Origin of the sequence: Polaribacter septentrionalilitoris, from assembly GCF_009832745.1 — a bacterium.
Classification (GTDB): domain Bacteria; phylum Bacteroidota; class Bacteroidia; order Flavobacteriales; family Flavobacteriaceae; genus Polaribacter; species Polaribacter septentrionalilitoris.
In genome coordinates this window covers 230687-288357 of sequence record NZ_VRMJ01000025.1, presented here as the reverse complement: position 1 = coordinate 288357, position 57671 = coordinate 230687, and the positions used below count along the sequence as shown (strand labels likewise).

The 57671-nt window shown below is 29.3% G+C and carries 59 protein-coding genes (1 of these 59 cut by a window edge); 29 read left to right on the top strand and 30 right to left on the bottom strand.

Features of this window, described 5'->3' with window-relative positions; translation table 11 throughout:
• Positions 1 to 1190, top strand: the 3' portion of a protein-coding gene (locus FP421_RS05860; protein ID WP_159948510.1) for an Nramp family divalent metal transporter. The gene continues 31 nt to the left of window position 1, outside the view; the window shows 1190 of its 1221 coding nt (coding positions 32–1221); its start codon lies beyond the left edge, outside the window; it ends in the stop codon at positions 1188 to 1190.
• 39 nt (positions 1191 to 1229) lie between these two features.
• Positions 1230 to 2105: a lipoyl synthase gene (gene lipA, locus FP421_RS05855; protein WP_159948509.1), complete on the top strand. Its 876-nt coding sequence runs from the start codon at positions 1230 to 1232 to the stop codon at positions 2103 to 2105.
• A gap of 159 nt (positions 2106 to 2264) precedes the next feature.
• On the opposite strand, the gene pheT is transcribed toward lipA, so the two are convergent.
• Positions 2265 to 4691: a phenylalanine--tRNA ligase subunit beta gene (gene pheT, locus FP421_RS05850; RefSeq protein ID WP_159948508.1), complete on the bottom strand. Its 2427-nt coding sequence runs from the start codon at positions 4689 to 4691 to the stop codon at positions 2265 to 2267.
• Between the two features lie 241 nt (positions 4692 to 4932).
• Here pheT and FP421_RS05845 point away from each other — a divergent pair, with 241 nt between their 5' ends.
• On the top strand, positions 4933 to 6927 hold the full coding sequence (locus FP421_RS05845; RefSeq protein WP_159948507.1) for an LTA synthase family protein: 1995 nt from the start codon (positions 4933 to 4935) through the stop codon (positions 6925 to 6927).
• Here FP421_RS05845 and FP421_RS05840 read toward each other — a convergent pair.
• The 5 genes from FP421_RS05840 to FP421_RS05820 are packed head-to-tail and all read right to left on the bottom strand — an operon-like array spanning position 6924 to position 10929.
• Entirely contained in the window at positions 6924 to 7484 is a 561-nt protein-coding gene (locus FP421_RS05840) for a phosphatase PAP2 family protein (protein ID WP_236548050.1), read from the bottom strand. The two genes, FP421_RS05845 and FP421_RS05840, sit on opposite strands and share 4 nt — an antisense overlap.
• On the bottom strand, positions 7485 to 8645 hold the full coding sequence (locus FP421_RS05835; RefSeq protein ID WP_159948506.1) for a peptidylprolyl isomerase: 1161 nt from the start codon (positions 8643 to 8645) through the stop codon (positions 7485 to 7487).
• A gap of 5 nt (positions 8646 to 8650) precedes the next feature.
• Positions 8651 to 9370, bottom strand: a complete 720-nt coding sequence (locus tag FP421_RS05830) for an FKBP-type peptidyl-prolyl cis-trans isomerase (protein ID WP_159948505.1) — start codon at positions 9368 to 9370, stop codon at positions 8651 to 8653.
• Between the two features lie 10 nt (positions 9371 to 9380).
• Positions 9381 to 9911, bottom strand: coding sequence for a gliding motility-associated peptidyl-prolyl isomerase GldI (gene gldI / locus FP421_RS05825; protein ID WP_159948503.1), 531 nt, complete (start codon positions 9909 to 9911; stop codon positions 9381 to 9383).
• The gene (locus FP421_RS05820) at positions 9901 to 10929 is read right to left on the bottom strand and encodes a DHH family phosphoesterase (RefSeq protein ID WP_159948501.1); all 1029 of its coding nucleotides are present in this window, start codon (positions 10927 to 10929) and stop codon (positions 9901 to 9903) included. Before FP421_RS05820 ends, gldI begins: the two co-directional genes overlap by 11 nt.
• A 101-nt stretch (positions 10930 to 11030) precedes the next feature.
• Between FP421_RS05820 and FP421_RS05815 the strand changes: the two genes are divergently transcribed.
• Entirely contained in the window at positions 11031 to 11450 is a 420-nt protein-coding gene (locus FP421_RS05815; protein WP_159948499.1) for a nucleoside-diphosphate kinase, read from the top strand.
• Positions 11451 to 11617: 167 nt separating this feature from the next.
• A complete protein-coding gene (locus tag FP421_RS05810; RefSeq protein ID WP_159948497.1) occupies positions 11618 to 12268 on the top strand; it encodes an HAD family hydrolase in 651 nt (216 codons plus the stop codon).
• 32 nt (positions 12269 to 12300) lie between these two features.
• Here the strand turns inward: FP421_RS05810 and FP421_RS05805 are convergent, their stop codons facing one another.
• Both FP421_RS05805 and recF read right to left on the bottom strand, forming a co-directional pair.
• On the bottom strand, positions 12301 to 12597 hold the full coding sequence (locus tag FP421_RS05805; protein ID WP_159948495.1) for a DUF721 domain-containing protein: 297 nt from the start codon (positions 12595 to 12597) through the stop codon (positions 12301 to 12303).
• An 88-nt stretch (positions 12598 to 12685) separates the two neighbouring features.
• The gene (gene recF / locus FP421_RS05800; protein ID WP_159948493.1) at positions 12686 to 13765 is read right to left on the bottom strand and encodes a DNA replication/repair protein RecF; all 1080 of its coding nucleotides are present in this window, start codon (positions 13763 to 13765) and stop codon (positions 12686 to 12688) included.
• Between the two features lie 114 nt (positions 13766 to 13879).
• Between recF and FP421_RS05795 the strand changes: the two genes are divergently transcribed.
• From FP421_RS05795 to FP421_RS05760, 8 genes are all read left to right on the top strand, one after another.
• The gene (locus FP421_RS05795; RefSeq protein WP_159948491.1) at positions 13880 to 14647 is read left to right on the top strand and encodes a tetratricopeptide repeat protein; all 768 of its coding nucleotides are present in this window, start codon (positions 13880 to 13882) and stop codon (positions 14645 to 14647) included.
• Positions 14648 to 14717: 70 nt separating this feature from the next.
• The gene (ribH, locus tag FP421_RS05790) at positions 14718 to 15224 is read left to right on the top strand and encodes a 6,7-dimethyl-8-ribityllumazine synthase (RefSeq protein WP_159948489.1); all 507 of its coding nucleotides are present in this window, start codon (positions 14718 to 14720) and stop codon (positions 15222 to 15224) included.
• A gap of 167 nt (positions 15225 to 15391) precedes the next feature.
• Positions 15392 to 15670 carry a riboflavin synthase subunit beta gene (locus FP421_RS05785; protein WP_159948487.1) on the top strand — a complete coding sequence of 93 codons (279 nt, stop codon included), beginning with the start codon at positions 15392 to 15394 and terminating at the stop codon, positions 15668 to 15670.
• Entirely contained in the window at positions 15670 to 17487 is a 1818-nt protein-coding gene (gene mutL / locus FP421_RS05780) for a DNA mismatch repair endonuclease MutL (protein ID WP_159948485.1), read from the top strand. Before FP421_RS05785 ends, mutL begins: the two co-directional genes overlap by 1 nt.
• 2 nt (positions 17488 to 17489) lie before the next feature.
• On the top strand, positions 17490 to 18224 hold the full coding sequence (locus FP421_RS05775) for a rhomboid family intramembrane serine protease (protein WP_159948483.1): 735 nt from the start codon (positions 17490 to 17492) through the stop codon (positions 18222 to 18224).
• On the top strand, positions 18224 to 19078 hold the full coding sequence (locus FP421_RS05770) for a rhomboid family intramembrane serine protease (RefSeq protein WP_159948481.1): 855 nt from the start codon (positions 18224 to 18226) through the stop codon (positions 19076 to 19078). The genes FP421_RS05775 and FP421_RS05770 overlap by 1 nt, the downstream gene beginning before the upstream one ends.
• 1 nt (position 19079) lies before the next feature.
• Entirely contained in the window at positions 19080 to 20093 is a 1014-nt protein-coding gene (locus tag FP421_RS05765; RefSeq protein WP_159948479.1) for an endonuclease/exonuclease/phosphatase family protein, read from the top strand.
• Positions 20094 to 20175: 82 nt separating this feature from the next.
• The gene (locus FP421_RS05760; RefSeq protein ID WP_159948477.1) at positions 20176 to 21336 is read left to right on the top strand and encodes an FAD-dependent monooxygenase; all 1161 of its coding nucleotides are present in this window, start codon (positions 20176 to 20178) and stop codon (positions 21334 to 21336) included.
• Between the two features lie 11 nt (positions 21337 to 21347).
• Here FP421_RS05760 and FP421_RS05755 read toward each other — a convergent pair whose 3' ends face one another.
• Together FP421_RS05755 and FP421_RS05750 are read right to left on the bottom strand one after the other, a co-directional pair.
• Positions 21348 to 21665 carry an antibiotic biosynthesis monooxygenase family protein gene (locus tag FP421_RS05755; RefSeq protein ID WP_159948475.1) on the bottom strand — a complete coding sequence of 106 codons (318 nt, stop codon included), beginning with the start codon at positions 21663 to 21665 and terminating at the stop codon, positions 21348 to 21350.
• Positions 21662 to 22159, bottom strand: a complete 498-nt coding sequence (locus FP421_RS05750; protein ID WP_159948473.1) for a GNAT family N-acetyltransferase — start codon at positions 22157 to 22159, stop codon at positions 21662 to 21664. The genes FP421_RS05755 and FP421_RS05750 overlap by 4 nt, the downstream gene beginning before the upstream one ends.
• Positions 22160 to 22282: 123 nt before the next feature.
• On the opposite strand from FP421_RS05750, the gene mtaB reads away from it, so the two are divergent.
• From mtaB to FP421_RS05735, 3 genes are all read left to right on the top strand, one after another.
• Positions 22283 to 23617, top strand: coding sequence for a tRNA (N(6)-L-threonylcarbamoyladenosine(37)-C(2))-methylthiotransferase MtaB (mtaB, locus tag FP421_RS05745; RefSeq protein WP_159948471.1), 1335 nt, complete (start codon positions 22283 to 22285; stop codon positions 23615 to 23617).
• 68 nt (positions 23618 to 23685) lie between these two features.
• A complete protein-coding gene (locus tag FP421_RS05740) occupies positions 23686 to 24345 on the top strand; it encodes an alpha/beta hydrolase (RefSeq protein ID WP_159948469.1) in 660 nt (219 codons plus the stop codon).
• 43 nt (positions 24346 to 24388) lie between these two features.
• Positions 24389 to 25288, top strand: coding sequence for a lytic transglycosylase domain-containing protein (locus FP421_RS05735; RefSeq protein WP_201288803.1), 900 nt, complete (start codon positions 24389 to 24391; stop codon positions 25286 to 25288).
• A 223-nt stretch (positions 25289 to 25511) separates the two neighbouring features.
• Here FP421_RS05735 and FP421_RS05730 read toward each other — a convergent pair whose 3' ends face one another.
• The 4 genes from FP421_RS05730 to FP421_RS05715 form a co-directional block, all read right to left on the bottom strand.
• Positions 25512 to 26447 (bottom strand): NAD(P)H-dependent flavin oxidoreductase, encoded by a 936-nt coding sequence (locus FP421_RS05730; RefSeq protein ID WP_159948467.1) that lies wholly within the window; start codon positions 26445 to 26447, stop codon positions 25512 to 25514.
• Positions 26447 to 28123: a S8 family serine peptidase gene (locus tag FP421_RS05725; protein ID WP_159948465.1), complete on the bottom strand. Its 1677-nt coding sequence runs from the start codon at positions 28121 to 28123 to the stop codon at positions 26447 to 26449. The genes FP421_RS05730 and FP421_RS05725 overlap by 1 nt, the downstream gene beginning before the upstream one ends.
• Positions 28124 to 28157: 34 nt before the next feature.
• Positions 28158 to 29345, bottom strand: a complete 1188-nt coding sequence (gene mnmA, locus FP421_RS05720; RefSeq protein WP_159948463.1) for a tRNA 2-thiouridine(34) synthase MnmA — start codon at positions 29343 to 29345, stop codon at positions 28158 to 28160.
• A gap of 102 nt (positions 29346 to 29447) precedes the next feature.
• Positions 29448 to 30164 (bottom strand): toxin-antitoxin system YwqK family antitoxin, encoded by a 717-nt coding sequence (locus FP421_RS05715; RefSeq protein ID WP_159948461.1) that lies wholly within the window; start codon positions 30162 to 30164, stop codon positions 29448 to 29450.
• A 42-nt stretch (positions 30165 to 30206) separates the two neighbouring features.
• On the opposite strand from FP421_RS05715, the gene FP421_RS05710 reads away from it, so the two are divergent.
• From FP421_RS05710 to FP421_RS05680, 7 genes are read left to right on the top strand one after another with little or no spacing between them, the layout of a single operon-like run.
• Entirely contained in the window at positions 30207 to 30794 is a 588-nt protein-coding gene (locus tag FP421_RS05710; RefSeq protein ID WP_159948459.1) for an adenylosuccinate lyase, read from the top strand.
• A 44-nt stretch (positions 30795 to 30838) separates the two neighbouring features.
• A complete protein-coding gene (gene purB, locus FP421_RS05705; RefSeq protein ID WP_159948457.1) occupies positions 30839 to 32182 on the top strand; it encodes an adenylosuccinate lyase in 1344 nt (447 codons plus the stop codon).
• Positions 32182 to 32601, top strand: a complete 420-nt coding sequence (locus tag FP421_RS05700; protein ID WP_159948455.1) for a hypothetical protein — start codon at positions 32182 to 32184, stop codon at positions 32599 to 32601. The genes purB and FP421_RS05700 overlap by 1 nt, the downstream gene beginning before the upstream one ends.
• Position 32602: 1 nt before the next feature.
• A complete protein-coding gene (locus tag FP421_RS05695) occupies positions 32603 to 33373 on the top strand; it encodes a TerC family protein (RefSeq protein WP_159948453.1) in 771 nt (256 codons plus the stop codon).
• A gap of 2 nt (positions 33374 to 33375) precedes the next feature.
• Positions 33376 to 33693: a hypothetical protein gene (locus FP421_RS05690; RefSeq protein ID WP_159948451.1), complete on the top strand. Its 318-nt coding sequence runs from the start codon at positions 33376 to 33378 to the stop codon at positions 33691 to 33693.
• Between the two features lie 36 nt (positions 33694 to 33729).
• Positions 33730 to 36132, top strand: coding sequence for a TonB-dependent receptor (locus FP421_RS05685; protein WP_159948449.1), 2403 nt, complete (start codon positions 33730 to 33732; stop codon positions 36130 to 36132).
• Between the two features lie 12 nt (positions 36133 to 36144).
• On the top strand, positions 36145 to 36711 hold the full coding sequence (locus FP421_RS05680; RefSeq protein ID WP_236548048.1) for a type 1 periplasmic binding fold superfamily protein: 567 nt from the start codon (positions 36145 to 36147) through the stop codon (positions 36709 to 36711).
• A 111-nt stretch (positions 36712 to 36822) separates the two neighbouring features.
• Here the strand turns inward: FP421_RS05680 and FP421_RS05675 are convergent, their stop codons facing one another.
• Together FP421_RS05675 and FP421_RS05670 are read right to left on the bottom strand one after the other, a co-directional pair.
• The gene (locus tag FP421_RS05675; RefSeq protein ID WP_159948447.1) at positions 36823 to 38115 is read right to left on the bottom strand and encodes an MFS transporter; all 1293 of its coding nucleotides are present in this window, start codon (positions 38113 to 38115) and stop codon (positions 36823 to 36825) included.
• Between the two features lie 85 nt (positions 38116 to 38200).
• Positions 38201 to 39025, bottom strand: coding sequence for a M48 family metallopeptidase (locus FP421_RS05670; protein WP_159948445.1), 825 nt, complete (start codon positions 39023 to 39025; stop codon positions 38201 to 38203).
• A 286-nt stretch (positions 39026 to 39311) separates the two neighbouring features.
• Between FP421_RS05670 and msrB the strand changes: the two genes are divergently transcribed.
• The 6 genes from msrB to FP421_RS05640 all read left to right on the top strand — a co-directional run bounded on the left by msrB (position 39312) and on the right by FP421_RS05640 (position 45446).
• Positions 39312 to 39803, top strand: coding sequence for a peptide-methionine (R)-S-oxide reductase MsrB (msrB, locus tag FP421_RS05665; RefSeq protein WP_159948443.1), 492 nt, complete (start codon positions 39312 to 39314; stop codon positions 39801 to 39803).
• A gap of 54 nt (positions 39804 to 39857) precedes the next feature.
• Positions 39858 to 40400 (top strand): DinB family protein, encoded by a 543-nt coding sequence (locus FP421_RS05660; RefSeq protein WP_159948441.1) that lies wholly within the window; start codon positions 39858 to 39860, stop codon positions 40398 to 40400.
• Positions 40401 to 40862: 462 nt separating this feature from the next.
• Positions 40863 to 42191 carry a signal recognition particle protein gene (ffh, locus tag FP421_RS05655; protein WP_159948439.1) on the top strand — a complete coding sequence of 443 codons (1329 nt, stop codon included), beginning with the start codon at positions 40863 to 40865 and terminating at the stop codon, positions 42189 to 42191.
• A gap of 42 nt (positions 42192 to 42233) precedes the next feature.
• A complete protein-coding gene (locus FP421_RS05650) occupies positions 42234 to 43664 on the top strand; it encodes a hypothetical protein (RefSeq protein WP_159948437.1) in 1431 nt (476 codons plus the stop codon).
• A complete protein-coding gene (gene folD, locus FP421_RS05645) occupies positions 43661 to 44536 on the top strand; it encodes a bifunctional methylenetetrahydrofolate dehydrogenase/methenyltetrahydrofolate cyclohydrolase FolD (protein ID WP_159948435.1) in 876 nt (291 codons plus the stop codon). The genes FP421_RS05650 and folD overlap by 4 nt, the downstream gene beginning before the upstream one ends.
• A gap of 4 nt (positions 44537 to 44540) precedes the next feature.
• Positions 44541 to 45446: a YitT family protein gene (locus FP421_RS05640; RefSeq protein WP_159948433.1), complete on the top strand. Its 906-nt coding sequence runs from the start codon at positions 44541 to 44543 to the stop codon at positions 45444 to 45446.
• Here FP421_RS05640 and FP421_RS05635 read toward each other — a convergent pair.
• The 14 genes from FP421_RS05635 to FP421_RS05565 form a co-directional block, all read right to left on the bottom strand.
• Positions 45443 to 46474 (bottom strand): AI-2E family transporter, encoded by a 1032-nt coding sequence (locus FP421_RS05635; protein WP_159948431.1) that lies wholly within the window; start codon positions 46472 to 46474, stop codon positions 45443 to 45445. The genes FP421_RS05640 and FP421_RS05635 overlap by 4 nt on opposite strands.
• Before the next feature lie 86 nt (positions 46475 to 46560).
• Positions 46561 to 46929, bottom strand: a complete 369-nt coding sequence (locus tag FP421_RS05630; RefSeq protein WP_159948429.1) for a cupin domain-containing protein — start codon at positions 46927 to 46929, stop codon at positions 46561 to 46563.
• A 110-nt stretch (positions 46930 to 47039) separates the two neighbouring features.
• Positions 47040 to 47606: a hypothetical protein gene (locus FP421_RS05625; RefSeq protein ID WP_159948427.1), complete on the bottom strand. Its 567-nt coding sequence runs from the start codon at positions 47604 to 47606 to the stop codon at positions 47040 to 47042.
• A gap of 46 nt (positions 47607 to 47652) precedes the next feature.
• Positions 47653 to 49209 carry a helicase HerA-like domain-containing protein gene (locus tag FP421_RS05620; RefSeq protein WP_159948425.1) on the bottom strand — a complete coding sequence of 519 codons (1557 nt, stop codon included), beginning with the start codon at positions 49207 to 49209 and terminating at the stop codon, positions 47653 to 47655.
• A gap of 214 nt (positions 49210 to 49423) precedes the next feature.
• The gene (locus tag FP421_RS05615) at positions 49424 to 49894 is read right to left on the bottom strand and encodes a class I SAM-dependent methyltransferase (RefSeq protein WP_159948423.1); all 471 of its coding nucleotides are present in this window, start codon (positions 49892 to 49894) and stop codon (positions 49424 to 49426) included.
• A 38-nt stretch (positions 49895 to 49932) separates the two neighbouring features.
• Positions 49933 to 52152: an ABC transporter permease gene (locus tag FP421_RS05610; RefSeq protein WP_159948421.1), complete on the bottom strand. Its 2220-nt coding sequence runs from the start codon at positions 52150 to 52152 to the stop codon at positions 49933 to 49935.
• A 5-nt stretch (positions 52153 to 52157) separates the two neighbouring features.
• Entirely contained in the window at positions 52158 to 53063 is a 906-nt protein-coding gene (locus tag FP421_RS05605; protein ID WP_159948419.1) for an ABC transporter ATP-binding protein, read from the bottom strand.
• A 230-nt stretch (positions 53064 to 53293) separates the two neighbouring features.
• The gene (locus tag FP421_RS05600) at positions 53294 to 54049 is read right to left on the bottom strand and encodes a LytR/AlgR family response regulator transcription factor (protein WP_159948417.1); all 756 of its coding nucleotides are present in this window, start codon (positions 54047 to 54049) and stop codon (positions 53294 to 53296) included.
• 116 nt (positions 54050 to 54165) lie between these two features.
• A complete protein-coding gene (locus tag FP421_RS05595) occupies positions 54166 to 54501 on the bottom strand; it encodes a 2TM domain-containing protein (RefSeq protein WP_159948415.1) in 336 nt (111 codons plus the stop codon).
• A gap of 1 nt (position 54502) precedes the next feature.
• The gene (locus FP421_RS15200; RefSeq protein WP_236548046.1) at positions 54503 to 55093 is read right to left on the bottom strand and encodes a 2TM domain-containing protein; all 591 of its coding nucleotides are present in this window, start codon (positions 55091 to 55093) and stop codon (positions 54503 to 54505) included.
• Position 55094: 1 nt separating this feature from the next.
• Positions 55095 to 55385: a 2TM domain-containing protein gene (locus FP421_RS05580; RefSeq protein ID WP_159948413.1), complete on the bottom strand. Its 291-nt coding sequence runs from the start codon at positions 55383 to 55385 to the stop codon at positions 55095 to 55097.
• Entirely contained in the window at positions 55385 to 55705 is a 321-nt protein-coding gene (locus FP421_RS05575; protein ID WP_159948411.1) for a 2TM domain-containing protein, read from the bottom strand. Before FP421_RS05575 ends, FP421_RS05580 begins: the two co-directional genes overlap by 1 nt.
• Complete coding sequence (locus tag FP421_RS05570) at positions 55705 to 57066, bottom strand: 2TM domain-containing protein (protein ID WP_159948409.1); 1362 nt, start codon at positions 57064 to 57066, stop codon at positions 55705 to 55707. The genes FP421_RS05575 and FP421_RS05570 overlap by 1 nt, the downstream gene beginning before the upstream one ends.
• A gap of 38 nt (positions 57067 to 57104) precedes the next feature.
• The gene (locus FP421_RS05565; protein ID WP_159948407.1) at positions 57105 to 57518 is read right to left on the bottom strand and encodes a DUF2141 domain-containing protein; all 414 of its coding nucleotides are present in this window, start codon (positions 57516 to 57518) and stop codon (positions 57105 to 57107) included.
• Positions 57519 to 57671: the final 153 nt, after the last annotated feature.

Below are 57671 nucleotides of genomic sequence, written 5' to 3'. Positions count from 1 at the left end.
CCGGTTTACTTTTTGCAGGTGCAGCCATTGGTGTATCTCACTTGGTACAATCTACAAGAGCTGGAGCTGAGTTTGGTTTTGGGTTAATTTGGGCGCTATTGTTAGTGCATTTATTTAAATATCCGTTTTTTCAATTTGGACCACGTTATGCAGCTGCAACAGGCGAAACTCTACTAGATGGTTATAGAAAGTTAGGCAAAGGTGTTTTAATAGCTTATTATGTAATCAATTTTGCTACCATGTTTACCATTCAAGCAGCAGTAACCATTGTTACAGCAGGTTTAGCATCACAACTTTTTGGTTTTACTGATGATTTAGTTGTATGGTCTACTCTACTGATGTTTATTAGCTTGATTATTCTACTGATAGGAAAATACAGTTTATTAGACAATCTGATGAAATACATCATTATGATTCTAACTGTAAGTACCATAATTGCGGTTTCTGTAGCTTTGTTTAGCACCAAAGAAGCATTTGATGTTACACAAATCATTCCTTCTGGTGCAGTAGAGCTAACTTTTTTAATTGCCTTTTTAGGATGGATGCCAGCTCCTTTAGACGTTTCTATTTGGCATTCTATTTGGTCTATAGAAAAAGACAAAACTACAGTGGTAAAAACCAAACCAAAAGACGCTGTTTTCGATTTTAATATAGGTTATATTGGTACACTTTTCTTAGGTTTATGTTTTGTGCTTTTAGGAGCTTTAGTAATGTATAAATCAGGTGAAACATTCTCTAACAAAGGTGGTGTATTCGCTTCACAATTGATAAAACTTTATACTAAAAATCTAGGTGATTTTTCTTATATTTTTATTGCTATTGCAGCATTTACAACAATGTTTAGTACAACAATTACCACTATGGATGCTTCTCCAAGGGCCATGAATAGAACCACAAAACTACTTTGGGGAAAAGAATTTAAATTGGGGTACTGGTTTTGGATTGTTTTTCTATTTATTGGTACTTTTTTAATCTTAAAATATTTTATGGATAATATGGGTTTATTGGTGAAAATTGCGACAATATTATCCTTTTTAACTGCTCCTTTTTACGCCATTTTAAACTATAAACTTATTACAGGAAAACATACACCTCAAGAGCATCAACCCGGTATTTATTTAAGAATTTTAAGTATTATTGGTATTTTGTGTTTAATAGGTTTTAGCTTTTGGTTTTTAACAAGTATTTAAAACTTTCCTTTGTATCTTTGCACCTAAATTTGATAGAAAATGGCAATAGATTCTGTTATAGCTCCTGAAAAACCAAAAAAACCAAAATGGTTACGTGTAAAATTACCAGTTGGTAAAAAATATACTGAATTAAGAGGTTTAGTAGATAAGTATAAATTAAATACAATTTGTACCAGTGGTAGTTGTCCTAATATGGGTGAATGTTGGGGAGAAGGAACTGCAACTTTTATGATTTTAGGAAACATCTGTACACGCTCTTGTGGCTTTTGTGGTGTAAAAACTGGAAGACCAGAAACTGTTGAATGGGATGAACCCGAAAAAGTAGCGCGTTCTATAAAAATAATGGGCATTAAACATGCTGTAATTACTTCTGTAGACAGAGATGATTTAAAAGATGGTGGTTCTATTATTTGGGCAGAAACTGTAGATGCAATTCGTAGAACAAATCCAAATACAACTTTAGAAACTTTAATTCCAGATTTTCAAGGAAATACAAAACAAATTGACAGAATTATAGAAGTACATCCAGAAGTTGTTTCTCATAATATGGAAACGGTTAGAAGATTGACTCGTGAAGTTAGAATTCAGGCTAAATATGATAGAAGTCTAGGTGTTTTAAAGTATCTAAAAGAAAACGGAATGCGAACAAAAACTGGTTTAATGTTAGGTTTGGGTGAAACTGAAGAAGAAGTGATACAAACCATGAAAGATTTACGTGAAGTAAATTGTGATATCATTACCATTGGTCAATATCTGCAGCCTACTAAGAAGCACTTACCAGTTAAAGAATTTATTACTCCAGATCAATTTAAAAAATATGAAACGCTTGGTTTAGAAATGGGCTTTATGTATGTAGAAAGTGGTGCTTTGGTACGTTCTTCTTACAAAGCACACAAACATGCGCAAGATTTATAATTTAAAAAAAAAATATTTTCAAATAGTTTTTGGCACGTAGATTGCGTGATATAAATGAAGAGACGTTGTAACCCTCTTTATTGTGTAAATTATTTGAATTAGTTGATAAAAAAACCATCTCAATTGAGATGGTTTTTTTCATTTCGTAAAACACTAACTTTATCTTAAAACAGCATCTAAACTCTTTTCAAAAGTTTGCTGTAATTTTTGCATTATTTTGTCTATTTGCTTGTCTGCTAATGTTTTGGTTTCATCTTGTAACAAGAAACTTACTGCATAAGATTTTTTACCTTCTGGTAATTTATCACCTTCATAAACATCAAACAAATCAACTTCTTTTAATAGTTTTCTTTCTGATTGAAACGCTAAATTATAAACCTCTTTAAACTCAGTTTTTGAATCTAATAATAAAGCTAAATCACGTTTTACAGCTGGAAATTTAGGTAAATCTGAAACTTTAATCTTTTTATTTCCAACAAATTTTAAAATAGTATCCCAATTAAAATCTGCAAATAAAACTTCTTGTTTAATTCCAAATTCTTTTAAAACTGAACGTTTTACAACTCCAAATTCTACTATTCTATTTTTTCCTAAACCTAGAGAAATTCCTTCAGAAAAAACATCTTGTTTGGTTGGAGATGCTTTTACTTTATCAATTCCTAATCTGCTTAAAACTGAGGTAATAATCCCTTTTAGGTAAAAGAAATCTGAAGTTTTATTACCTACATTCCAATTTTCTTTAGTTCTGTTTCCTGTAACAAAGAGTGTTAGGTGTTTGTCTTCTTGATATTTCCCATTATATTTATGATATGTTTTTCCACACTCATAAAATTGCAATGCATTATTTTTTCTATTGATGTTATAAGCAACTGATTCTAAACCACTAAACAATAAAGATTGACGCATTACCTTTAAGTCATTGCTTAACGGATTTAACATTTCTACATTTGCCTCTTCATTGATGTTTTCTGATAAATTTGCATACTCAGGTTTTGTCAATGAATTTGCCATAGTTTCGTTAAACCCTAAGGCACTCAATTGGTTGGCAACAATGTTTTCAATCTTATTTTCTTTATTAGAATCAAAAGATATAGAAGTATTTAATTTATGAGAAAACTCGATATTATTATACCCATAAACTCTTAAAATTTCTTCAATAATATCTGCCTCTCGCTGAACATCAGTTCTATAAGAAGGAATTGTTAATCCTAAACCTCCAGCAGTTTCACTATTGATTTTAATTTCTAAAGATGCTAAAATATTTTTAATTGATTCTTTTGGAATCTCTTGCCCTATCAAACGATATGCATTTTCATAAGACAAAAAGACTTGAAAATCTTCAATCTTTTCTGGGTAAAAATCAGAAATATCAGAAGCTAATTTTCCTCCTGCATATTCTTCTATCAACAACGCTGCTCTTTTTAAAGCATATTTTGTACAGTTTACATCAATTCCACGTTCAAAACGGAATGATGCATCAGTATTTAAAGCATGTCTTTTTGCTGTTTTACGAATAGAAACTGGATTAAAATAAGCACTTTCTAAAAATATTGAGGTAGTGTGTTCTGTAACTCCAGAATTTAATCCACCAAAAACTCCACCAATACAAAGTGGATTCGAATCTGCATCACAAATCATAATATCTTCTGATGATAATTCTCTTTCTACTTCATCTAAAGTGGTGAATTTTGTCCCTTCTTCTAATGTTTTAACTAGAATTTTATTTCCTTTAACTTTCTGAGCATCAAAAGCATGTAGTGGCTGACCTAACTCATGTAAAACATAATTTGTAATGTCTACAATATTGTTTTTAGGTGTTAAACCAATTGCTTTTAAACGATTCTGAATCCATTCTGGAGAATCTTTTACGGTTACATCGGTTATGGTAATTCCACAATAACGAGGTACTAATTCTTTGTCATCAACTTCTACATCAAAACGAAGCGTTCTTTCATCAACATGAAAATTACTTACAGAAGGTGAAATCAACTCTAATTTTACATCTTGTTGTATTAGTCCTGCTCGTAAATCTCTTGCCACTCCAAAATGACTCATAGCATCAGACCTGTTTGGTGTTAACCCTATTTCAAAAACGTAATCTGTTTCTATATTAAAAACTTCTGCTGCAGGAGTACCTACTTGAAGTTTTTTATCTAAAACCATAATTCCATCATGACTAGAACCTAAACCTAATTCATCTTCAGCACAAATCATTCCATGACTCTCCTCTCCTCTTATCTTTCCTTTTTTAATTTTGAAACCCTCTCCTTTATCATCATAAAGTGTAGTTCCTATAGTAGCTACAGGCACTTTTTGACCAGCTGCTACATTAGGTGCTCCACAAACAATCTGAACTGGAGCTTCTGAACCCAAATCTACTGTAGTAACTTTTAAACGATCTGCATTTGGATGCTGATTACAGGTTAACACTTTACCTATTACAATACCTTTTAGACTTCCTTTAATTGATTCTTTGGTCTCAATTCCCTCTACTTCTAAACCTAAATCAGTTAATAACTCTCCTGCTTTTACAGGTTCTAAATCTACCTGCAAAAATTGTTTTAACCAACTATACGATATTTTCATGTTCTTTTTCGGGTTTGTTAAGCCGCAAATTTACTTAAATTCTACTTTTTATCCTCCTTTTTTCATTTTAAAAAATGGAAGTTTATCCACAATAGTATACATAAACATTATATATTGATGAAAAATTCAGATGAAAAAGGGAGATTAAAAAATTACTATCAATCCATAAAAAGGTTTTAAACGAAAGACACCCCAGCTTTTAACTGAAAAATAAATATATTTGCCGCTTTAAACACCTTTAATGCTGCAAAAGATTCCGAATTATATTAAATATATTTTTACAAATGTTTTTGTATTATTTGTCTTTTGTTTTCTATTTCGGATAATCTTTTATAATTTTTTTGCACAGTTAGATAATGTTTCTTCATCTGAAATTCAAAGAGCATTTTGGTTAGGTTTACGTTTTGATTTAAAGTTAGCCATCATTACCTTTTTTCCTCTAGCAGCATTAATTTTAATTGTAAATTATCGTTTTTTACAAAGAAAAATTTATAAAAAAATAGCCAACATCTATTTAGTTTTAGCCTATTTAACACTAACCTTGTTTTATCTTTTTGATTTTGGTTATTATGATTATTTAAGTATTCGTTTAGATGCTTCATCATTACGTTTTTTAGACGATATCAAAATTTCTGGACAAGTTTTATTAGAAAGTTACCCTATTTACAAAGGTGTTTTTGGGCTTTTAATAATATCATTTTTGATTTATAAACTATCAAAATTTATCTATACTTCTTTTACAAATCAAAAAAAGACTATTTCAAAAAAATTAAAAGCTGTTTATTTTATAAGTACCATTTTATTGCTTTCTTACGGAATTTACAGTAGCATTACTCATTATCCATTGCGTTGGAGTGAAGCTTTTTTCTCGAAAAAAAATGCTGTAAATCAATTTGCCTTAAATCCTGTTTTATACTTTTTTGACAGTTTTGCATACAGAAGCCAAGGAGTTGATATGGATGAATTTAAAAAATATTATCCTGTAATTGCCAATCACTTAAACTTACCAAAAGATAAAGTTCTTTTTGAGAGAAAAATTACTTTTGATTCAACCTTTACAAAAAAACCAAATGTTGTTATTGTAATGATGGAATCTGTTGGAGTAAAGCCTATGAGTTTTTATGGAAACCCAATAGAAACTACTCCAAAAATGGACAGCATTCTTAAAAATAGTTTGCGTTTTTCTAATTTTTATGTGCACAAATCAGGAACTGCAGCTAGTGTTTTTGCTAGTGTTTCTGGTCTACCAGATATTGAGGATGTAAAAACGGCTTCTAGAAATCCTTTAGTGCAAGATCAGCGAATTATTTTTGATCAGTTTGATGGTTATGAAAAATTATATTTTTTAGGAGGAAGTGCAAATTGGGCAAATATTAGAAGTATTTTTCAATCGAACATAAAAGGATTAAAAATCTTTGAAGAAGGGAGTTATGAAACTGAAAAAAGGGCTGATGTTTGGGGAATGGATGATTACGAACTTTTTAAAGAATCTAACAAAGAATTAGAGAAATTAGCTAAAGCAAACAAACCTTTTATTGCCTATATTCAGACAGCTTCTAATCATATGCCGTTTACAGTTCCAGAAAAACAAGAGAGTTTCACTCCACTAAAAGAGAATGAAATTGAGGCTACATTATTAGAAAAATCTGGATTTAAATCTGTTGCGCAATTAAACGCATTGCGTTATTTGGACTTTAATATTGGTCGATTTTTAGAACGCGCAAAAGCTTCTGGTTATTATGATAACACTATTTTTGTATTCTTTGGAGATCATAACACTGCTATGAAAAGAACTGATAATTACACAAAAGAACACGATCTAAACATCGAGTTACAGCACGTTCCTTTCTTTATTCATGCTCCGAAATTTTTAACACCAAAAAATAGTGCTAAGTATGGTAAATTGATTGATTTATTTCCAACTGTTGCTAGTTTAGCAAAAGTGAATCATACAAATTATACACTTGGAACAAATTTGCTGGACTCAATTCCTGATAAATCCTCATCATTTGTATACTTAAAAATTAATGGTGAACCAGCTGTTGGATTGCTTCAGGATAGTTTGTATTATTCTAAAACCATACCTTCAAATACAACTAAATTGTATAAGCTGAATGAAAAAGCATTGACTGAATATCAAGAGGAATATCCAAAAATTAGTAAAGAGATGGATAGTTTGTTAAATGCTTTTTATCACTCTACAAAATACTTGTACTTTAATAACAAAAAGAATTAGTCGAAAATCTTTTGATCTACTTTAATATATAATAAATGGTACAATCGGGCTAAAATTGTTCCTATTAAAAGTCCTACTATAATATCAATAGGAAAATGTACACCTAAGTATAATCTGCTGTAAGCAAAAATTAGAGGAAAGCACAGGATTAAATAAATATATTTGATTTTATCTCTAAGTAAAAGAATAACAAAAACACTAAAAAACGTAGATGTTGTAGCATGTCCAGACATAAAACTGTAACTCTGAGGGTCTTTCAAAGTTCTTAGTAAATGCATAATTTCTGGATCATTATTTGGTCTTAAACGCTGAACGGAATTTTTAATAAAGTTGGTAAATTGATCAGAAAAAGCAACTAGAATAATCATTGAAAGAATTGCAAATCCTCCTCTTTTCCATCCAAAAGTTTTAATAACTAAATAAAAAATTAGAAGAAATAACGGTGCCCAACTAAATTGATTGGTAATGACTAACCACAAAGAGTCCCATTGTTCACTTCCTAAATTATTTAAATAAATAAGGATATTTTTATCAATTTGTATAATATCTTCTATCACTTATTTACCTACTTTTAAAACTTCTATTTCAAAAACTAAATCTGATTTTGCAGGAAAAGGTCCAAATTTTTCTTCACCGTAACCAATATAATAAGGGATAAAAAGTCTTACCATTTCTCCTTCTCTCATTTTTGAAACACCTTCTTTAAAACCAGCAATCATAGGTCTTTGTGCGTCATTTAAACGACACACAAAAGGTTTTCCATTTGCATCTTTAGTAGATTGTATTTTTTTACCATCAGCAGTGTAAAGTGTATAGTTGATGGTTAATGGCTCAAAATCTACTACTTTTTTACCTTGAGTTTCTTTTAATTTTAAAATTCGTAATCCAGAAGAGGTCTTTACAGCTTTAGACTCTTCCATTTTAGCTAAAAACTTTTCTTTTTCTACCAAATAATTGGAATACCTTTTTTGTTCAGCTTCTTTTTCTACTTTTTTTCGTTCATTGATAGATAGGTAGAATTTTCTATATTCTCTTTCAAAAACTTCTTCTGCATCAAAACTTTTTCCTTTTGAACCTAACTTTATAATGTTTACCGATAAAATAGTATCATTTTGTTTGATGCTATTTACTACAGCCATTCTTGTTGAATCGATGGCTTTTTGAACTTGCACAGTATCTTTAAACTTGGTTTTAATTTCCTTTAACTGATTAGAATTGATTGTAGTTTTACCAAAAACAGAATGTTTACCATCTAAATGTGGAATTGGTCTGTGTGTGATAAAAAACTGACTATTATTTGTTGCTGGACCTGCATTTGCCATCGAAAGAATTCCTGCATCATTGTGTTTGTAAATTAACTGACTGTTTTCATTTTTAGTAAATTCGTCACCAAAAGTATAACCTGTAAGTTTTCTACCTTGAGCTGTATATCCTCCAGCCTGAATGACAAAATTATTTACAACTCTATGAAAAATGATTCCATTATAAAAGTTTTCACCTTGTAAAGAATCTACTAATTTTGGATTAGTTCCTTCTACTAAAGAAACAAAATTTGCTACTGTCATTGGCACTTCTTCTTGATAAAGTTCTAACAAAATTTCTCCTTTATTAGTCAAAATTTCTGCATAAACTCCATCATCTAAAGTTTTATATTTTTCTGGTGTAGTACAGGAAAATATAAAAAGAACTAATCCAAAAATTAGAGTAAGATTCTTCATCAAAATTATTTATCTAAAATATCTAAAACTTCTACTTCAAAAATAAGTGCCATGTAAGGTTTAATAGCTCCTCCTGCTCTTGGACTTGCACCATAAGCTAATTCTTGTGGAATAAAGAATTTAAATTTTGATCCTTTTTTCATTAGTGCTAAGCCTTCATTAAATCCTTTTATAAATTGATTTGCTCTTGCTGTGTAAGGCTGATTTTTATCAACTGAACTATCAAAAACGGTTCCATCAATTGTAGTACCATGGTAATGAATTTTAACTTTATCTGTAGGCTTAACTAATGCACCTTTTCCTTCTTTAAGAATAGTATATTGTAAACCACTTTCTGTAGTTACCACACCATCTTTACTTTTGTTAGCTTCTAAAAAAGCAACACCTTCTTTTTTATAAACTTCTGCTTTTGCCAATTCTTCTTTTCTCTCTTTTGCTTGTTTTTTTTGAAAATAGTTTTGAATTACTTTTTGAATGTCTTTTTGATCAATCAATAAGTTTGTTGAATCTAATCCATTTATAATTGCTTGTTTTAACACATCTCTATTTACTTCTTCAAAACCAGATTTTAATTGACCTGACATTCCTAGACCTGTTGATAATCCTATCGCATAACTTACTGAATCTATTTCAGTTTCTAAAGATTTTACTTCTTTAAATTGATTTCCACAAGAAAACATAGACGCTATAATTGCAACTGATAAAATACTTTTAATGATTTTCATTTTTTATTATTTATTTAATGTTTGTTAATGTTACTGTACTTTTTATTGATTGATTAATTCCTATTTTATTTCCATCCCCAGAAATACCAAAAGCATTGTAAGATGGAATGACAAATGTAATAGTTTCTCCAACTTTCATCAACTTTATTCCTACTTGAAGTGCAGAAATAAAATCTTCTTTATCTATTGTATACGTTTTTGTTCCTAATTCTTCTTTAGAATAAATAATTTCATCATTTAAATCTGTAATATTATATTCTATAGTTACAATATCTCCTGTTTTTGGTTTTGGTTTTTCTTCTTCAGTTTTATTGATATAGGTATACCAAAAACCATTTGAAGAAACTTGATATGTATTTGCTGAATCTTTTTTAATTAGGTGGATGATTTTAGCATCTTCAATTTGATTCAGTTTTTTAGATTCTTTTATGGTTTCTTTTAAAATAGTTGTAGATGGTTTTGGGTTAATAGGTCTCCTTGGCTTAATTTTAGAGCAACCAAAACACACGATTGATAATAAAAGTAAAATTCTAATTCTCATAAGAAGTTTGCAGTTCGTTTTGATAATCTGGTAATAGTGATGTAAATTTTGTCACTGTTTTTGCCATTTCTAAGTCCGATTTTCCACCAGCAGCATTGTCATGACCTCCACCATTAAAATGATTTCTTGCAAATTTATTTACAGAAAAACTACCTTTAGAACGGAAAGATATTTTTACAATTCCTTGTTCTTTATCTTCAATAAAAATTGCTGCAAAAACAATTCCTTTTAAAGAAAGAGCATAATTTACAACGCCTTCTGTGTCTCCTTTTTGGAAATCGAATTGTTTTTTCTCTGCATCTGTTAGGGTAATGTATGCTGTTTTATAGGATGGTGAAATTTGCAAATTACTTAATGCTTGCCCTAACAGTAACAATCTGTTGTACGAATTTGCATCGTAAACATTACTATGAATTTTATCATTTTCTGCACCTCTATCTATCAAATCCGCAATAATTCGATGCGTCTTACTAGTGGTAGATCTAAATCTAAAAGAACCTGTATCTGTCATAATTCCTGTATACAAACACGTAGCAATATCAGCATCAATCAAATCTAAATCATTATTCATTTCTATAAACTGATATACCATTTGGCAAGTAGAACAAATCTCTACATCAGAATACATATAGGTAACATCATCTGGTTGTTGATGATGGTCTATCATTGCAAAATCATTAGGATATTGTTCTAAAGTGTTTTGCATATCATAACCTACTCTATGCAATGCATTAAAGTCCAAAAGAAAAATAATGTCTGAAGCCTTGATAGCTTTTTGAGATTGGTTGTTTTGCCAATCAAATCTATAAGTGGTGTCAGATGCAGGTAACCAATGCAAAAACTCTGGATATTCATTAGGCACCACAACAGTTGCAGTATGCCCTTTTTTATCCAAATACAATTTTAATGCTAAGGTAGAACCCATTGCATCTCCATCTGGATTTCTATGTCCAACAACCACAATGTTTCTTGGTTTTTTTAAGAAATCTTGTAACGCTTCAAATCCTTTTAAAATCATAAGTGGCGAATATACAATTTAATTAAAAAAATTGTGTAATTTCGCGCCGAATTTGTGAAAGTGTTTCACAACTATTGATTAGAAATTTAAAAGTCAATTAAATGGCAACAAATAGAACATTTACAATGATTAAACCAGATGCTGTAGAAAACGGACATACTGGTGCAATTTTAGAAAAAATTAATGCTGCAGGTTTTAGAATTGTAGCGTTAAAAAAGACTCAAATGACAAAAAGAGATGCAGAAACTTTTTATGCTGTGCATAATGAGCGTCCGTTTTTTGGTGAGTTAGTAGAGTTTATGACACGTGGACCAATTATCGCAGCAATTTTAGAAAAAGATAATGCTGTTGACGATTTTAGAACGTTAATTGGTGCCACAAATCCTGCAGAAGCAGCAGAAGGAACTATCAGAAAATTATATGCAACTTCTATTGGAGAAAATGCTGTTCATGGTTCTGATTCTGATGAAAATGCAGCTATAGAAGGAAACTTTCACTTTTCTGGAAGAGAACAATTCTAAATACTGAATTTAGTTCAGTACAAGTTAAGAATTTTAGAAATTCTTAGTCTAAAATATATTTAGTAAAAACTCGCAGCGTAATTGTTGCGAGTTTTTTGTTTTAGTTTAGTTTGAAATAATCTCTTTTTCACATAACTTCGTAACTTGTACTAAAAACCTGTAAAAAGATGGAATTTAAAGCGGTTATTTTTGATTTAGACGGAACACTTGTTGACTCTCTTCATGATATTGCAGATTCAATGAATATTGTTCTTAAAAATAACAATTTCCCTACTCACAGTTATGAAAAACACCAAAGCTTTATTGGTAGCGGAATTAGAAGTCTTGTTCATAATGCGCTACCTTTAACACATAGAAATGAGCAACAAATAGATTGTTGTTTTAATGAGATGGTTAAAGTCTACAGGGATAATTGCACTTGTAAAACAAAATCATATCATGGAATTATAGAGTTGCTAGATACTTTAATTTCACAAGGTATTAAACTAAGTGTTTTATCTAATAAAGCTGATGAACTTACAAAGAAAATTACTCAAAAGTTATTTCCAAATTGTTTTAATCCTGTAGTTGGTTTGACAGTTGAGGCACATAAAAAACCAAATCCGTTAGTAGCTATTGAGATTAGCAAAAACTTGGGAATAAAAACTGAAGAAATAATTTATGTAGGAGATACTGGAATTGATATGCAAACTGCAAATAATGCAAATATGTTAGCTGTAGGTGTTTCTTGGGGTTTTAGATCAAAAGAAGAATTAATTTCAAATGGAGCTAAGCATGTATTAGATAACCCTTTAGATTTACTTAAGATTTTACAATAGGAGTTTTTTTTTATTCTATTGGTAAAAAATCATCAAACCAACATTAACTTACCTATCACTTCTTCACCCAATTCTTCATTCATCATTTTGATGATTTTATCTTTACCATAACTCAATTCTTCTCTCAAAACAGAAGAAGATAATTGAATAATCAAGGTTTTATTCTGCAGTCTAACTGAAGTTGTATGAGTAGCAACACCTGGTCCCATCATTTTAGTCCAAGTTTCTTCAACTTTTATTTTCTGCATTCCTTTGGTCAAATTATTTTCTTTGATAAAGGATTTCATTAAATCTTGAATTGATATAGAATCATTTTCTCTTTTTGCCATTTCTTGGGTAAATTAGATTATTGGTTTTTTTAGATAATTAAATTAACAATTTTTAAAACTTCTTAGTTTTCTACTTATAACTAATACTCTACAATTTAAAAATCTGATAAGGAGAATTGCTTTGTTTTACAATATTTTCTGTCCTTTCTGAGTGTGTATCTGTAATAAATATTTGTCCGAATTCATCATTATTCACCAAATCTACAATTTGTTGCACTCTATTTTCATCTAATTTATCAAAAATATCATCTAATAACAAAATAGGTGTCATTTTTGATTGTTGTTTAATAAACTCAAACTGCGCCAATTTTAATGCAATTAAATACGATTTTTGTTGACCTTGAGAACCAAACTTTTTTATTGGGTACTCTCCTATTTGAAAATTCAAATCATCTTTATGAATACCTGAGGTAGTATATTGTAAAATCTTATCTTTTTCTAAGGATTTTTTTAGCAAATCTTCTATTGAAAAATCATGCAATTGACTTTTATATTTTAAATCTACACGTTCTTTATCCCCAGAAATAACTTGATATTTTTCATTGAAAATTGGAATAAACTCTTCCAAGAATTGTTTTCTTACTTCATAAATTTTACTCCCATAGGTTGTTAATTGCTCATCATAAACGCTCAAATTTAAAGCATCAAAGACACGATTAGCTGCAAAATACTTTAGCAATGCATTACGCTGACTCAAGACTTTGTTGTAAGCAATTAAGTCTTTTAAATAGGTTTTATTTTGCTGAGAAATTACACCGTCTATAAATTTTCTTCTAGTATCACTTCCTTCTGTTACCAAATCACGATCTGCAGGTGAAATTATTACCAATGGAATTTGTCCTATATGCTCAGAAAACTTTTCGTAATTTTTACCATTTCGTTTTAAAACCTTTTTTTGTCCTTTTTTTAAACTACATAGGATTTTCTCTTTTCTATCGTTCAATACATACTCACCTTCTATCATAAAAAAGGATTCATCATGTCTAATATTTTGAACAGCAACCGAATTAAAGTAGCTTTTTGCAAACGATAAATAGTAAATTGCATCCAAAACATTTGTTTTTCCAACGCCATTATCACCCACAAAACAATTTATTTTGTCCTGAAAATCAAAGGTTTGAGACACTATATTTTTAAAATTGACGATGGAAATTTTTTCTAAATACATTACTCTAAATCTGCGTTAAAAATCAATTGCAAATTATTGAAAATTTTGCGAATTAACCGCTTTTAAAATCCAATTAAAAAAACTATTTTTGTCGGCACTAATTTTTAATGACAGATGGCAACATACAAGAAGAGAGGATACAAACCAAAAAACAAAAAAGAAGAACAACAAGCAGAGCAAATAGACAGCACAACTGCAGAAGTTTTTAATACGCTAGATGAAACTGCTTCTAAATCTGAGCAGTGGATTGAAAAAAATAGCAAACCTTTGTTTGCTGCTTTAATTGCTATTGTTGTTATTTTCTTAGCTTATTTAGGTTATAACAAATATATTGTAGAACCAAATGAGTTAGAAGCTTCTAACGAGTTAGCTTTTCCTAGAAAGTATTTTGATGAAGCAGCAACAGCAGGTTCTGGTATAGATTCCTTATTAAATTTAGGGTTAGAAGGTGCTGATGGTAAATATGGTTTTGTTGATATTGCTGAATCTTACAGCGGAACTAATGCTGGAAATTTAGCAAACTATTATGCTGGGGTTTCTTATTTACAGTTGAAACAATATGACAAAGCTATTGAATATTTAAGTAAGTTTGACTCTGATGATGAAATGTTAGGACCTGTTTCTTTAGGTGCTATTGGTGATGCTTTTGCAGACATCAATCAACCAGAAGACGCTTTAGAATTTTATGAAAAAGCAGCGAACAAAAAAGCAAATGAATTCACTACTCCGTTATTTTTATTCAAAGCAGGACAAACTGCAATGAATTTAAAAAACTTCAGTAAAGCTGAATCACTATTTACTCAAATTAAAGAAAATTATTCAAAATCTGAACAAGGTAGAAATATCGAAAAATATATTGCAGCAGCTAAATATGCAAATTAGTTGTTGGTTGTTGGTTTATTGTTTTTAGTTAAAATCCAACAACCAAAAACTAATAATTAAAAACCAAAAAATGGCAACAACAAATTTATCCGTTTACGATAAAGCAACAATCCCAAATGCGAAGTCTTTTCGATTTGGGATTGTTGTTTCTGAGTGGAATCCTGAAATTACAAAAAACTTGCATAAAGGTGCTATTGAGGCTTTACTTGATTGTGGTGCAACCAAAGAAAATATTATTTCTTGGGATGTTCCTGGAAGTTTTGAATTGGTATATGGATGTAAAAAAATGATTCAAACAGAACAACTGGATGCTATAATTGCTATAGGAAACGTGATTCAAGGAGAAACTAAGCATTTTGATTTTGTTTGTGAGGGCGTTACACAAGGAATTGTTGATTTGAACATTAAATATGATGTTCCTGTGGTTTTTTGTGTACTAACAGATAATACCAAACAACAATCTCTAGACAGATCTGGAGGAAAACATGGTAACAAAGGAATTGAATGTGCTGTAGCCGCTGTAAAAATGGCAGCGCTAAAAAACAGTGACAAACCTTCTGAAAGTATCGGTTTTTAGTTTTCTGAGGAATTGGAATTATCAGTCTAAATCATTTTAGATTTTAAGAATAGTTTTAACATCAATATTTGAGAAATCCTTTTTATTTCTTTAAATTTGGGATGCTTATTAAATTGGTATAATCCTTGATTTCTTCTTAATCAATAGAAACCAATTAAATTTTAATTATGGGATTTTTAAAACGCACACATAAACAATTTGATTATCAACCTCGTTATTACAAGGGTGAGGGAAATCCGTTTAAAATTGAGCATAAGCTTGATAAATTTAGAAAAACTGCTGGTAAAAAAAGAGGTATCAAAACAAAAGTTAACGATGCATTTAGCGAGTTAAAAGACGTTAAAGAGAATGGAGTAAACAAAACCATCCTTATTATTATTGCTGTATTAGTTTTACTGTTTTTATTTATCATTGATTTTGATTTAACCATATTTACAAAGCGTTAATGTCAGACATCATTCAACTTTTACCTGATCACGTAGCCAACCAAATCGCTGCTGGAGAAGTCGTACAACGTCCTGCTTCTGTAGTGAAAGAGTTGTTAGAAAATGCCATTGATGCTGGTGCCACAAACATCAAATTATTATTAAAAGATGCTGGTAAAACACTAATTCAGGTAATTGATGATGGTAAAGGAATGAGCACCACAGACGCAAGAATGTGTTTTGAGCGTCATGCAACATCTAAAATTCAAAAAGCGGAAGATTTATTCAATTTATGTACCAAAGGTTTTCGTGGTGAAGCCTTAGCTTCTATTGCTGCAATTGCTCATATAGAGTTAAAAACCAAGCAAGAAAGTGAAGAGTTAGGTACTTGCATAAAAATTGAAGGTAGTAAAGTAATTTCACAAGATTTTATATCCACAGGAAAAGGAACAAGTATTGCTGTTAAAAACTTGTTCTATAACATTCCTGCAAGGAGAAACTTTTTAAAATCTGATACTGTTGAGACTCGTCATATTATTGATGAATTTCAAAGAGTTGCGTTAGCACATCCTAGTATTGCTTTTTTATTACATCATAATGATAACGAAGTATATCATTTAAAAAATAGTAATTTAAGAAAGCGAATTGTGGCTGTTTTTGGAACTAAAATGAATGAAAAATTAGTTCCTATTGATGAGCAAACTGATATATTAACCATAGAAGGTTTTGTAGCAAAACCAGAATTTTCAAAGAGAAAACGAGGTGAACAATTCTTTTTTGTGAATGACCGTTTTATAAAAAGCTCGTATTTAAATCATGCTGTGGTAAATGCTTTTGATGGATTGTTAGAACAAGGTTCTCATCCCTCCTATTTTTTGTATTTAACAGTTCCTGCAACTACAATAGACATTAACATTCACCCAACAAAAACAGAAATTAAATTTGATAATGAAAAGGCATTGTATGCAATGCTTAGAGCAACTGTAAAACACAGTTTAGGTCAATATAATGTTGCGCCTGTTTTAGATTTTAATAGAGACGCCAATTTAGACACACCTTATCATTTTAATTCAAAATCTGTAAGTACAAAATCGCCTAAGATTTCTGTTGATCCCAATTTTAATCCTTTTAAAGAGGAAGTAAACACAACATCTTCAAGTTCAACATACAAACCACAAAAACAAGCTGAGAGTTGGGAAGCTTTATATACGTCTGTTGCTGTTGAAACTCAGCAAAATCAAGAAGAATTATTTGATAATCAGCAAGAAGTAAAAACACAACAAACGTTTCAAATTCAACGTAAATATTTGTTAAGTTCTATAAAATCTGGAGTAGTTTTAATCAATCAATCTTTGGCACATCAACGTATTTTGTACGAAGATTTTTTAGAAAGCATTACTGTAAAAGAAGCCAATAGTCAGCAGTTATTGTTTCCTGTAAAAATTTCATTTTCATCCAAAGAAATAGAAATGATTTACACCATAAAAACAGAGTTAGAAAATGCTGGTTTTTCTTTTGATGAATTTACCAAAGACAGTGTTACCATTAAAGGAATTCCTGTTTCTGTAACTGAGAGTAAAATCACTATTATTTTAGAAGAACTATTAAATGATATTGATTTAGAAGTTCCTGATGCTAGTTTTAGTCATTTTGATGTGATGGCAAAATCGTTTGCCAAAACACTATCGATAAAAACAGGAACACAATTGTCTGAAAAAGAACAAGAAGGTTTGGTGAACGATTTGTTTTCTTGCAAAGATCCATCAACATCACCTTTTGGAAAACCAACATTTAAAACCTTAACCTTAAACGAAATTGATAATCTATTTAATAGTTAAACATGAATAGACTTACAGATGCTATAAAACACTTAATCATTATCAATGTAATTGTATTTGTTGCTCCGCAACTTTTGCAATTGGATTTTTCTAATATATTGGCTCTTCATTTTCCTAAAAATGAACATTTTGGAATTTGGCAATACATCACTCACATGTTTATGCATGGTGGTTTTGGACACATCCTATTTAACATGTATGGTTTGTGGGCTTTTGGTACACCTTTAGAGCAAATGTGGGGTAAGAAAAAGTTTCTTTTTTTCTATTTTTCTGCAGGTTTAGGAGCTGGTGCAATCTATACTTTAGTGAATTATTATCAGTTTAACGGAATTTATGAGCTGTTTGTGAATGCTGGTTTAAATCCGTCAGAGATTTTAACGATATTAGAATCTGGAAGTACAAATGATCAAAGAATTGTTCAAAATATTACGCAAGATCAATTTAATAAAATTATTGGTTTGTTTAATGCCAAAGCAGTAGGTGCTTCTGGTGCTGTGTATGGTGTTTTAGTAGCCTTTGGAATGTACTTTAAAGATGCAAAATTGGCACTGATATTTTTTCCTGTTCCAATAGCTGCTAAATACTTTATTCCTGGGATTCTAGCTTTTGATTTATTCTTTGGTATGACAGATTATTCAGTTGGTAATATTGCCCATTTTGCACATATTGGAGGAGCATTAATCGGTTTTTTAATAGCTTGGTATTGGAAAAAAAATCAATTTAAAAGATTTAATTAATGAGTTTTATAAACGACATAAAACTACGCTATAAAACAGGTAATATTGTTGAGAAACTTATTTTCATTAATATTGGTGTCTTTGTCTTAGCGTTATTATTAAGTGTAATTTTTGGTTTATATAAAAGTCAAGGTGATTTTATTTTTGATTGGTTTGCTTTAGATTATAGTTTTGATTCTTTGTTAACAAAACCATGGACGCTCATTTCTTATGGTTTTTTACATGCTGGTTTTTTACATATCATTTTTAATTTAATTGCATTGTATTTCATCGGAAATTTATTCATCCAATATTTTACACAAAAACAGTTGCTTAACTTTTATTTATTAGGAACTTTTTTTGGCGGAATTCTATTTATAGTAAGCCATAATTACTTTCCGTTATTTGAGGGAACACAACCTCAGTTAGTAGGTGCTTCAGCAGGAATTTCAGCTATATTTATAGGAATTGCTACATACATACCCAATTATCAATTAAAAATACGATTTATTGGTTTTGTAAAGCTTTGGCATATTGCAGCAATTTGGGTAGGTTTAGATGTTTTAGGTTTAATTGGAGGAAATGCTGGTGGACATTTTGCCCATTTAGGTGGCGCTTTATTTGGGTTTTTATATGTGAATCAAGCATCAAATAAAGAAATAAAAATTTGGGATAAAATTTCATTATTATTTACTTCAAAAAAGAAACCTTTAAAAACCGTATACAAATCAGGAAAAAAAGCTACTTCAAGGTCTAAAACAAACAATTTAACACAACAACAAATTGATAGTATTTTAGATAAAATAAGTAAATCTGGTTATGATAGTTTGACTAAAGCAGAGAAAGATTTCTTATTTAAACAAGGTAAAAAGTAGCATGAAAAAACTGTCACTTTTAGACAAGATTTTATACATAATAAATTCAGTAGCAGCTGTACTTTTATTGTTATCCTATTTCTTGCCCTATATATCTCCAAAATCAATTCCGGTTTTCGCAGTTTTAAGTCTTTTTGTTCCTTTTTTATTGATTTTTAATATTGCTTTTTTTATTTACTGGCTAATTAAACTAAAAAAACAATTTTTAACCTCTTTGCTTGTTTTAATAGTAGGATGGTTTGCAGTAACTCCATTTTATAAATTAACAGAAGAAAATTCTGAAACAAATAATGAATTAAAAATAATGAGTTATAATGTTAGGATGTTTAATCACTGGAAATGGAATGATGAAAAAGAAATTGACACTAAAATAAAAAGCCTAATTCAATCTAATAATCCAGATGTTGTAGCAATTCAAGAATATATGTCATTGCCTAAATATGCTATTAACTACCCTTACAAATACATAAAAAAAAGGTATAAAAAAGGAGGCTATGGTATGGCTATTTATTCTAAATTTCCAATTATTAAAAAAGGTTTTTTAGAATTAGGAAAATCAAGCTCTAATGGAATAATTTTTACAGACATCTTAAGAGAGAAAGACACTATTAGAGTTTATAATTTGCATTTGCAGTCATTAAATATAAAACCTGAAAAAGAAAATTTTGGAGAGGAAGATTCTCAAAAATTAATTCAAAGTTTAAAATACCGTTTTAAATTACAAGCCCAACAAGTTGATGTGTTTTTAGCTCATGAAAAACAATGGAAAGGAAAAAAAATAGTTTGTGGAGATTTTAACAATACAGCATATTCTTGGGTATATAATCAAATTTCTAAAAATAAAAAAGATGCGTTTTTAGAGGCAGGAAAAGGATTTGGAAAAACATTTAATTATTGGTTTCCTATGAGGATTGATTATATCTTAACTGATGAAAGTTCAATTGTAAATCAATTTATGACTTTTGATAAAAAATATTCAGATCATTATGCAATTGCTGCCAGTGTTAGTTGGTAATATGATTAATTTTGTCCAAAAAATTTAAAACACAAATTGAATAAATATTAAATGTATTCTTATCTAAAAACCAACTATCAATATGATTAAGACAGATGTTTGTATTATTGGAGCAGGGCCTTCTGGAGCTAGTACATCATTAATGTTGTCTAAAATGAAAATCAATCATTATATAGTTGATAAGTCTACTTTTCCAAGAGATAAAACTTGCGGTGATGGACTAATTTTATATGCTTATAAATCTTTATTACAATTAGACCAAAACCTATTTAAGGCGTTTCTTGAGAATCCAAAATTTATTCACAGTAAAACTATTAAACTTCATATTAATGATAGTCTTAACGTCAATATTAAAGAAAGTGAAGATAGAGACATGGTTATTACTTATGCCAAACGTTTTGATTTTGATTATTTCTTAGTTAGCCATTTATCAAAAAAATATGCTAACTCTGAATTTGGTAACGGAGTAAAAAAAATCATTGAATTAGACGATGGTATTTTGGTAAAACTTAAAGACGGAAAAGAAATTTTAGCTAAAATTATAGTAGGTGCAGATGGTGTTAATTCAATTGTTTCTAGAAAACTTGCTGATAATAAACCAAATAAAAAGCTTACATCCACTTTTGTAAATGCATATTTTAAAAATGTAACAGGTTTGCCTAAAACAAATGATGCGGAAATAAGATTGGTTTATCGAAAAACTCCTTTATTTTTCTATGTTTTTCCGTTAGCTGATGGTAGTGTAAATGTTAGTTTAGGTGCAAGAACAGACCTTATTAAAAAATATGACATAAACTTATTAGATGAAATAAAATCAATTATAAATAGCCATAAAAAAGTAGCTCATAAATTTAAAAATGCATCTATAATTGGTTTATGGAGAGGTTGGAGTATCCCTTTTGATTTTAATTCTAAAAAAGTGTACGGAAAAAGGTTTCTACTAGTTGGTGATGCTGCAGGTTTAACTAATGCTTTTTATAAAGAAGGAGTTGGAACAGGAATGATGTCTGGTATTATTTGTGCAAAAAAAATAGCACTGAGTTTAGAAAAAGGTGATTTTTCAGAATCGTTTTTAGCAACTTATCAAAATGATTTAAATAATGAATTTAGCAGATTATTAAGATTCAGTCACTTAATGGTAAGAATGGCTAGATACAAATATTTTTTTGCTTCAATGGTCTTAATATTAAAAAACTATTTTTACAAAAAAATCCCAAGTATTATCAAAAGAAAAAGTTATTAATAAACGTTTTATTAGTTTTCAAAACCATACTCCCTTTCAACTTTACAAATTCGAAGTTGATATTTTTTGTACCATTTATCTCTCCCCAAATTTCTAGCTTCTATATGCTCGATATTATTTTTCCAGTTAGTAATGTCTTTTAAAGTTTGCCAATAAGAAACTGTAATTCCAACTTCATTTCTTGCGGATTCAATTCCTAAATATCCTTTCTGATGTTTTGCTAAATCTTCCATTCTTTTTGCAGTTTCTAAATACCCTTTTAAATCATCATTCATAACAGTGGTAAAAATTACAGCATAATATGGAGGTTTCAAATGATCTACAATCATAATTCTAATTCATATTTTGTTTCTGGTAAATGTATATCATCACTAACAAATTTCTTAACTACTTTAAATTTCAATTTTTCTAAAATTTTAGCTGAAGCAATATTCTTATCAACAACATAACCTACTATTTTTTTTAACCCTAATTGTTTACAATATACTATAGTTGCTTTACAAATTTCAAATCCATAACCATTACCCCAGTACTTTTCTAAAAAACGATAACCAATTTCATCATCTAAATTATCTTTTACCAAAGCTAAAGTTCCTACAAATTGAGAATCAAATTTTCGTTCTATAGCATAAATCCAAAAATCATTATCTCTTTGAGTATATTTAGCTATTAAACCTTTTAATTCTTTTTCATTTTCTAGGTAAGACTTTACCCCACCATCAGCGTATTTTAAAACATTTGGATTACTTTCCAATTTATGAAATTCATTTAAATCACTAGATTTTAGCTTTCTAATTAGTAATCTTTCTGTTTCAAAAATCATCAATAATGTTGTAAATTTGCAAAGGCATTTTTTTTTTGTCTGCCTATTGTTTTAGTATAATCTTAAATATTAAAACAAGCTATTAGAATTATAAAATCTCGATTATCGAGTAAAAGTACAGGAATGATTGCAGAAAAAAAAGTCGCTTTTTATACTTTAGGTTGCAAACTTAATTTTTCAGAAACATCTACCATTGCTCGTAATTTTGTGAGTGAAGGTTTTGAACGTGTTCAATTTGAAGAAAAAGCGGACATTTATGTAATTAATACATGCTCTGTAACTGACAACGCTGACAAACGTTTTAAGTCGATTGTAAAAAATGCTCTAAAGAAAAATGATGAAGCTTTTTTAATTGCTGTGGGGTGTTATGCTCAACTAAAACCAGAAGAATTAGCTGCTGTAGATGGTGTAGATTTAGTTTTAGGTGCTACTGAAAAGTTTAATGTAACCAGTTATATCAACGATTTAACTAAAAACAACATTGGTGAAGTTCATTCTTGTGAGATTTCTGATGCTGATTTTTATGTAGGTTCTTACTCTATTGGAGATAGAACTCGTGCTTTCCTAAAAGTTCAAGACGGATGTGATTACAAATGTACGTATTGTACCATTCCGTTAGCTCGTGGAATTTCTAGAAGTGACACCTTAGAGAATGTCATCAACAATGCCAGAGAAATATCATCTAAAGGAATTAAAGAGATTGTTTTAACTGGTGTTAATATTGGTGACTATGGAAAAGGAGAGTTTGGCAATAAAAAACACGAACATACTTTTTTAGAATTGGTAAAAGAATTGGATACCGTAGAAGGTATTCATCGTTTGAGAATCTCATCTATAGAACCCAATTTACTGAAAGATGAAACAATTGATTTTGTCTCTAAATCGAATTCTTTTGTGCCTCATTTTCACATTCCTTTACAATCTGGAAGTGATGAGTTGTTAAAGAAAATGAAGCGTAGGTATCTACGTAAAACTTATACAGATAGAGTTTCTAAAATTAAAGAAGTTATGCCTAATGCTTGCATAGGTGTTGATGTTATTGTTGGTTTCCCTGGAGAAACTGATGAATTATTTTTAGAAACTTATAATTATTTAAATGAACTAAATATTTCCTATTTACACGTTTTTACTTACTCTGAAAGACCCAATACTGAAGCAGTAGAAATGGATGGTATTGTACCTAAAAAAGTACGTGCTAAACGTAGTAAAATGTTACGAGGTTTATCAGCCAAAAAAAGAAGAGCATTTTATGAAAGTCAATTAGGAAACACATTAACTGTATTGTTTGAAAACGAAAATAAAGAAGGATATATCAACGGATTTACAGAAAATTACGTAAAAGTTAAAGCGCCTTGGAACCCAGAGTTAGTAAATACATTACAAAAAGTTACACTTACAGAAATTGATAAAGATGGTTTAGTAAGATTTAATTTTTCTAAACAAAAAATTCTCACATAAAATACTTTATAGTAAAAGTAAATTTTATTCCCCCAAAATAACATTATAAAAATTTTTAAATTGTTTAAATGAATAAAATTCCAATATACCTTATGCCTGGTTTAGCTGCAGGACCAGAAATTTTTGAAAATCTTGAGTTAGATAAAGAAAAATATGAACTCCATTACTTAAAATGGCTACTCCCTCTAGCTCACGAAGAATCAATCTCAAATTACGCAATGCGTTTGTGTGAGGAAATAAAAAGTGAGAATCCAGTTTTAATTGGTGTCTCTTTTGGGGGTATTATGGTACAAGAAATAAGTAAATTTATTGATACTAAAAAGGTAATTATTATCTCTAGTGTTAAGAAAAAAAATGAATTACCAAAAAAATTCCATTTTGCTAAATTTACAAAAGCCTATAAACTTTTTCCTACAAAAGTAGTTTCTAATTTTGAGGATTATGCTCAATATTTTTTAGGGAAATCTTTAAAAAAAAGAGCTAAAGTTTATAAAAAATATCTTTCTGTTAGAAGTAAAACTTATTTAAATTGGTCAATTTCTAAAGTTATCAATTGGGATCAAGATAAATATTCTGAAAATATTGTACATATTCACGGAACAAAAGATCATGTTTTTCCTTTAAATAACATTTCTAATTGTATCGAAATAAAAAATGGAACGCATATTATGATATTAACTAAGGCAAAAAAAATATCAAAAATTATTGATGACGTTTTAACTTGTTAGTACACCTACATTTTCATATTTTTATGGTATAAATTGTATAAATATGAACAAATCACTACGTTTTCTATCGTTATTAAGTATTGTATGTATTACTGTTTTTTTTATTAATGCTATTGATAAAAACACAACTGAGCCAAAATCAAGTACACATCAAACTTATAAAATAAAAGCTTTAAAACTCCCTAAAAATTTGAATCTTGCAGGAGAGAGAGTTCCTTTAGAAAACCCTGATATTAAAGAAAGAATGGACAGAGAGCTTTTGGTAAATACCTATTGGCAATCTAATGGTTTGTTATTGATAAAAAGAGCAAATAAATATTTCCCTATACTAGAGCCCTTGTTAAAAAAGTATGGTTTACCAGACGATTTTAAATTTTTAGCTTTAGCTGAAAGTGCTTTTATAGATGAAACTTCTTCTGCTGGAGCAGCAGGAATGTGGCACTTTATGAAAGCAACAGGAAAGGAATATGGCCTTGAAATTAACAGAAATGTTGATGAACGTTATAACATTGATAAATCAACTAAAGTTGCAGCTGAATACCTAAAAAAATCAAAAGAAAGGTTTGGTTCTTGGACACTAGCTGCTGCTGCATATAATGCAGGTAACTACGGTGTTGCTAAAAGACTAAAGACACAACAGGTTAATAGTTATTACGATGCTTTATTACCTGATGAAACTGAAAGGTATGTGTTTAGAATCATAGCTTTAAAAGAGGTGATTTCTAATCCTGAAAAATATGGTTTTGTTTATGATGAAGAGGATTTATACACCTTACCTAAAACTAGAACTGTAAAAGTTGACACTGTAATTACTAATATTGCTTCATTTGCAAAAAAATTTGGAATTACTTACAAAGAACTCAAAATTCACAATCCTTGGTTAAGAGAAAATAAATTAAATAATAAAAGTAGAAAACTATATAAAATTAAGATACCTATCTAGTTATGAATACTGTAAATAAAATACTTCCTTATGTATATTATATCGTAGGATTTATATTAATTGTAAAAGGATTCACCAACTTTTCTTCAGAAAAAGAAAGTTATTATATACTCTTGGGTTTTGAAACAAAAAATAAATTTATCTACCTGTTTTTTAGAGTTTTATTTGGTGCATTTGTGATTTATGCTGGAATAACTAGATTTAAGAAGTTAAAAAAAGGCAACTAACAAAGAAGTTTTTTTGTGACATGAAACTCATTTATGATTTCATTTAAAACCTCTTTAGCAGATTTAATATCATGAATTAATCCTGCAACCTGACCAATTTCTAATTCACCATTTTCTAAATCACCTTCAAACATTCCTTTTTTAGCACGTGCTCTTCCTAACAATTCTTTTAATTGCTCTTTAGTTGGGTTTTGTTGATACAATTCCTGCACTTCATTATAAAAGTTGTTCTTTACCAATCTAACAGGAGCCAATTCTTTTAACGTTAAATGAGTATCACCATCTTTTACATCAACAATTACATCTTTAAATTTTTGATGTGCAGAAGATTCTTCTGTTGCTGCAAATCTACTTCCAATTTGTACACCATCTGCACCCAAAACCATAGCAGCTAACATTGCTTTTCCAGAACCAACTCCTCCTGCAGCAATTACAGGGATTTTTACTTGTTCTTTTACCATAGGAATCAAAGTAAACGTTGTGGTTTCCTCACGTCCATTATGGCCTCCAGCTTCAAATCCTTCACAAACAACTGCGTCTACTCCTGCAATTTCTGCTTTTAATGCAAATTTTACTGAGCTTACAACATGAACCACCGTAATTCCTTTTTCTTTTAAAAAAGATGTCCATGTCTTAGGATTACCAGCAGATGTAAAAACTACCTTAACCCCTTCCTCTATAATAATCTCCATTATTTTTTCAATATCTGGATACAACATTGGCACATTAACACCAAAAGGTTTATCGGTAGCTTTTTTACATTTTTGTATATGCTCTCTCAATACTTCTGGATACATAGAACCTGCACCAATTAAGCCTAGACCACCCGAATTTGATACAGCTGATGCGAGTTTCCATCCAGAAACCCAAACCATTCCTCCTTGTATTATTGGATAATCGATATTAAAAAGTTGAGTGATGGTGTTTTCCATTATTTTTTTATCAATTTTAAAGTTCTGTATTGATGTGCACTCGATATTTTTAGCAAATAAACACCTTTATCTATAGTAGAAACATCAATAATTCTAGAATTTATATTCTTTATATCTAAAACTTTTTTTCCTAAAAGATTAAATATTTGAGCAGTATAATCATTCTTGTTTTGGTTATCAATAGAAATTGTAAATGTACTTGTTATTGGATTTGGATAAACTTTTAATTCTGTAATAGAACTATCATTTACAGCAGCTATTGAAGCGATATAATTGTTCAATGCAATTTCAAAATTTGGAATTCCATATCCGTGTTGATCTTGTGGGTTATCGAACATATCTGCAGATTCATATACAGATTGCTTTAAGTAATTATTAAAATTGTCTACTGTTTTTTTTGAGGATTTTAATGCAAATCCTTGATTCTGATTTAAACAAGCAATCAAACCAGCAATAATAGGAGAAGAAAACGAGGTTCCACTTGATGATGTCATACCCTCTCCAGTACTATAATTAATTACAGCAGGACTCTGGCCTTGCCCTAAAATTTCTGGTTTTATTCTTCCATCTGATGTTGGTCCAAAAGAGCTAAATGAAGCTATATTTCTTGATGCATCTACAGCTCCTACAGTAATTACAGAAGGTGCATCTGCTGGTGCTCCAATATATTTCCAAGAACCACCACCACTATTACCTGCTGAATTCACCAACAACATTCCTCTGGAAGCCGCAATTTCAGCGCCTCTGGAAATAAAGGTAGTTTTTCCATCCATATCAGCATAAGAATGGTTATGTTCTGGATTATCAAATGTGGTATAACCCAGTGAAGTGTTAATTACATCAACCCCTAAACTATCTGATCTTTCAGCTGCTTCAACCCATAACGTTTCTTCTAAAACGGTTTCAGATTCTACCATTTCTGAAATGAATAAATAAAATTTGGCATCTGGTGCTGTTCCTGTAAATTTATCTTTAATATATCCTGAAATAGCAGATAAAACATGAGTCCCATGACTGTCTCTGGAATAAATATTCTCATTTCTATCAGCAAAGTTATAGCCGCCCAAAATTTGGTTATTTTCTCTTATTCTTTGAAAAGCATCTAGAGTATTCACATTAAGAAAGCCTGCATCTATGACTGCAATGATTTGGTTTTCGCCTGTTAAACCTTGATTATGAAGAAAATCTCCTCTTAACATTTTTATTTGATTTTCTGCATCACCATAATTAAAACTTGAAGTGGTTTTACTAAATTTTTTATAATGATTTGGAAGTATATTTTTTGATGTTGAAGATGATTTTCCTGAAGTGTTCAAAGATTTATTTGCAAATTCAATATTTTTAATAAAGCTGTAACTTGTAATTAAATTCTGAATATCATCAACTTCTCCTTGAATATGAACCGCATTTAACCATTTGGATTTGCCTAAAATTGTAATTTTTGATTCTTTTTTAAGTAGGTTGTAATAGTTTTCATCAATTGGTACATCCAAAGAATCTAAAGAGATGTTTAAATTTGCTCTTCTATCTAATGCCCTTTGAGAAAGCATTGTTAAAGGGTTATTTAAGTAACTCGTTTTATTAGGCTTATCTTTTAAAAATAACCAAGCATCCTCAGTTTGAGAAAATGAAGTAAAGAAAGTAACTGTGAATAAAAAAAGTATTAATTTCTTCATTCAACTAAATTACTGTTTTTTTAATTTATAATTGTTAAGAAATTACACCAGAACCTAATAATTCTTCATTTTTATACCATGCTACAAACTGTCCTTCTTGTATGGCAGATTGTTTATTTTCAAACTCAACGTATAAACCATTATCTACTTTGTACAAAGTTGCTTTTTCTAAAGTTTGTCTATATCGTATTCTTGCATCAACTTCCATTATTTCGCCTGATTTTAAAGCCAAATCTTCACGAATCCAATGAATTTCTTCATTAGAAACAAACAAAACATTTCTGTATAGTCCTTGATGATTTTTGCCTTCTCCAGTATAAATTACATTTTCATAAACATCTGTTTCTATAACATATAATGCTTCTTTTGTACCTCCAACATTTAATCCTTTACGTTGACCTTTAGTAAAATAATGTGCTCCTTGATGTTTCCCTACTACTTTTCCATCATTTTTATTATAGGAGAATTTAGTTGAAAAATAATTCAACTCAGCTTCCTTGTTTTCAAACTTTGGAATTGGTTTTGTGTACGCTGTAAAATTAGCAGGAATGGTTACTATTTCACCTTCTTTAGGTTGTAGTTTTTGTTGTAAAAATTCTGGTAAACGTACTTTTCCTATAAAACACAATCCTTGAGAATCTTTCTTTTCGGCTGTAATTAAATCGGCTTCTTTGGCAATTTCTCTAACTTCTGGTTTTGTCAATTCTCCAATAGGAAACAATGCTTTTGCCAATTGCTCTTGAGAAAGCTGACATAAAAAATAAGACTGATCTTTATTGGTATCTTTACCAGCTAATAATTTATAAACAGGTTGACTATTGATGATTTCTTCTCCTTTTCTACAATAATGACCAGTAGCCACATAATCTGCTCCTAATTTTAGGGCAATATCCATAAAAACATCAAACTTGATCTCTCTGTTACACAACACATCAGGATTTGGAGTTCTTCCTTTAGAATATTCATCAAACATATAATCTACAATACGTTCTTTGTATTGTTCGCTTAAATCAACCACTTGAAAGGGAATTCCGAGTTTTTCAGCAACAATCATTGCATCATTACTATCTTCTAACCAAGGACATTCATTAGAAATGGTAACAGAATCATCGTGCCAATTTTTCATAAAAAGACCAATAACTTCATACCCTTGTTCCTTAAGCAAATATGCAGTAACACTACTATCTACGCCACCAGAAAGACCAACAACTACTCGTTTCATTTTGTATTTTTGAGAATGCAAAGTTACAACTTTGTTAATGATTTACACTTTGAAAAATTTGATGTATAAATTGAAAAAAAAAATCGTAATTAAAGTTTTAAATTATTTATTCTCTTTTTTCTTCGTGAAAGAACTTTGTTTCTTCTTGTCTTTTTTTGTGGAAATTTCACCATCCATATAAAACTCCCATTTACCAATTCGTTTACCATCTTTATAATGACCTGTTTCTTTTAAATCACCATTAAGTTCAAAGTATTTTGCCAAACCATTTGGCTTTCCATTTTTGTAAGTAATTTCTTCAATCAAGATGCCTTTACTAGAATATTTACTCACTACTCCATCTAATTTTCCATCCTTGTAAATTGCAAATTCAGTTACTTGTCCATCTGGATAATACACCAATTGTTCCCCTTCTAATTTCCCATCTTTATAATTTTCTTCAGACATTAATGTTCCATCAGGATAGAAATATTTCCAATTTCCAACTCGTTTTTTTCCATTAATAACACCTTCTGTCTGAATTTTACCTTTTAAGGTATAAAACTGAACAAATAAAGAATCTGATTGTTCAAAAAAAGTTTTTACAATGACAGGAAATTTTGACTCAGTAATGTCGTAAAACTTAAAAACTCCAACTTCTTTTCCGTTTTCAAATTGACCTGAATACCGTATTCTTTTGTTCGGATAATATTTTTTCCAAATACCAGTTCTTTTTCCATTTTTATCAAACTGATTGATTTTTTGAGAAAAACCATTAAAAGAGAGAAAAAAACAGACCAAAAAAGGAAAAACAAAAAGTAGTCTTTTTATATTTATCATTGATATCCAATTTTTGAGTAAATATACATTAATCGTACCAAAATGAGTATACTTTTTTTAACAGAACAACTCAATAACATAGAGAATGCTAAAAAAGAAAACAGGCAAAGAGTGGCAAATATTGTGCTAGAAAATCAAAATTTATTTAAAGATTTAATTTACATAACTTTTGATGTGGATCATAAAACATCAATCAAAGCAGCTTGGATTTTAGAATGGATTTGTACTCATCATAATTTAGAATGGATGATTCCGCATTTGGATGAATTCTCAGAAAACATATCAACTTTAAAATTTGATAGTGCTATAAGACCTTGTGCTAAAATTTGTGAACACTTGGCTGAAGCATATTTTTTTAAACATGAGAATCAAATAAAAAAAGAACTCACTGTACAACAAATTGATAATATTGTAGAAACTGGATTTGATTGGTTAATCACACCTCAAAAAATTGCTGTGAGAGCCTATACAATGACAACTCTATATTTATTTGGTTTAAAACGAGATTGGATTCATCCTGAATTAAAACACATCATTGAAACCAAAATTATTCATGAAAGTAAAGGTACAAAAGCAAGAGGTAGACATATTTTAGAGTTGATAGAAAAACATCAAAAAACCCGTTTATAAATCTATTGAAATGCCTATTTTTGCAGTTAACAACAGAACTAAAAATGAACATCACACAATTAAATGCCATCTCTCCTATTGATGGTCGTTACAGAGGTAAAATTGATAAATTAGCAAACTATTTTTCTGAAGAAGCTTTAATAAAATATCGTGTTCGCGTTGAAATAGAATATTTTATTGCACTTTGTGAAATTCCGCTACCACAATTGGCTAATTTTAATACAGATTTGTTTGAAGATTTACGTAAAATTTATATTAACTTTAATGCTGATGATGCTCAAAAAATAAAAGATATTGAAAAAATCACCAATCACGATGTAAAAGCGGTTGAGTATTTTATCAAAGAAAAATTTGATGCTTTAGGGTTACAAAAAGACAAAGAGTTTATTCACTTTGGCTTGACGTCTCAAGACATTAACAATACTGCAGTTCCGCTTTCGATTAAAGAAGCAATGAACGATGTTTTTGTACCTCAATATCTTGAAGTTTTAAAGAAATTACAAGAGTTAGTGATTGAGTGGTCTGACATTTCTATGTTGGCAAGAACACATGGTCAGCCTGCATCTCCAACACGTTTAGGAAAAGAGATTGATGTTTTTGTTGTACGTTTAAAAGAACAATTCAATTTATTAAATGATATACCAAGTGCTGCAAAATTTGGTGGCGCAACTGGTAATTATAATGCTCATAAAGTAGCTTATCCTACAATTGATTGGAAGGCTTTTGGAACTGAATTTGTACAAGAAAAATTAGGTTTACAACATTCTTTTCCAACAACTCAAATAGAACATTACGATCATATGGCTGCGTTGTTTGATACTTTAAAACGTATCAACACCATTATTATTGATTTAGATAGAGATTTCTGGACCTATGTTTCTATGGATTACTTTAAGCAGAAAATTAAAAAAGGGGAAGTAGGTTCTTCTGCTATGCCACATAAAGTAAACCCTATTGATTTTGAAAACTCAGAAGGAAATTTAGGAATCGCAAACGCAATTTTTGAACATCTTTCTGCAAAATTACCAATTTCTCGTTTGCAACGTGATTTAACAGATAGTACTGTTTTACGTAATGTTGGTGTTCCTTTTGGTCATACCATTATTGGTTTTACTTCTACCTTAAAAGGCTTAAATAAATTGTTATTAAACAAACAGAAGTTTGAAGATGATTTAGAAAATAATTGGGCTGTTGTAGCAGAGGCAATTCAGACCATTTTAAGACGTGAGGCATATCCAAATCCTTATGAAGCTTTAAAAGGACTAACTAGAACCAATGCTAAAATAAATCAAGAGTCTATTGCTAATTTTATTGATACTTTAGAAGTTTCTACAGAAATCAAAAAAGAATTAAAAGCAATAACTCCAGCAAATTATACCGGTATTTAATGAAAAAAACATTAGTAATACTAATCGCTTTTATCGCTTTATATTCCTGTAAGTCAGAAATTAAGGATAATTCAGATCAATTTAAACAAGGAGTTTTTGAAATTCCTGCTGGTGATGGATATAGCAAAACCATCATTACAAGAAAAGATAGTCTCCAAATTGAAGAATATGAAAAAATTGTAAGTGTTTCTAACGATAGTATTTCTGGTGAAAAAAGAATAAAACATATTGATACATTATATATCAAATGGAAAAATAATTTCTTTTATACGCTACGAATGAAGTCCCCAAAAAAGGAATTGGATAAAGATCCTATTTTTGTTCAAATCACTAAATTAAAAGAAAATTCTTACGATTTTTCTGCAAAAATTGGGTACAGTAAATACAAAACTGACGGAACGATTTACAAAGTAAAATAACATGGAAATTTTTGCAAACGCAGATACTTGGGTTGCCTTGTTGACATTGACTTTTCTTGAAATTATTTTAGGAATTGACAATGTTATATTTATTTCAATTTCTGCAAATAAACTCCCAAAAAACAAAGTTAAAAAAGCAACTCTTTGGGGATTAACTTTAGCAATGTTAACTCGTATTTTATTATTGTTTAGTGTATCTTATTTAATTGCTTTAAAAGATCCTTTTGTAAAAATAGATTGGGGTTGGTTTACATCTGATTTTACTGGACAAAGTTTAATTTTATTTTTTGGTGGATTATTTCTCTTATACAAAAGCACCAAAGAAATTCGACAAAAAGTAGAAACCACAGAAGAGAAAAAACTAATTAAAACACCAAAAGTAATTTCTTTTAAAAGTGTAATTATTCAAATTATATTAATAGATATTGTTTTTTCTTTTGATAGTATTTTAACTGCTGTTGGTATGACAAATGGTATTGATGGGGCATTAATAATTATGATTATTGCTGTAATTTTATCTATTATAGTAATGATGATATTTTCTCAACCTATTAACCAGTTTGTTCATAGAAATCCAACTATACAAATGCTAGCCTTATCTTTTTTAATTTTAATTGGATTTATGTTAATTGCAGAAGGCGCACATTTATCACACACTAAAATTTTTAACAAATCTGTAGGGATTATTCCTAAAGGATATTTGTACTTTGCGATCGCTTTCTCACTAGGTGTAGAATTATTAAATTTAAAATCTAGAAAAAAAGAGAATTAACAGTGATAGAAAACATAAAGAGACATATCGCTTCTTTTTTGTTACTTGTATTTCTAGTACCAGTAGCCATAAATTCTATTCATGATTTCTTAGATCATGAACATACTGTTTGTACCTCTAAAATTGAGAATCACATCCATGATAAAGATACAGACTGTACTTTACATCTTTTAAAACAAGGAAATCCTTTTTTAGCTTTAGAGTACTTTGAAATTCCTACAAAAACTATTTATCTAGAAAATAGTACTTATAATTATCATTTTTTAAAAAATCATTATCAACTTTCGATTTCATTAAGAGGTCCACCTGTTTTCATTTAAATTAAACTCTATTAATTTAAATATTGAAAACAAATAATGAAGAAACTATATTCTATTTGTGTTCTTGTATTTTGTATTGTTACAAATGCAATTGCACAAGATTGTACATATACTTTTAAAGGACAAGTAATAGATTTCCATGACAATACACCTCTATTTGGTGCCACAGTTCATATCTTAAATTTAGATACTTATATCGCAACAAATGAAAAAGGTGAGTTTGAGTTTAAGAATTTATGTGCAGGTAAACTGACTATTGAAGTCCAACATATTTCTTGTGAAACGAAGCATCTTACAATAACACTAAAACAAAATTTATATAAAGAAATTTTGTTAGAACATCATTTAGAAGAATTAAATGAAGTGATTGTAAAGACAAATTCCAAAACAGAAATAACGAGTATTGAACAATCTCTTAAGAAAAATATAATCGATAATTTTTCTGATAAATCTTTAGGTGATGCCTTAAATACCATGAGTGGGGTTTCCTCTTTAAACACAGGGAATTCTATTGTAAAACCTATGATTCATGGCTTACACAGTAGCAGACTTTTGCTTGTAAATAACAATGTTAGAATGTTTGACCAAGAATGGGGAGATGAACATGCACCAAATATTGATATCAATGCAAGTGAAAGAATTGATGTGATAAAAGGTGCTAATACCTTAAAATATGGTAGTGATGCTATTGGTGGTATGATATTGATAAAACCAAAAAAATATGCTATTAAAGATAGTATTTTTGGAAGTTCTTTATTGTCATTAAATTCTAATGGCTTGGGTGGTAACCTTAATTCAGAGATTGTAAAAACATACAAATCTGGATTTTACGGAAAGCTTCAATTAAATTACAAACAATTTGGAGATTTTAAAGCACCCAATTATTATCTAACTAATAGCGGATTGAAAAGTACAAATGCTTCATTTAGATTTGGGTACAATAGTTTCGAAAAAGGCTTTGATGCGTATTATAGTTTTGTAGACAATGAGTTTGCTATTTTACAATCTTCACACATTGGAAATGTAAATGATTTAGTTAACGCTATCAATAGTCAAGAACCAAGAGTTATCGAAGATTTTTCATACAAAATCAATTTTCCTAGACAATCTATTGTGCATCATTTAGGAAAAATAGAAGCTTACAAGCGCTTTAAAGGTTTTGGAAAATTGACGGTTCAATATGATTTTCAAATTAATAGACGAAAAGAATTTGATTTAAGAAGAGGTGATTTAAAAAACACGCCTGTTATCGATTTACGATTGTTTACCAACAGCTTACAATCTGATTTACAAATAGATTATTCAGAAAATCTTAAAATAAACACAGGTGTTCTGCTTCGTTATCAACAAAATGATGCAGTGGCAGGAACAGGTGCAAGAGCACTAATCCCTGATTTTGATAAGTACGAAACTGGTGTTTACGCTGTAGGAAATTATACAATTAATGATACTTCTGAATTAAGTGCTGGAATTCGTTATGATTTTTCACACATTGACGCCAGAAAGACCTATAACCTAACAGATTGGAATGACACTTATAATTATGATGAACTGTTTCCTCAATTTGAGGTTTCAGTAGAAAATACACGAATACAAACAAATCCTAAATTTACGTTTCATAATATTTCTGCAAGCTTAGGGTACATTAAACAATTTGAAAACAATATGTCGTTCGTTTTTAATTATGGTTTGGCAAATCGTGTTCCAAATCCATCAGAATTATTTAGTGATGGTTTACATCATAGTGCAGCAAGAATTGAGACTGGTTTGTTAACTATTGGTCAAGAAACTGCTCATAAATTTTCTTTTTCTTTAGAAAAGAATAATGACAGTTTTGGTTTTGCCATCAGTCCTTATTACAAACAAATCAACAATTTTATTCAGTTAATTCCTGTTGGAATTACAACTACAATAAGAGGAGCATTTCCTGTTTGGGAATACAATCAAGTTAATGCAAGAATTTTAGGAGTTGATATTGATGTGAATAAAAAGATAAATAACCAATTAGATTATTTTGGAACGTTGAGCTTGTTAAGAGGTGATAATCTAACTGATGATATTCCGTTAATTCACATGCCAGCTGCCAATTTTAGCAACCGTATTTCGTATACAAATGATGAGTTTCACAAATTAACCATCAGTGTAACACATAAAACAATTCTGGAACAAAAAAGATTTCCAGATTATAACTTTACTACATTTAATGCCACACAGCAACAAGATGTATATGTAGACATTAGTTCTACACCACCTACGTATTCTTTATTCGGATTGAATACTTCTGCAACATTTAATGCATTTAAAAAAGGAGATTTACAATTCGAATTTAATATCGAAAATTTGTTTGATGTTTCTTATAGAGAACACCTAAATAGACTGAGATATTTTGCAGATGAAGTAGGTAGAAACTTTAACATAAAAATTAAAATAAATTATTAAACACACACTATTATGAAAAAATTAAACACAATTAAAACAATTAAACTATTAGCAGTACTATTTATTTCAACCTTAGCATTTACAGCGTGCTCAGATGATGATCACGATCATGACGATGATCACGATCACGAAGAAGAATTAATTACTACTGTAACTTATACATTAACTAATGGTACAGATATAGTTACAATGATTTATTCTGATGAAGATGGTGATGGTGGAAACCCTGCTACATCTAGTATTTCTGGTCCTTTAACAGCAAATACAATCTATACTGGTGCTGTTAAGTTAGAAAATAAAACTGAGAGTCCTGCTGAAGATATTACTGAAGAAGTAAAAGCAGAAGGAGATGAGCATGAATTTTTCTATGTTTCTACAGTTGGTAAAATTACAAAAACAGATGTGGATGCAAATAACAATTCATTAGGAATTGAAACAACACTTACAACAGGTACTGCAGGAAGTGGATCGCTTACAATTATTCTAAAGCATGAACCTAAAAAACCAAATAGTGGATTAAATGATGCTGGTGGAAGTACTGATGTTGAGGTTACTTTTAATAACATAACCATTCAATAAGAAATATTTCTTTATTTAAAAAGCGTTGCAATTGCAACGCTTTTTTTTTGTCTTATAACACAAATATTCATAGTAGTAACCTTTCAACAACAAATGGCTATAAGTACTTAATTAATGTACGTGTTCTGTTTTCTTTAAGGTACTTAACACAAGAAAAGCTGCTACAAAAAATAAAGCCAAACTTAATACACTATATTGCATAGAATCTGTGAGGTAAATTAAGAATCCAAATACAAACGTTCCTAAAACAATGGCTATTTTTTCAGTGACATCATAAAAGCTAAAGTAGGTTGCATGATCTTTTGTTTCTGGTAATAATTTAGAATAAGTAGAACGTGTTAACGATTGTATTGCTCCTAAAACCAAGCCCAACAAACCTCCTAAAGCGTAAAAATATAAATCTACATTTGGCAAATCTTTTTCAAGCATAAAAGCACTAAAACAAACTAAAACCCAAATTAAAATTGTAGTTTTAATTGCTTTAAAGTTTCCAATTTTAGATGATAACCTTGAAAAAAACCAAGCTCCAAAAATAGCAACTACCTGAATTAACAAAACAGTTACAATTAAATTAATTGTACCTAAACCTAATTCTGATGAACCAAAAATAGTGGCTAATAAAATAATGGTTTGTACACCTACACTTAACAGAAAAAAAGCGATTAAAAAGTTTCTTAATGTTGGATAATTCTTTAGTTCAATCCATACTTTTTTTAATGCTACAAAACCTTTCCAGATATAGTCTTTCTCTGGTTTTCTATGGTGAACATTATTGGGTAGTTTTTTAAAAGTAACTTGCGCAAAACCAATCCACCAAAGACCAACCATTACAAAAGAATAACGCATCATTTGTAGTTTCATGGCTCCATCTTCTTGAGACATGATTAAGTATAAACTAATTCCTAATAAAATAATAGAACCAATATAACCGTAAATAAAACCTTTTGCACTAGCTGCATCTTGTTGTTCTGGATGTGCAACTTCTGGTAAATATGAGTTGTAAAACACAATACTAGACCAAAACCCAATGCTTGCAAAAATTGTACAAATAATTCCAATCCAAGCCGTATTTACGTCCTCAAAAAAATACATGGAGATTACAGATAATCCACCAAACCAACAGAAAAACTTCATAAACTTTAATTTATTTCCTGTATAATCTGCAATTGCGGATAAGATTGGCGACATAAATGCTACAACCAAGAAAGAAAAAGACAAAGCATAACTATATAAAGTATCTGGATAATCCCATTTCATCCAAAGGAAATGAATTGTTTTATCTTTTGTAATAGCATCGTAAAACAAAGGAAAAACAGCAGTACTAATTACTAAAGAATATACAGAATTAGCCCAATCATAAAATGCCCAAGCATTTATTAATTTTTTATCTCCAATTTTTAACATAGTATGTAGTTTATAAAAAAAAACCGTTCAAAGACTAACTTTGAACGGTTACAATATAGGAAAATCTATTTGTTATTTTATTTATTTATTTATTTATACCTGCATTTCCTTTTGCATTAAATTGGGCTGCATATTTTCTAGCTGTTGGTAAATAAGTTCTTAAATCTTGAATTCTAGATTCATTAGAAGGGTGTGTGCTTAAGATTTCTGGCTGTGAATTTTTTCCTGATCTTTTACTCATTCTTACCCAAACTTCTGCAGCTTCTGTACCATCATAACCTGCCATAATCATAAAAACCAAACCTAGTCTATCTGCTTCTTGTTCATGTACTCTACTAAATTTCAACATTCCTAAACCAGAACCAATTCCAAAAGCAGTATTCCATATTTGTCGTGATTGTTCATCTTTTCCAGAAGTTCCTAAAGCTACTGCTAAACCACCTATTTGTTGTAATTGTCCATGAGACATTCTTTCTTGCCCATGTTTTGCAAATGCATGTGCAACCTCATGTCCCATAACTGCTGCTATCCCATTATCATTTGCACAAATTGGCATAATACCTGTGTAAAAAACTACTTTACCCCCTGGCATACACCAAGCATTAACTGTTTTATCTTCTATTAAATTAAATTCCCATTTGTAAGAATTTGCTTCAGCAACCATATTATTAGCGCGCATAAATCGATCTACAGCAGCAGAAATATTTTTACCAACTTCTTTAATTTGATTAGACATTTTTCTATTATCGGAAACTTTATTTTCTTTTAAAAAAGTATTGTATTGTGCAAAACTTGCTGGTAACACTTGAGAATCGCTTACAATATTTATCCTCTTTCTACCTGTAATGGGTACAGTACTACATTCTACAAAAAGAAAAAATGTTAATATTAGAATTGTTGCTTTTTTCATGATTATTGTTTATATATTTTTATGCAAGTTATAAATTTATTTTCAAAATTTGTGCTATTTCAAATCACAGAATAACCTATTTAAGATTCTGTTTAAAATTGATATCTAAATTTTTTAATAATCTTCAATATTTAAGACACAATTTAAATTTAACAGTCACTTTATTAATTTATTTTTAAGAGTTTTTAGAATTAGGTATTTTATTTTTGTGTTCATAGTGAACTTGAATGGTTTTATTTGTAATCATTATTAATCTGTTACGTCTTAACAACTAAATTTTACTAAAATGAATAAATTATTTTTACTTTTTGCTATTATAATGTTGAGTTGCAATTCTATAGCTCAAAACTCATCCAAAGCAAAAAAAACATATAAAATAGAAAAAACAACAAAAGAGTGGAAAAAAATTCTAACTCCAATGCAATATTATGTATTGCGTGAAGCAGGAACAGAAAGGGCTTTTACAAGTGAGCTAAATAAAAACTACAAAAAAGGAACTTTTGTTTGTGCAGCATGCAAAACACCATTATATGAATCTAAACATAAATATGATTCAGGTTCTGGTTGGCCTTCTTTTGATAGAGCTATTGGGGGTAGTGTTGAATTGGATGTAGACTATAAATTAGGCTATGCAAGAACTGAATTAAAATGCAATACATGTGGTGGTCATTTAGGACACTCTTTTGATGATGGCCCAAAAGAAACTACAGGGAAACGTCATTGTATTAATGGAGTTGCTTTAAAGTTTATACCAAAAACAAATAAAAAAGTGAAATAGCAAAGGTATTTCATTAAACTCTTTTTCGTATCTTTCTCTAACAATATAGCAATCATGAAGAAAGAAGCAATTGCTGAGTTATTAGAAGAAAAAAATCAACATCTATTTTATTGGTTAGAGAATCAACCAATTGATAATTGGGAAAATGGCCCAAAAAACAAATGGACAGTTGGCCAACAAATTTTACATTTGGTGAATAGCTTACAAACACTTAACAAAGCTCTAAGCTATCCTCGTTTTTTCTTAAAATACAAATTTGGAACTTGTAACCGAGAAATTAGAGATTACAAAACGGTTGCAGATAAGTATCAAGAGAAACTTTTAGTAAACCAAGAAAGAGCAAAGGTTTTTAATCAAAAATTAAAAATACCAAAACAAAAAGATAGAGATCGACTGTTAACACAATTTCAAATACAGAGTAAAAAACTACAGTATAAAGTTAGAAAAATTAGTGATATTAATTTAGATACATTGTTACTTCCTCATCCATTAATGGGAAAAATGACTATTAGAGAAATTATCATGTGGACTGCTCATCATATAGAACATCATACCAATATTTTAATTGATAATTATGCTGAAGAAAATTATTGTTAAACCTCATCTTTTTTTCTTTGGATTAGTTCCTTTGTTTTTAATTTTGGGGCTCTTTAAAAGAGAAAGCTACATCAATTTGAAGGTTAATTACCTTAATTTTGATTTAGATATTAGCTTATTATGTTATATCTCTTCAGTGTTCTTTTTATTGATTGGTGTTAACTATTTTTCATTGTATTGGATTCAGAAATACCCTAAAAAAGTATTAACTATCTCTCATATTGTATTGCAATCATTTTCATTAATCCCTTTTATTCTAATAGTATTCTCTTTTAACTTTAATCAAACTTATTTAGTTTTAGTCCTATCTTTTATTATTTTTCTTTTTTCAATTATCATTCACCTGATTAACTTTTTTACTAGCTTGTTTTTAAAGACAAAGTAATTAAAAAACTACCATCAATACTCTAACAAATCATCACTTATTCTTATATTTGTGTTTCCTAAAAAAGAACACAAATTATGTTTAATAATTTAAGCGATAAATTAGATAAAGCCTTACACACCCTCAAAGGGCATGGAAAAATTACGGAAGTAAACGTTGCAGAAACTTTAAAAGAAGTTAGAAGGGCGTTGTTAAATGCCGATGTTAACTTTAAAATTGCCAAAGAGTTTACCAAAAGAGTACAAACTAAAGCGTTAGGTCAAGATGTATTAACTACATTAAACCCTGGTCAATTAATGGTAAAGTTAGTTAAAGATGAACTAACTGAATTAATGGGAGGTGAAACTGTTGGCGTAAACTTAGGTGGCTCACCAACTGTAATTTTAATGTCTGGTTTACAAGGTTCTGGTAAAACTACTTTTTCAGGAAAATTAGCCAATTACCTAAAAACCAAAAAGACAAAACAAGTATTGTTAGTAGGTTGTGATGTGTATAGACCTGCGGCAATAAACCAGTTACAAGTTGTTGGAGAACAAATTGGTGTAGAAGTATATGCTGAAATAGGCAATCAAAATCCTGTAGAAATTTCTCAAAATGCAATTGCACACGCAAAAGCAAATGGAAAAAATGTTGTAATTATTGATACAGCTGGACGTTTAGCTGTGGATGAAGAAATGATGACAGAGATTTCTAACATTCATAAAGCCGTAAATCCGCAAGAAACTTTATTTGTTGTAGATTCTATGACTGGTCAAGATGCTGTAAATACTGCTAAAGCATTTAATGATATCTTGAATTTTGAAGGAGTTGTACTTACAAAATTAGATGGTGATACACGTGGTGGAGCTGCATTATCTATTAAGTCTGTAGTTGACAAACCAATTAAATTTATTGGTACTGGTGAGAAAATGGATGCAATTGATGTTTTTCACCCAGATCGTATGGCAGACCGTATTTTAGGTATGGGAGATGTGGTTTCTTTAGTAGAGAGAGCACAGGATCAATACGATGAAGAAGAAGCAAGAAAACTTCAGAAAAAGATTGCTAAAAACCAATTTGGTTTTGATGATTTTTTAAATCAAATTCAGCAAATCAAAAAGATGGGATCTATGAAAGATTTGGTAGGTATGATTCCTGGTGCTGGAAAAGCAATGAAAGATGTAGATATTGATGATGATGCTTTTAAAGGTATTGAAGCGATTATCCATTCTATGACACCATTAGAAAGAAGTACTCCATCAAGTATAAATGCTAGTAGAAAAAAACGTATTGCTAAAGGTTCTGGTACAAGTATTCAAGAAGTAAATCAGTTGATGAAGCAGTTTAATCAAATGAGCAAAATGATGAAGATGATGCAAGGTGGTGGTGGCCGTAAGATGATGCAAATGATGAAAGGAATGAAATAAAAATATTTAGGCTACTTTTTAAGTAGCCTTTTTTACTATACAATGCCAGAGCAAATCATAGACATTTTTACTTTTAAAAAAATAAAAAATATTTTTTTTATTTTCTTTGGAATTTGTTTGTTTATTATTTCAAATAATAATGGAATGTTTTGGGATAATGTCTTATTTGCCTCTAAAATGGGAAACCATTTATATTTTAATTCTATTTTTAATTGGACAATACCAAATGAATTTGACCCTGGACATCCACCCTTTTTAGGATTTCTTTTAACTATTTTCTGGAAAATATTTGGGCACAAATTATGGGTAGCACATTTAGTTATGCTTCCGTTTATCATCGGTGTTTTTTATCAGTTATTTAATTTTGTTTCTTATTTTATTAACGGAACAATAAAACAAATCTTCGCATTTGTATTGCTTATCATAGACCCTACATTATCCACTCAATTTGTTATTGTAAATCCAGAGGTTATTATTGTCTTTTTCTTTTTTTTAACCCTAAATGGATATCTCTTTAAAAAAAACATTTTAAAATTTATTGGTTTACTTTTTTTAAGTATTATTTCATTTAGAAGTATGATGCTTTTTGGAGGTTTTTTATTGTTTGATATTTATAACAAATTGTATCTCGAAAAAAAGAAAATAGGCTCCATCTTTAATTTTAAATTTTTGTTGTTATATTTTTTATCTAGTCTACCTGGACTTATATATGTAGTTTGGAGATTATTAACCATGGGTTGGTTACAAACACACCCAAACTCACCATGGGCGAGTTTATGGAAAGTAGCCACACCTAAAATTTTCTTTAAAAATATCATTACATTAATACATAGATATTTAGATTTTGGTAGGGTTTTTATCTTCTTATTCTTAGTTTTAAGTTTATTTATTTTTGGTAAAAAAATAATTAAATCAACAAAAAACAAACAACTTTTAGTCCTATCTATTACATCTGTAATTTTTATAATTTTAGCCGTACTATTTTCTACAAATGCATTTGGACATCGATACTTCATTGTTTCTTTTTGTTGTTTAAACCTATTAGCTTTTTCTATTTTAAATTCTTATTTCTTTAAGAAAAAAATAATTTATACATTTTTATTTTTAGGTTTAATTACAGGTAATCTCTGGATTTATCCAAGAACAATCTCACAAGGTTGGGATGCTACTTTAGCACATGTACCTTACCACTCTCTTAGAATTGAAGCTATTAACTACTTAAAAGACAATAAAATTAAGATTTCTGAGGTTGCAACTTTTTTTCCTAACCTAAACAAATTAGATCATATTGATTTTAGTGGAAATCAACAATCTTTTTCTAAATTTACAGGTAAAAACAAATATGTTTTTTACGCAAATGTTTTTAATTTAACAGATGAAGAGTATCAAATTTTAGATAAAAATTATAGTAGACAAAAAGAATTCAGTAAATTTAATATATCAATTATTATATATACCTTAAAGGAAAAATGACTTTATTAGACGGAAAAAAAACATCGGCAGAAATTAAAGAAGAAATTGCTTTAGAAGTAAATGAATTAAAAAATAAAGGAAGTAAAACACCTCATTTAGCAGCTATTATTGTTGGTAACAATGGTGCAAGTATTACTTATGTAAATGCAAAAGTAAAAGCTTGTGAACGTGTTGGGTTTGAATCTACATTGATAAGATTACCCGAAAAAACTACCGAAGAAGATTTACTAAATGAAATTGCTATTCTTAATGTTGACAAAGATATTGATGGTTTTATTGTTCAATTACCTTTACCCAAACATATTAATGAACAAAAAATACTGATGGCTGTAGATCCTGATAAAGATGTGGATGGATTTCATCCAACTAATGTTGGAAAAATGGCATTAAACCTACCAACTTTTATATCTGCTACTCCTTTTGGAATTTTAGAATTATTAGATAGATACAATGTAGAAACTTCAGGAAAACATGTTGTGGTTTTAGGTAGAAGTCATATTGTAGGTAGCCCAATGAGTATCTTATTATCTCAAAAAAGAAAGGTAGGTAATGCCACAGTTACCATGTGCCATAGTAGAACTAAAAACCTTAAAGAAATTACTTTACAAGCTGATATTGTTATCGCAGCAATAGGTATTCCTGAGTTTTTAAAAGCAGATATGGTTAAAGATAATGTAACAGTTGTTGATGTTGGAATTACACGTTTAGAGGACACTACAAAGAAAAATGGGTTTAGATTAGTTGGTGATGTTGCTTTTGATGAAGTAGCTGCTAAATCTGAATTTATTACCCCAGTTCCTGGTGGTGTTGGGCCAATGACAATAGCTATGCTATTAAAAAACACTTTACTAGCTTGCCAAAGAAAAAGTTAAACAAATGACCATAAAAAAAGCAATTAATTATTTCTATGAATATTTTCAAATATTTATAGGTATTGTTCTAACTAGTTTAGGTTTAAAAGCTTTTTTATTGCCCAATGGTTTTTTAGATGGTGGAGTAACCGGAATTGCACTTTTGGTAAGAACACAAGTAGATATTAACATGTCTTACTTGCTAATTATTTTTAGCATTCCTTTTTTAATTCTTGGTTTTTTTACAGTTTCGAAAAGAATCGTCATAAAATCTATTATTAGTATTTTAGGAGTTGCATTATTTATCCATTTTGAGAACTTCCAAACCATTACAAATGATAAATTATTAATTTCAATTTTTGGCGGATTATTAGTTGGCTCAGGTATTGGGATTGCCATAAGAAATGGTTCTGTACTTGATGGCTCAGAAATTTTAGGAATTTATATAAACGATAAATTTGGAATTAGCATTGGCAAAATTGTGATGCTATTCAACATTATTTTATTTACAGTAACTGCTTTTGTTGAAACCATAGAAATTGCACTTTATTCTGTATTAACTTACATTATCGCTGCAAAAGTTACAGATACAGTTATAGAAGGCTTTGAAGATTTTATTGGTATTACCATTGTATCACAAAAAAATGATATTATTAAAAGAGCTATTTTAGAAGAATTAGGAGTTGGTTTAACCATTTACAAAGGTGCATCTGGTTATGGTAATAAAGGTAAAGTTGAAGAGTTTGACATTATTCATTCTATTATAAACAGAATAGATATTAAAAAAATGTATCGTATTGTTCAAGCTATTGATGAAGATGCTTTTATCATCGAATTTGATGTAAACTCTATAAAAGGTGGTGTTTTAAGGCATTACATTGATAAAAAGAAAAATAAGAAGCTTCCTATTAATCAAGTAACTAAAAATTAAAGTATGGCTTTATCGGTTTCTTTTTTTCCAAATTCTTTTTTGTAAATTCTAACTATCACTAAGAATAGACTGATTAATAATGGTCCAAAAATCAATCCTATAAACCCAAATAAAGGCACTCCTACAATTACACCTATTAAAGTGATTAAAGGATGAACATTATCTAGTTTTTTTAAGACAAATAATCGTATTAAATTATCAGTAGACCCAACTACTACAAAACCGTAGATTAAGATACCCCAAGCAGAAAACGTGTCTCCAGATGCTAATGTTAGAATAAAAACAGGTAAAATTCCGACTAAAGTACCTACAAAAGGAATCATAGAACCTACAACAGTTACCACAAACCAAAAGAAAGGATTGTTTATTCCGAAAATTAAAAAACCTATTAAAGCAACAATACCTTGTGCAATGGCAACCAAAGGAATTCCGATTGCATTAGAACGAACCATAGCTTGAGACTCTGACCCAATTATTTTTAGATTCTTTTTACTTATAGGTATATATTCATAAAGAGAATTTCTTAGTTCAGCCCTATTGGTTAACATAAAGTAAAGCAAAAAATACATTAAAGCAATTGATAGAAACATGTTAAATGTACCACCAGCAAAAATTTCTAAATTTTCAGTAATCCAAGAAGATATCTGAGAAGCATCAATATTTGAAGCTAAATCAAAATCAAACTTATTTTCTAATATTTGGATTCGATTTTTTAAAATTTCAACCAATTGCTCTGAGTTGGTTACTGCATCACTTATTTTACTACCAAGCATTAAAATAACGCCAGAAACTGGTAATAAAATACAAACAAAAGAAAAAGACATTAAAAAAAAGGCTGCTATATTTGGATGCCAATTTTTCTTAACTAAATAAATCATCCATTTTCTTAGCAATACATAAATGGTTATTGCACCTAAAACACCTGACAAATAAGGCATTAATTCTATAAAAATTAATATACTAATAAAAAGAATAAGTAATAATACAAATACTTGTCTTATGGTTTTTGGAGCAATGATATCTTTCATCTAAAATGTTTGATGCAATTTAACTTGAAAAATAATGATTTAATATCAAAATCAATAGTAAGATTAACTCATTTGGTAAAAAAAGGTTATTTATCTTCTCTATTTACCAAATTTATAGAAAATGCAGGCAAACAAATAGCTAAGTATTCACACTCACTCTCAAAAGGATTAGAATATTGAATTCTTGTATTTTTCTCAATTTTAATGGATTGTCCTGCTTCTAAAACTATTGTTTCCCCTTCTATAATGAATTGCTTTTTACCTTTAATGATGTAAGTATATTCATCAAATTCTGGAGTTTGAAAAGGTTCGCTCCAACCAGAAGGCGCAACCATGTGGGCAATACTAATTTGAGGGTTACCATTAGTTGCATTTCCAAAATGTTCTTCTATTAATTTGCCATCTGTAGTTGGCACCACAAAAGGAGATTTTTGAATAGTGTACTTTTTTTTCATAATGGGTAACTATTTGCGTAAGCGATTGAGTGGTCTGTTTGAGCTCTCCCGATTCTAAAATCGGGAAGCGAGTAAGGAAAGCGCGGTTTTGCCTTAAAGCAAAATACGCCCTATTGAAACCAAATGATAAAAGATTTCATTTTAGCCAAATCAGGAATTTGCTCTAAACTAACTTTCTCTGGACTAAATTCTTTTAAGCCTAGTTCTTCTTTGTCGATAACCACTGTTGCATTTAACTCGTGAATAAACAACGTAGCAGAAGAAAAAGTAGATTCTACCTTATTGATATTATTATTGGCATTTATCTGTGAAAAACTTGAATTTAGGTTGATACCTGACTCTGTTTCGAATCGCGAATCATGAATTTCTATACTTTTTATGGTTGATGTAGAGTCTAACTGTTCTTTTGGCATAATGGTTAACAACAACTTCCCTCCTTTTTCGTAAACAAAATATTCATCATCTTCTTGAAAATAATTGTCTCCTTGAGCACCTTCACTCAAATTTTTAACAATAGAATCATTTTTAAAAATTGTAGCCAACTCCATCATTTTAGTTTTGGTGGTAATCTTACCAACTTTTCCTTTTTCTATGGTAAATTTACTGTTTCCACTACAACTAATTATGAATATTGAAAAAAGTGCTATAGTAATTGATATGATGTTCTTTTTGATCATTTTTGTTAGTTTTATTCGTTTAGTAAACGTAATTTTTTGAGTTTTGTTATTTCATTACCTTTTTTAAAATACCAAAAACACTTCTTATAAAAGTTGCACTTGTTAATACTTTAACGATAGGGTTTTGTCTTGTACTTCTGCGTGAATAAGTTCTTCTTTTAGAGGCTTCTTTTTCTCGCTCTTTGGCTTTTCTTTCTCTTTCTTTTTTTGCTGCTGCTTCTTGTATTGCTTTTTCTTCTGCTTTATTAATTTGATCTATTTTTTTGTTCAACAACTCGTAAGCACTTTCTCTATCTAGGTTTTCATTGTATTTGTAGAATAAACGAGAATTGTTAATGACTGTTTTTAACTCTTTTTCTGTTAAAATATCCATTCTACTCATAGGCGCACGCAACATGGTTCTTGCTAATGGAGTTGGAATTCCTTTTTCATTCAGTACAGATACAAATGCTTCTCCAATTCCGAGTTGAGTTAGTACTTCTTTGGTGTCATAATACTCAGAATCTGGATAATTTTCTGCAGCTAGCTTAATTGCTCTTCTATCTTTTGCCGTAAATGCTCTTAAAGCGTGTTGTATTTTTAGACCTAATTGTGCTAAAATATCTTCTGGAACATCTTTAGGATTTTGGGTTACAAAATACAATCCAATTCCTTTAGAGCGAATGAGTTTTACAATACTTTCTATTTGATTTAATAATGCTTTTGAGGCTTCATCAAATACCAAATGAGCTTCGTCTATAAAGATGATGAGTTCTGGTCTATCAGCATCTCCTTGTTCTGGAAATGTTTCATAAACTTCTGCTAGCAATTGTAGCATAAATGTAGAAAATAACTTAGGTCTGTCTTGAATATCAGTTAAACGCAATACAGAGATAATTCCTCTACCATCTTCATCTATTCTAACTAAATCTTCAACATCAAAAGATTTTTCACCAAAGAATAAATCTCCCCCTTGTTGTTCTATTTCTATAATTTTTCTTAGGATTGCTCCTGTACTTGCAGTTGAAATTCGCCCATATTCACTTTGAATTTCTTCTTTACCCTCATTAGTAACATATTGTAAGATTTTTTTAAAATCTTTGATGTCTAATAAAGGCAACTTGTTATCATCACAATATTTAAAAATGATGGCTACAATTCCGCTTTGGGTTTCTGTTAAATCTAAAATTCTTGACAATAAAACAGGCCCAAATTCAGAAACGGTAGCGCGCATTCTTGTTCCTTCTTGTTCTGAAATCGTTAAGACCTCTACAGGGAATTTTTTGGCTTCGAAAGGAAAACCAATTTTTTGGTGACGTTCATCAATTTTTGGATGACCAGGACTAGGTTGTGCCAAACCAGATAAATCTCCTTTAATATCCATCAACAACACAGGAACTCCTTTTTCTGACAAATTTTCAGCTAAAACTTGTAGTGTTTTGGTTTTTCCTGTACCAGTGGCACCAGCAATTAAACCATGTCTGTTTAAAGTTTTTAAAGGGACTTTTACCAAAGCATTTGTTATGGTTTCTTCACCTAACATTGCTGCTCCTAAGGCAATATAATCTCCTTTAGTATTGTAACCGTTATTTATATATTCGAAGAATTCTTCTTGTTGACTCATTTAAAGTAGTTTAATGCACCTGAAAAATATCCAAGCTAAAAGCATAAAAATAAGTAAAGTTTAAGAAGTGGGAAATTATTTATGATTTTTGTTGAAAATTCTTGTGATTAATTCAATTTCTTTTTCTTGGCAACTAAAAAGAAAGAATCATCTTCATCAAACTCTTTATAGCTTTCTAATAATAGAATATCAAAATGATTTTCAAAAAAAGCTTTTACTGTTTTTTTAGTATGATAATTGACAAACATGCCCTTAAAAATTTCTGCCCTTCTCCAGTCCAGAAAGAGTGACAAATAACCCCACTATTATTTAACACTTTAAATTGGTTTTTAATAGAGCTACTTAACTCGTCATTATTAAGGTGATGTAATACTTTATTTGAATAAATTCCATCAAATTTTTTATCAATATTTAATGTAGAAGCATCTAATTCTAAAAACTTACCTTTTGGATATTTAGTGTATAGGTGATTTAAAAACTCTTGAGAATTATCTGAACCTGTTATGGTGTAATTTGTATTTAAAATTTCCCAATCTGAACCTGGACCAGAACCAATTTCTAACAATGTAGATTTTTGAGGTAAAAATTCTTTTAATCTTTCAATTAAATTTTGTCCATTTACATCTTTTGAAAGTTGAATATATTCTACTACAGAATTTTTAGTGTGATAATACTTGTTACTCATGTATTCGTTTTTTTTAATATATGGATAAATACATTTATTTACTTTTTCTTAAGATAGATTTTCATCAACTCGTCAAAAACGCTATTTGAGGGTCTTGTAAAATTAGAGCTTATAAATTTACCATTTGCATCAATCAAAATAAATCTTGGAATACCATTTACACCATAAGATTCTCTTATCTTTTTAATGTTTTTAGCCCTTAATTGTAAAATACTCTTTCCTTTATTATTAATATCTATCAACCAATCGTCTTTATTTTCATCAACATTCATAGAGATAAACTGAATGGGTTTATTTTTATAGGCTAATGCTTTTCTTTCATAAAAAGGATCTTCTCTTTTACAAGGACCACACCAAGAAGCCCAGAAATCTATAATCGTAAGTTTGCCTTTAAAACTATTTAAGTTATAAGCTTTTCCATTTCTATCGTAAGCTAAAAAATTTGGAGCTACTTCTCCTCTAGACAAACGATTGTAATTTTTAAATTTATTTAAAATCAATTTCTTATAACTTTCTTTTTCGAAACTCCCTACATATTTATCAATTAAAGAATCTCTAGTACTATTATTTTTTGCACTATTCATACTGTTAATTAATTGTCTGTACAATATTCTATCTTTAAACAAACCAGCATCTAACTTATTAATGGCTGTGTAAAATTTTTCTTCTTGTGCAACTTCTCTATTATCTTCTCTAATTAAATCTTTTAAAATATAATCTAAATACTTATTGTCTGACAAAAAACTAGGGTCTCTTAAAGAAACATTTTTTTCTAACTCTTTAATTCCATCACTAACTACATAGGGTTTATTAGGAAATAAAGTTTTACGTTTTTTCTTAAAATCTTTCCAATAATTTAAAAATTGTATGGTTACTATTTTTGTTTGCCTATCTATGTAGTCTTTTCTTGGTATATAATTATCAACGGTTTTAATAGATTCTATAAAATCTAAATTCTTTTGCCAATTTTCATAAATACCATCCATATAAAAATCTTCATTATCAATACGTAAATTATTTTTTAAATAATAACCAAAAGAGATATAACTTCTTCTTTTATTCGATTGTATGTTTTCTGCAAATCGAGTTCCTTTTAGTTCAAACTTATTTTTTGTACCAAATAATTGAAACGATATATTTAAACTATCATTATTTCCAAAATATATTCTTTTTTGAACATAATTATCAAATTGAATCGCATACAAATCAGTTTTAATATCTTGCGTGATTTCTTGTTTAAATTCGTTGTTCTTTACAGGTATTTTAGCCAAAGTATCACCAGCTACAATATCAAAAATCATAACATTCTTAATTGGTTTATTTGATGCTATTTTTCCCTGTACAATTGTTTTTGCATGTGGTTTTTGCTGTTTTGTTTTTAATAAATTATTTACTAAAACCCCTCCTATAAAAAGAATTCCTAATAATTTAAAAATTCGTTTGTTTTGAGTTGAAAAAGCTGTGAAAAGTTTTTTAAATCGATACCAATTAAAGCCAATATATAACGCAATAACGGTATAAATAACACTTAAAATTTCTGAATATGTAAGCCAATAGCCAAATTCACTACCTTTTGGATATTTTGAGATATGAGGAAAAAACTGGTAAGGATACCAATTTAATACAATTTTAAAGCTGAATAAAATTGTTGGTATTATAACCAACATAAAACCAATAATTAAAGGCCAAATAAAACTAGCTATTAAAACCGACATTGCATATTGTAATGCAGAAATGCAGAGGCTTATTACAAACAATCGTAAACCAACTTCTAAAAAGTCTAAAAACGGAAAACTAATAATTTTATCTACAGGTAAATCAAATAGTATAGACTCTAAAAAGACAACTACAAATGTTGATACTAATAAAGTAGTAATAGCAATTAAATTACCCATTATTAACACTATATATTTCGAAAAATATAAAGAAAACTTAGTTATAGGCAAGGTTTCCATAAGGTGCCAGCCTTTGTTTTTATGATCTATTTGCGCAATTTTACTAGCACAGTATATAATTATTAAAGGAAAAAAGAAATATGCAAAAGGAGGCAAGATGTCTTTTAAAACATCAAAATAATAATTTTTTGGAATGCCCAAATAAACATTGTCCTGTGTAATATGCTTGTAAATTTTTACTCCGAATAGAATTAAAGGAAAAATAATTCCGATTATAAAACTTACGATAAAAATACCTGAGCGTTTCTTTTTAATGAATTCTGTAAGGATCGATTTTTTTAAATCTGTTATATAATTTTTCATAGCCATTACTTTGTTAACGATAAAAACCACTCTTCCAATCCTTCTTCAATTTTTAATTGATAAATAGGAATATTATTTTGAATCATAAATTTTGATACTTCAGGAATGTCTTCTTTACTTTTTAAGCTGATTTTAAATATGTTTTCACTTTCTGTTTTTAAAGAAGAATATGCTTGTTTAAGCAATTCTATATGTTTTTTTAAATGCGAAGTTTCTATCAAAATATTACACTGTCCTCCTCTTTTAGAAAGAGCATCCATAGTACCTTCAAAACGAATTTCACCTTGGTTGATAATTCCAATATGCGTACACATTTTTTCAATTTCTGATAACAAGTGGCTAGAAATAAAAACGGTAATTCCTTTTTGTTTATTTAATTTTATCAGTAATTCTCTAACATCAGACATTCCTGTTGGATCTAAACCATTTACAGGCTCGTCTAACAGTAATAATTCTGGTTCACCCAACAAGGTCATCGCTATTGCCAAACGTTGTTTCATTCCTAAAGAAAACTGTTTTACTTTTTCGTTTGCATTTTTACTTAACCCAACCAATTCTAATACTTCTGGTATTTTAGTTTCAGAAATTTCTTTGAGTTGTGTTATACATCGTAAATTGTCTGTTGCAGACAAGTGTAAATACAAACTTGGCGATTCCACCAAAGCTCCAATTTTAGAAAAAATGGATGGAATTTGATTGCTAAGTACATCACCAAAAACAAAAATATTGTTTTCTTTATTTGGTAAAATACCGGTTAACAATTGCATCGTAGTAGATTTACCTGCACCATTTGGTCCCAAAAAACCATAAATTGAACCTTTAGGTACATTTATATTTACGTTTTTTAAGGCTTGTTTTTTCTTGGAATATGAAAATGATAAATTTTCTGTCTTAATTACAAAGTCAGTCATAGCAATACTAATTTGATTGTAAATGTACTATTATATCCAATAAAATAGGATAAATAATTAATAAAAGTATTACGTAAATATTTGATTTTTATTATATAAAGTGTAAAAACCTAAATAGGAAATTATTTTAATAGGTAAGTAATAGTATTTGATAAAAAAACTTCGACAAGCTCAGTTTGACATTGTTCATATTCATTAATTCCCTAAACTCTAAACTTTAAAACTAAATACTAATCAATCCAATTTTTGAAGTCTTTTACTCGCTCTCTACTTACAATAATTTCGTTTTCGCTGTAAGAATTTAAAATTAATTTTAATCGAGAATTTGAATAGGCAATAATGTCTTTTATGGCATTGATATGCACAATATAAGTTCGGTTGACTCTAAAAAAGTGTTCTGGATCTAATTGTTCTTGCCAATTTTCTAAAGAATTGTCTAACAAATAATTTCTATTTTCTTTAGTATGTATATAGGTAGATTTATTCTCGCTGTAAAAGCATTCTATTTCATCTATATGAATTATCTTAATATGTTGCCCTACCTTGATGGATAATCGTTTTTTAAACTTACGGTCTACAGGGTTTATTAATAATTTTCTAATATCATCTAAATTTACCTGAACATCAGATTGTGCTGGTTGTTGTTTTTTAAATTGATTTACAGCGGCTTCTAATTCATCGTCGTCAATTGGTTTTAAAAGATAATCAATAGAGTTTAGTTTGAAGGCTTTTAAAGCATACTCATCATAAGCAGTGGTAAATATTATGGCTGATTTTACTTCTATTTCTTCAAAAATTTCGAATGATAATCCGTCTGACAATTGAATATCGAGAAATATTAAATCTGGATGTGGATTGTTCTGCAACCAATTTAACGATTCTTCTACAGAATGTAGCATTTGTTGCACTTCAATATCCAATTCTGCCAACATTCTGTTTAGTCTTCTTGCTGCTGGTTTTTCATCTTCAATAATTAGTACGTTCATTTATTTAGTTGTTGGTTGTTGGTTGTTGTTAATTGAATATCAAAAATATAAAAGTAACAAAATATTTAAGGAAAAATCTTAATACTTAATTCTTCATTCTTCATTCTTAATACTCACTACCTCAATCTTTTTTTCTCATCATCTTTTTCCATCATTTCTTTAATCTTTCTTTCCTCCCAATCTCTACCAAATCCTATAGATTTAAATCCGAAAACTCCTAACCAGTGAAAAAACATTCCTATTCCCCAAAACAACCATGTAGAATACACTCCGAAGTTAGAAAATGCTTCTGTAAAAGAATCACCACTTACCATTAAACCATAGATAATAACTCCGCTAATAAAGATATTAATAATGATATATACTGTTAAATGAATATAAAACCCTTTAATATCTTTTACCCTTTTTTTGGCTTTTATATAGTTCTGTTCTTGTCTAAAATCTTGTTGCATTTTATTGATATTTTTTAAGTATTTCTTTTGTTTTTCTTTCTTCCCATTGTTTTCCTAACCCTAAATAATCAAATCCAAAAACGCCTAACCAATTAAAAAATAAGGCAATGATCATTCCTCCTAAAGCAAACCAGAAAAAATGAAAACTTGGAACAAATTTTAGATTTACATACAGAATTATAGGAAAAGTGAATACCGTTACAATTAGATGAATGTAAAAATTTTTTATTTCTTCTGTTTGTTTTTTGGCTTTTAGGTAATATTTTTCTTGGATGTATTTTTCACTATCTACACTACCATCTTCTTTAAGATTCATATTAGAATATTCTTTGATCTTATTCTGTTCCCAATCTTTTTTAAAACTCATTTTGGAGAATGCGAATACATTTACCCAATGAATTATTAACCCAATACACCAAGCTATAATTGCGTACCAAAACCAATGAAATTGTGGTACTGTTTGTAGGTTTATGAATACTATAAAAGGTAAAATTAAAAAGGATGCAATAAAGTGCGTGTAAAATCCTTTAATGTCTTTAATCTCCTTTTGTACGATATAATTAAAATGATGATTTATAGTTCTTGATTCCATTTTAGGAGTTTTTTTCGTTCATGAATTCTTTAATCTTTCTTTCTTCCCAGTTTTTTCCAAATCCTAATAAGTTAAAACCAAAAACGCCTAACCAATGGAAAAACAACCCTAATCCCCAACCCAAAACTGAAAACCAAAACCAATGAAATTGTGGTACAAATTTTAAGTTTACAAAGATAATGACAGGTATTACAAAGCAATACACTGCTAAGTGAGTATAAAAGCCTTTAATTTCTTTTACTCTTTTTTGGGCTTTTAAATAGCGATGCTCTCTTTCAAAATTTGATTCCATTATCTTCTATTTTGATTGTTCATATATTCTTTTACTTTTCTTTCTTCCCAATCTTTGTTAAAAATAAAGTTGATTCCAAAAGTATTTAATGCTTGAAAAACAATTCCAATTCCCCAGTACAACCAAATTTTATAATTATGGTAATCTGTAAAAGCTTCTTTAAACGTGAAACCATCATTCATGTCACCCACAATAAAAATGGCGCTTAAAAAAATGTTTACTACTACATAAATTGCAAGGTGCTTATAAAATTTACTAATTTTCTCTACTCTTTTTCGAGCCAATATATATTGTTGTTCTTTTGTAAATTTAGTTTCCATTATCGTGATCTTTTTTGTTGATTTTCTTTATCCATTAATTCTTTAATCTTTTTGTCTTCCCAGTTTTTACCCAAGAAGATATTGTAATTATTTACTTCTAAGAAGTGGAATACTAATCCCATTCCCCATCCAAATATTGGAAACCAAAACCAGTGAAATTGTGGTGAAAATCTTAAGTTAATAAATATTAAAAATGGAATTACTAAACAGTAAGAAGCTAAATTCTGATAAAATTCTTTCAGTTTCTCAACCCTTTCTACTGCTTTTACATATTTGCTATTTTCTAAATCGTCTGAGTACATAATATTGTTCATTTTATAAAGGAGAGGTAAACTCACCTTAAAAGTTGTGTTGTTATTTTCTATTTTAACAGGTCTATCTGTTATTAATCCGTATCTATCAGCAATATTTTGTAGGCCTACTTTTGTGCTTTTCCCTATTGCTTCTTTCGGATTGACATTGTTTTCAATAATCAAATGATTATTTTCCTCATAAATTGATATCACTAATGGCTTAGAGGATGAAACCACATTGTGTTTTACGGCATTCTCTAATAATAGTTGTAATGAAAGTGGCACCATTTTTAAATCTCCATCACTCACACTATCAGGAATATTAAATTGTATCGCATCTTCAAAACGCATTCCTAACAATTGCATATATGTTTTTGCAAATTGTAATTCTTCTTGAATTGGAACCAAATCTTTATTTCTTTGCTCTAAAACATATCTATACACTTTAGAGAGTTTGGTTGTAAATTTTTCTGCTTGATTTGGGTTTTCACCAATTAAACTTGTTAATACATTTAAACTATTGAATAAAAAATGTGGATCTAATTGATTTTTTAAGGATTCAAATTTTGCAGTTTCTGTTTTAGCTACAATTTCTTGTTTTGTGGTTTCTTTAGTCATTGCAGACTTCCAGTTTTTCATAAAACCTCTTGCGTGCAAGAATGTTGATATTCCTAGAGAAAGAATGATATAAAACAAATGGACCCATAAAAAATTACCACTAAAAAAATTAGCTGCATCATTATTATTGATGATAATAAAAACCACATAATCAATCGCTAAAACAACAGGAACTGTGTACAAAATTGTTGCAATAATACCTGCCCAAACTCTCTGATTGGTTTGTGTAATCCAATCCCACTTTTTTGATAAATAATTATTGATAACGCCATTTCCTAAACCTAAACCTAAAGAATACATTCCAGAAATAATGAAAGACCATAAAATCCCTTCAAGAGTTCGCTGCCCAAAGACAATTCCAAAAACAACTGCAAAAATCAGTGTAATTTTTAAGCATAAAATTGCTCCTTTTTTAAAACTTTTGATGGTATATATATCTTGGTTGTTCATTATCTATTTGTTATCTTTTAATAATACGGACTAATTTACTAAAATCTAATATCTATTGACAAGTTTTTATCATTCAATACAATTTTAGCATCATTATATTGAGGAGGTCCAAAAGACATTACATTATTAGAAGCACCGTAATCCTCTTTAGGCATTCCATTTGATTCAAAATCCATTTTGTCATTATCATTTTTATCATGATAACAGATAATTGCATATTCTCCAGGAATTAAGTTTTCGAAAGTTACAGTACTTTTTCCTTCAACTATTTTTGCTTCCTTAGATTTTATGGGAGTTTTCATAAAAGTTACTTTATTATATAAAGCAAAGCCTACTTTACCAGAATCTGAGGTTACATTTACTACAGTTGCAGTTATTGATTTGTTTTGAGCTGTTATTGAGTTTGTAATAAATAACAGTGTTGTTGCTAAAATTGCTACGATAAGTTTCATAAGTATAAGTTTTTATTGTTATTGATGGTACAAATATGCAATCAGAATATAATTTTCTAAATTAAAGAATACCGAACTGTATCTTTTTTAGGATGAATTGTAAAAAGACGTGTTAAATTGATAAAGCCAAGTGATTTCCAGCAATTATTTATT

Coding starts and splice junctions, on each gene's coding strand:
- FP421_RS05685 (WP_159948449.1), top strand. CDS start 33,730: ATGAAGAAACTATATTCTATTTGTGTTCTTGTATTTTGTATTGTTACA.
- FP421_RS05635 (WP_159948431.1), bottom strand. CDS start 46,474: ATGAAAGATATCATTGCTCCAAAAACCATAAGACAAGTATTTGTATTA.
- FP421_RS05680 (WP_236548048.1), top strand. CDS start 36,145: ATGAAAAAATTAAACACAATTAAAACAATTAAACTATTAGCAGTACTA.
- FP421_RS05600 (WP_159948417.1), bottom strand. CDS start 54,049: ATGAACGTACTAATTATTGAAGATGAAAAACCAGCAGCAAGAAGACTA.
- mnmA (WP_159948463.1), bottom strand. CDS start 29,345: ATGAAACGAGTAGTTGTTGGTCTTTCTGGTGGCGTAGATAGTAGTGTT.
- FP421_RS15200 (WP_236548046.1), bottom strand. CDS start 55,093: ATGGAATCAAGAACTATAAATCATCATTTTAATTATATCGTACAAAAG.
- FP421_RS05810 (WP_159948497.1), top strand. CDS start 11,618: ATGGAATTTAAAGCGGTTATTTTTGATTTAGACGGAACACTTGTTGAC.
- FP421_RS05650 (WP_159948437.1), top strand. CDS start 42,234: ATGCCAGAGCAAATCATAGACATTTTTACTTTTAAAAAAATAAAAAAT.
- ribH (WP_159948489.1), top strand. CDS start 14,718: ATGGCAACAACAAATTTATCCGTTTACGATAAAGCAACAATCCCAAAT.
- FP421_RS05575 (WP_159948411.1), bottom strand. CDS start 55,705: ATGGAAACTAAATTTACAAAAGAACAACAATATATATTGGCTCGAAAA.
- mtaB (WP_159948471.1), top strand. CDS start 22,283: ATGATTGCAGAAAAAAAAGTCGCTTTTTATACTTTAGGTTGCAAACTT.
- FP421_RS05820 (WP_159948501.1), bottom strand. CDS start 10,929: ATGATTTTAAAAGGATTTGAAGCGTTACAAGATTTCTTAAAAAAACCA.
- msrB (WP_159948443.1), top strand. CDS start 39,312: ATGAATAAATTATTTTTACTTTTTGCTATTATAATGTTGAGTTGCAAT.
- FP421_RS05795 (WP_159948491.1), top strand. CDS start 13,880: ATGGCAACATACAAGAAGAGAGGATACAAACCAAAAAACAAAAAAGAA.
- FP421_RS05675 (WP_159948447.1), bottom strand. CDS start 38,115: ATGTTAAAAATTGGAGATAAAAAATTAATAAATGCTTGGGCATTTTAT.
- FP421_RS05640 (WP_159948433.1), top strand. CDS start 44,541: ATGACCATAAAAAAAGCAATTAATTATTTCTATGAATATTTTCAAATA.
- FP421_RS05660 (WP_159948441.1), top strand. CDS start 39,858: ATGAAGAAAGAAGCAATTGCTGAGTTATTAGAAGAAAAAAATCAACAT.
- FP421_RS05670 (WP_159948445.1), bottom strand. CDS start 39,025: ATGAAAAAAGCAACAATTCTAATATTAACATTTTTTCTTTTTGTAGAA.
- FP421_RS05750 (WP_159948473.1), bottom strand. CDS start 22,159: ATGATTTTTGAAACAGAAAGATTACTAATTAGAAAGCTAAAATCTAGT.
- FP421_RS05580 (WP_159948413.1), bottom strand. CDS start 55,385: ATGGAATCAAATTTTGAAAGAGAGCATCGCTATTTAAAAGCCCAAAAA.
- FP421_RS05565 (WP_159948407.1), bottom strand. CDS start 57,518: ATGAAACTTATCGTAGCAATTTTAGCAACAACACTGTTATTTATTACA.
- FP421_RS05805 (WP_159948495.1), bottom strand. CDS start 12,597: ATGGCAAAAAGAGAAAATGATTCTATATCAATTCAAGATTTAATGAAA.
- FP421_RS05595 (WP_159948415.1), bottom strand. CDS start 54,501: ATGCAACAAGATTTTAGACAAGAACAGAACTATATAAAAGCCAAAAAA.
- lipA (WP_159948509.1), top strand. CDS start 1,230: ATGGCAATAGATTCTGTTATAGCTCCTGAAAAACCAAAAAAACCAAAA.
- FP421_RS05760 (WP_159948477.1), top strand. CDS start 20,176: ATGATTAAGACAGATGTTTGTATTATTGGAGCAGGGCCTTCTGGAGCT.
- FP421_RS05830 (WP_159948505.1), bottom strand. CDS start 9,370: ATGAAAATCATTAAAAGTATTTTATCAGTTGCAATTATAGCGTCTATG.
- recF (WP_159948493.1), bottom strand. CDS start 13,765: ATGTATTTAGAAAAAATTTCCATCGTCAATTTTAAAAATATAGTGTCT.
- FP421_RS05570 (WP_159948409.1), bottom strand. CDS start 57,066: ATGAACAACCAAGATATATATACCATCAAAAGTTTTAAAAAAGGAGCA.
- FP421_RS05700 (WP_159948455.1), top strand. CDS start 32,182: ATGAAAAAAACATTAGTAATACTAATCGCTTTTATCGCTTTATATTCC.
- pheT (WP_159948508.1), bottom strand. CDS start 4,691: ATGAAAATATCGTATAGTTGGTTAAAACAATTTTTGCAGGTAGATTTA.
- FP421_RS05755 (WP_159948475.1), bottom strand. CDS start 21,665: ATGATTGTAGATCATTTGAAACCTCCATATTATGCTGTAATTTTTACC.
- purB (WP_159948457.1), top strand. CDS start 30,839: ATGAACATCACACAATTAAATGCCATCTCTCCTATTGATGGTCGTTAC.
- gldI (WP_159948503.1), bottom strand. CDS start 9,911: ATGAGAATTAGAATTTTACTTTTATTATCAATCGTGTGTTTTGGTTGC.
- FP421_RS05725 (WP_159948465.1), bottom strand. CDS start 28,123: ATGAAGAAATTAATACTTTTTTTATTCACAGTTACTTTCTTTACTTCA.
- FP421_RS05695 (WP_159948453.1), top strand. CDS start 32,603: ATGGAAATTTTTGCAAACGCAGATACTTGGGTTGCCTTGTTGACATTG.
- ffh (WP_159948439.1), top strand. CDS start 40,863: ATGTTTAATAATTTAAGCGATAAATTAGATAAAGCCTTACACACCCTC.
- FP421_RS05735 (WP_201288803.1), top strand. CDS start 24,389: ATGAACAAATCACTACGTTTTCTATCGTTATTAAGTATTGTATGTATT.
- FP421_RS05845 (WP_159948507.1), top strand. CDS start 4,933: ATGCTGCAAAAGATTCCGAATTATATTAAATATATTTTTACAAATGTT.
- FP421_RS05775 (WP_159948483.1), top strand. CDS start 17,490: ATGAATAGACTTACAGATGCTATAAAACACTTAATCATTATCAATGTA.
- FP421_RS05710 (WP_159948459.1), top strand. CDS start 30,207: ATGAGTATACTTTTTTTAACAGAACAACTCAATAACATAGAGAATGCT.
- FP421_RS05785 (WP_159948487.1), top strand. CDS start 15,392: ATGGGATTTTTAAAACGCACACATAAACAATTTGATTATCAACCTCGT.
- FP421_RS05625 (WP_159948427.1), bottom strand. CDS start 47,606: ATGATCAAAAAGAACATCATATCAATTACTATAGCACTTTTTTCAATA.
- FP421_RS05770 (WP_159948481.1), top strand. CDS start 18,224: ATGAGTTTTATAAACGACATAAAACTACGCTATAAAACAGGTAATATT.
- FP421_RS05740 (WP_159948469.1), top strand. CDS start 23,686: ATGAATAAAATTCCAATATACCTTATGCCTGGTTTAGCTGCAGGACCA.
- FP421_RS05765 (WP_159948479.1), top strand. CDS start 19,080: ATGAAAAAACTGTCACTTTTAGACAAGATTTTATACATAATAAATTCA.
- FP421_RS05620 (WP_159948425.1), bottom strand. CDS start 49,209: ATGAGTCAACAAGAAGAATTCTTCGAATATATAAATAACGGTTACAAT.
- FP421_RS05605 (WP_159948419.1), bottom strand. CDS start 53,063: ATGACTGACTTTGTAATTAAGACAGAAAATTTATCATTTTCATATTCC.
- FP421_RS05630 (WP_159948429.1), bottom strand. CDS start 46,929: ATGAAAAAAAAGTACACTATTCAAAAATCTCCTTTTGTGGTGCCAACT.
- FP421_RS05715 (WP_159948461.1), bottom strand. CDS start 30,164: ATGATAAATATAAAAAGACTACTTTTTGTTTTTCCTTTTTTGGTCTGT.
- FP421_RS05615 (WP_159948423.1), bottom strand. CDS start 49,894: ATGAGTAACAAGTATTATCACACTAAAAATTCTGTAGTAGAATATATT.
- mutL (WP_159948485.1), top strand. CDS start 15,670: ATGTCAGACATCATTCAACTTTTACCTGATCACGTAGCCAACCAAATC.
- FP421_RS05610 (WP_159948421.1), bottom strand. CDS start 52,152: ATGAAAAATTATATAACAGATTTAAAAAAATCGATCCTTACAGAATTC.
- FP421_RS05815 (WP_159948499.1), top strand. CDS start 11,031: ATGGCAACAAATAGAACATTTACAATGATTAAACCAGATGCTGTAGAA.
- FP421_RS05835 (WP_159948506.1), bottom strand. CDS start 8,645: ATGAAGAATCTTACTCTAATTTTTGGATTAGTTCTTTTTATATTTTCC.
- folD (WP_159948435.1), top strand. CDS start 43,661: ATGACTTTATTAGACGGAAAAAAAACATCGGCAGAAATTAAAGAAGAA.
- FP421_RS05730 (WP_159948467.1), bottom strand. CDS start 26,447: ATGGAAAACACCATCACTCAACTTTTTAATATCGATTATCCAATAATA.